This window comes from Ornithinimicrobium sufpigmenti, from assembly GCF_004322775.1.
Classification (GTDB): domain Bacteria; phylum Actinomycetota; class Actinomycetes; order Actinomycetales; family Dermatophilaceae; genus Ornithinicoccus; species Ornithinicoccus sufpigmenti.
Genome location: NZ_CP036403.1, coordinates 2676350 through 2731663 on the forward strand (window position 1 = coordinate 2676350; position 55314 = coordinate 2731663).

The window sequence follows — 55314 nt, forward strand, 5'->3', positions numbered from 1 at the left end:
TCGAGGGGCGGCTCGACGTCTCCGCGGGCCTGGTCATCGAGGCTGGCACCGAGATCCGTTTCGCGCCCGACGCCCGGCTGCGGATCGGGCCGGAGGGCAGCATCGTCGCGCGCGGCACCGCGCAGGACCGGATCGTCCTGCGTGGCATGGCCGAGGGGCACGGGACCTGGGTGGGTCTGTGCTTCGACGGCAGCGGGGAGAGCGTGCTGGACCACGTCGACCTGCTGCACGCCGGGCGGCTCGAGACCAGCACGGCCGTCAGCCACCCCGGAGGGCCGGTCTGCCAGGCCGCCATCGGCCACGCGGTCAACCCGACCGAGCCGATCCACATCACCCACACCCGTGTCGTCGGGTCGGCCACCTCCGGGCTCGACGCCACCGAGCTGACCCTCGGTGAGTTCACCGGCAACGTCTTCGCGGACAACATGGAGTATGGCGTTCGCACGTCCGTCATCAACGCCACCCGGCTGGATCGCGGCAGCGACTACCTCGGCCAGGACTCCACGGAGACCTGGCCGGCCAACGGGCTGCCGTTCGTCTACCTCGGCGGCGAGGTCACCGACGGCCAGGAGCACCGGGTCCCTGACCTGGGGGTGCCGTACCGCAACGGCGGCGACGAGTACCCCTACCCGCGCAACATCTACGTCGACGGCGGCAGCACCCTGCGCATCGAGGCCGGCACGCAGATCTTCTTCGGGCAGGAGGGCGGGATCGACGCCTTCGCCGGCTCCAGGGTCGTGGCCGCCGGCACGGAGAGCACACCGGTGCTGCTCACCGGGGTCGAGGAGAACCCAGGGTCCTGGGACGGCCTGCACCTGACCGACTCCTCGCTGGACCTGGCTCACACCACCGTCGCGTATGCGGGCGCCGAGCGGGCGACCAGGATCGACAAGGGAGCTGTCGTCCTCGGCGGCACCGAGCCGCACGAGGTGGCGCTGACCCACGTGCTCATCCGGGACAGCCAGACGTGCGCGGTGCGCGGCAACGCCTACACCACGGGGAGGTTCGAGGCCGTCGACCTGCGGGACAACGCCGAGAACCTCTGCGGGTTGGGCGGCTAGCCCAGGCTGAGCGAGCTGCGTGCGGAGGCAGGGCGTCGTACCAGCGACGTCACAGCCGTGAGCTCTCAGCCGACGGTGACGCTGGGGCTGCCGGCCGGCTGACCGTCGACGGGCTCGCCCATCTCCTCGGCGATGCGCATGGCCTCCTCGATGAGGGTCTCGACGATCTGGCTCTCGGGGACGGTCTTGATGACCTCGCCCTTGACGAAGATCTGCCCCTTGCCGTTGCCGGAGGCGACGCCGAGGTCGGCCTCGCGGGCCTCGCCCGGGCCGTTGACCACGCAACCCATGACTGCCACGCGCAGCGGCACCTCCATGCCCTCGAGCCCGGCGGTGACCTCCTCGGCCAGGGTGTAGACGTCCACCTGGGCACGGCCGCAGGAGGGGCAGGAGACGATCTCCAGCTTGCGCGGCTTGAGGTTGAGGCTCTGCAGGATCTGGTTGCCGACCTTGATCTCCTCCACCGGCGGGGCGGAGAGCGAGACGCGGATCGTGTCGCCGATCCCCTTGGACAGCAGCGCACCGAAGGCGACCGAGGACTTGATCGTGCCCTGGAAGGCCGGCCCGGCCTCGGTCACGCCCAGGTGCAGCGGCCAGTCGCCACGCTCGGCGAGCAGCTCGTAGGCCTTGACCATGACGACCGGGTCGTTGTGCTTGACCGAGATCTTGAAGTCGTGGAAGTCGTGCTCCTCGAACAGGCTCGCCTCCCAGACCGCCGACTCGACGAGGGCCTCGGCGGTGGGCTTGCCGTACTTCGCCAGCAGCCGCTTGTCCAGCGAGCCGGCGTTGACGCCGATGCGCAACGAGACGCCGGCGTCCTTGGCCGCCCGGGCGATCTCCCCGACCTTGTCGTCGAACTTCTTGATGTTGCCGGGATTGACCCGGACCGCGGCGCAGCCCGCGTCGATCGCGGCGAAGACGTACTTGGGCTGGAAGTGGATGTCGGCGATGACCGGGATCTGCGACTTCCTGGCGATGATCGGCAGGGCGTCGGCGTCGTCCTGGGTCGGGCAGGCGACCCGGACGATGTCGCACCCGGTCGCGGTGAGCTCGGCGATCTGCTGCAGCGTGCCGTTGATGTCGGTCGTCTGCGTCGTGGTCATCGACTGGACCGAGATGGGGGCGTCACCACCGACCTCGACCTTGCCGACGCGGATCTTGCGGCTCTGCCGCCTCGGCGCCAGCACGGGCGGCGGGGCGGACGGCATACCGAGCGAGATGGGGACACCAGCAGTCATGCCGACCATTGTCGCACCCGGGTCTGGGTGCGACCTGCGGGAGCCGACCAGGGGTCGCCGCGCAGACCGTCGAGGTCGCGGAGGGCCGGGGGGTCAGGTGATGCGGATCGGCTTGACGATGTCGGCGTAGATCAGCAGGGCGCTCATCGCCAGCAGCCCGATGGCCACCGCGTAGGCCACGGGCAAGGCCTTGGCGGTATCGACCGGGCCGGGGTCGGGACGCCCGCGGAACCGGGCCGCGGTGCGCTTGAGCCCCTCCCAGAGGGCGCCGGCGATGTGGCCGCCGTCCAGCGGGAGCAGAGGGATGAGGTTGAAGACGAACAGCGCCATGTTCAGGGAGGCGATGAGCGAGACCAGCCACCACAGCTTGTCGGTGGTGGTGTCCCCGGGCATCAGGCCGGACTGGCTCACGTCCCCGGCCACGCGGCCGGCGCCGACGACCGACATCGGGCCCTCGACATCGCGCTCGTCGGGGCCGAAGGCCGCGTTGGCCACGTTGACCAGGTGCACCGGGAGGGTCACCACGATGCCCGCGGTGCGCTTGAACATGTCGTACACCACACCGGGGACCTCGCTGACCGGCTGGCGCTCGTAGAGGACCGAGCCGGAGGCGCCCAGGAAGGACAGCTCCCGCATCACCGGCTCCCCCGCCTCGTCCAGCTCCACCGAGCCGTCGGCCCCGATGACGGGCCGCTCCCGCACGACCAGGTCGGCGGTCAGCGTCTCCTGCTGCCCGTCCCGGTCGATCACGAAGGTCGCCCGGTCGCCGGCGTTCTGGATCGCGTAGCTGGCCTCGGACCAGGTCGTGACCTCCTCGCCGTTCACGGACAGGATGCGATCCCCGACCTGCAGACCCGCGGCCAGGGCCGGCGAGGGCGGCTGGCTCTCGCAGCTGACGTCGGTGACGTCGTCGTTGACGCAGGCCTGCACGTTGCTCAGAGTGGGGGTCAGGTCCGAGGGCACGCCGTGCACGGTCAGGACCAGGCCCATCAGGCCGGCGGCCAGCACCAGGTTCATCACCGGTCCGCCGGCCATGATGACCAGCCGCTTCCAGACCGGCAGCCGGTAGAACACCCGGTCGTCGTCGTCGGGGCCGACCTCCTCCAGTGAGTCGGCCCGCGCCTGCTCGACCATCTGGTGGAAGGGGTTGGAGCTGCTCGCCCGGACGCGACCGTCCCGACCGGGCGGGAACATCCCGATCATCCGGACGTAGCCGCCCAGCGGGACGGCCTTGATGCCGTACTCCGTCTCCCCTCGGCGGGTGGACCACAGGGTCCGGCCGAAGCCCACCATGTACTGGGTGCACCGGACCCGGAAGGCCTTGGCCGGCAGCAGGTGGCCGATCTCGTGCAGCGCGATGGAGACGGCGATGCCGAGCACCATGATGAGCACACCGATGAGGTAGAGCATGGCCCCTCCTGGTCAGGTCCTGCGCGCGTGGGTGATGCGGGAGGCCGCGGCCTCGCGGGCCCAGGCGTCGGCCGCGAGCACCTGGTCCACGTCAAGGTCAACCGACGAGGACGACGTGGGGTTCCCCGCGTGCTCCTCGACCACGGCGGCGACGGTGTCGACGATGCCGGTGAAGGGCAGCCGCCCGTCGTGAAAGGCGTCGACGCAGACCTCGTTGGCCGCGTTGTAGACGGCCGGGTAGGTGCCGCCCTCCCGCCCGACCTGCTCGGCCAGGCGCACCGCCGGGAACGCCTCGTCGTCGAGGGGGTAGAACTCCCAGGTCGAGGCCTGGCTCCAGTCGCAGGCGGGGGCGACGTCGGTGAGCCGGTCCGGCCAGGACAGGCCCAGCCCGATCGGGATGTGCATGGTCGGCGGGGAGGCCTGCAGGATCGTCGACCCGTCGTGGAACTCCACCATGGAGTGCACGACCGACTGCGGGTGGACCACCACCTCGATGGCCTCGAAGGGGACGTCGAAGAGCAGGTGGGCCTCGATCACCTCCAGGCCCTTGTTGACCAGGGTCGCCGAGTTCGTGGTGACGACCCGTCCCATGTCCCAGGTGGGGTGGGCAAGGGCCTGCCGGGGCGTGACGTCATGCAGCTGGTCTCGGGTCATCCCCCTGAACGGTCCCCCGCTGGCGGTGACGACGAGGCGGCGCACCTCCTCGCGCCGGCCCCCGCGCAGGCTCTGTGCGATCGCGCTGTGCTCGGAGTCGACAGGCACGATCTGGCCGGGTGCGGCGGCGCGACGCACGACCGGGCCCCCCACGATGAGCGACTCCTTGTTGGCCAGCGCCAGAGAGCTGCCCGCGGCCAGGGCCGCCAGGGTAGGGCGCAGCCCGATGCTGCCGGTGATGCCGTTGAGCACCACGTCGGCGCCGTTCCCGGCGACCTCCGACACCGCCTCCGGGCCGCTGCGCACCTCGGGCCGGTATGCCGTGCGCCCCGCCTCCCGCGCCGCCTCCCCGATGGCCTCGGTCAGCTCCTCCGCAGCGTCGTCGCGGGCCACCGCCACGACCTCGACCTGCAGCTGCACCGCCTGTCGCGCCAACAACCCCAGGTCACCGCCCCCGGCGGCCAGGGCGCGCACCACGAACCGGTCCGGGTGGTTCTCGATCACCTCGACGGCCTGGGTGCCGATCGAGCCGGTCGAGCCGAGCAGGGTCAGGGTACGGACACTCACCCCGCCATTGTGCCCCCTCCCGGGACGCCCACCACGTCCTGCACCCAGGAGGTCGCCACCTCACCGACCCATCCCGGCCCGACCGGTGAGAGCCGCAGCAGTCCCAGGCCGGACGGTGTCGGCCCCGCCCAGCAGCCCCCAGGGCCGAGCGCCACCAGGTGGCCGGTCGCCTCGTGCTGCGGGCGCACCATCGTCAGCTCGGCCAGGACCGTCGGGTGGTGCAGCAGCGCCGGCAGCAGCACGGACGCGTCGGCCGCGCCGGGCCGGGCAGCCGCGCCCGCCAGGTCGGCGGTCACCTCCGGGCCGTCGCCGGCCCTGGCGTCCGCCGGGACCAGCATCTCGGTCACGGCGGCGACCAGGCGGTCCGCGCTCAGCATGAGGTCGAGGCCGTGCAGCCCCTCCGGATGGACGTCCTCGACGACCCCGCCCTGAGGTACCAGGTGCAGCAGCCGCACGTCCCGTCGGCCGTCCCCCACGAGCCGCTCGACCACGACCAGGGCCGCCGCTGCCAACCGCACGTCCAGGAGGGTCTGCAGGAGCCGCCCGAGGTCGGTGTCCTCGGGCAGTCCGCCGTCCGTGGTGAGCAGTCCGCGAGCGACGAGGGACCACCGTGCCTGGCTCCATCCCGCGTCGTTCGGCTCCGCACCCGTCGGTCCCGCGTCCACCGGTCCGGTGTCGGGGACCTCCTCGCTGCCCGTGAAGCCCGGCGCGCTGGCCTGCGCGGACAGACCGCGGGCGTGAGCCTCCTCGAGCACCGTGAGCTCCACGGCCGTGAGCACGAGCGCCGGGCCGAGCGATCGGTGCTGGGCCGTTCCCGCCAGGTGCCCGTCGGCCGCACCCGCTCTGGTGCGGTCGACCTCGTCCGCGTCCTGGATTTCCTCCTTCTCGACCTCGCGGTCCTGGGCGTCGTCGCTCACGGGATCCCCGGCAGCCGCGGCCAGGTGCCCACCCGTAGCGGCGGCAGGATCGGAGGCAGCGGCACCGCGGGCAGGCGGACGGGCTCACCGACCTGGCGCCATCGTTCGCGCAGCCACTCGATGTCCGGGAGCCGCTCCAGGACGGGGCCGAGGGTGTCCAGCACATCGATCCGTGGCCGGGGGCCGCTCGGGGTCACCTGCCAGGTCCGGGCCTCGCGCAGCATGGTGAGGTGCTCGGCCACCCGGAGGTACGCGCGGGCGCGCAGCTCGTCCAGCTTGCGGTCGACCAGGACCGCTCCCTCCGCCGCCTGCCGGGCGTAGCGCAGCACGGCGCCCCGGTTGTCCCAGACCAGGTTGCCAGCCGTCCACGCCTGGTAGGCGGAGACGGCGGTGATGCCGGCGAGACCCAGCGGTGGCAGGGCCAGACCGAGCACCATGAGTGGACCGCCCACGAGGGCGCCGCCCGCGAGGAACCGGGTGACGTCGCCGCGCCAGCCGGGGTAGCCGCCACCGGTACGCACGTCGTCCAGTGCCCCCAGGTAGGTCAGCACCCATCCCACCGGGCCGGGGACGAACTTGGCCTTGCGCACCAGCGTCCAGTCCTTGCCGCGCCCGGGCTTGCCGGTCGTCAGCTGACGCAACCAGACCCGGGCCCGTCGCAGCGCCAGGTCACGCAGTGGTGCCGAACGCTGCCACCGTGCCCGGGCCAGGGCGATCGCGGTCGCGGTGGTGAGCCCGGCGGAGCGCACGCTCGTCCAGGCCTTCGTCGCCGCCTGCAGAACGGGCTGCAGCACCTGTCGGGCCTGCTCCAGCTCGGTGACCACCGACCACGCCGTCGAGACGACGGCGACGACGTCCTGCTCGGCGGCCCGCCACTCCTGCTCGGCCTCCCCCACCAGGCACTGGGCCAGGACCAGCTCCTGCTCGACCTGCTGCAGCCGGCGTCGCCACACCTGCTCCAGGTGCGGCTCGGGCGGGGGGCCGGCTGCCCGCAGCGCGGTCAGCTCTGCGCGGCAGTCGTCCACCCGGCGTGTCCAGGCGCGCACGCGGTCCCCAGCTGACGCTGCCACCTCGGCCGCGCGGTCCAGCGCGTCCGCCGCTGCCCGACCGGGGCGTGCGGTCACTCGCACCAGCTCGCGCACGACGGCGGCCCGGGACTGCTGCTCCAGGGCGGCCAGCCCGGTCCACGTCTGGCCCAGGTCGGCCACCTCCTGCCGAGCCCGGTCGGCGAGCTCCTCCACCTGCTCCCCGACCCCACGCAGCAACCGACCCGCCTGGCGCAGCTCGTCGGGTCGCACGAGCAGCACCGGGCTCAGCCCGCCGGCCGCCGGGACGGCGGCGGCCGTAGCGCCAGCACCGCCTGAGGCCGCCCCGTGGTCCAGGCTCACGGCGCACCCCCGCCCACCGGCAGGCGGAACGCCCGGGCCGTCAGCAGCTCAGCCGTCCGGTAGAGCTCGGCGGCCTCCAGCGTCGCCCGCGCCAGGTCGCGCCCGTGCAGGGCGACCCTGACCATCCCGCCCTGCCACTGGCGGGCAGCCGCCTCGGCCGTCACGGCCAACGTCCCTCGGCCCGCCGCATCGGCCGCGGCTCGAAGCGCCTGCGCCAGGGCACCGCCGGCCCGCTCCAGGTCGTCGTGCAGAGCGCTCAGCTGCGTCGCGGCGGCGGCCACCCGGTCTGCGTCCACGCGCACGGCATACCCCATCGGATCCCCCTCGGGTCGGGCCGGACGCACCACGCGCCCGGCTCACCCCGACAGTAGGCACCCGGCCGCGACCCTGCTGGGGGTTATCCACAGGAGACGGGGTTCAGCCGCGCCGCAGCACCTGCTCCAGGGCGTCGAGCACCGAGCGATCCTCGATCGTGGACGGGACCATCGCCTCCTGACCGTCCGCCATCTGCCGCATCGTCTTGCGCAGGATCTTGCCGGAGCGGGTCTTCGGCAGGGCGTCGACGACGTCCACCTGGCGCAGCGCGGCGACGGCCCCGACCTCGTCGCGCACCCGCTGCACGAGCTCGGCCTGCAGCTGTTCCCTGCCCGCGTCGTCGAGGTCGATCCCGGCCTTGAGCACGACGAGCGCCCGCGGCACCTGCCCCTTGAGGGGGTCGTTGACCCCGATCACGGCACACTCGGCGACCGCAGGGTGCCCGGAGAGCGCCTCCTCCAGCGAGCCGGTGGACAGGCGGTGACCGGCGACGTTCAGCACGTCGTCGGTCCGGCCCATGACGTAGACGTAGCCGTCCTCGTCGACGAAACCTCCGTCACCGGACAGGTAGTAGCCGTCGAAGGCCGACAGGTAGGAGGACACGTAGCGGTCGTCGTCCTGCCACAGCGTGGGCAGGGTGCCCGGCGGCAGGGGAAGCCGCAGGCAGATGGCGCCCTCGGTGCCGGCCGGCACCGGGTCGCCCTTCTCGTCCAGGACCTGCACGTCATAGCCGGCCGTGGGCAGGGTCGGGCTGCCGGGCTTGATCTCGAAGGTCGCCCCCTCCGGGCCGAGCGGGTTGATCGCGATCGGCCACCCGGTCTCGGTCTGCCACCAGTTGTCGATGACCGGCACCCTGAGGTGCTCGGTGGCCCACTGCCAGGTGTCCGGGTCGAGGCGCTCGCCGGCCAGGAAGAGCGCCCGCAGCGAGCTCAGGTCGTGGTCGCCGATGAGCTCCCCACGCGGGTCCTGCTTCTTGATCGCGCGGATCGCCGTGGGTGCGGTGAACGCCGCCACCACGCCGTGCTCCTGGATCATCCGCCAGTACACCCCGGCGTCCGGGGTCCCGACCGGCTTGCCCTCGAACAGGACCGTGGTGGCGCCGGTCAGCAGCGGCGCGTAGACGATGTAGGAGTGGCCGACCACCCAGCCGACGTCCGAGCCGCACAACCAGGTGTCTCCCGGCTGCACGCCGTAGAGGTTGGTCATCGACCAGCGCAGGGCGACGGCATATCCGCCGCTGTCGCGGACGATCCCCTTGGGCTTCCCGGTCGTGCCTGAGGTGTAGAGGATGTAGAGGGGGTGGGTCGCCTCGACGGGGACCACCCCCGCCGGTGCGACGGCGTCCGGGTGCATGACCTGCTTCCAGTCCAGGTCCCGCTCGCCCAGCTCGGCGATCAGCTGCTCCCGCTGCAGGATCACGCAGTGGTCCGGCTTGTGCGCCGAACGCTCGATCGCCTCGTCCAGCATGGGCTTGTAGGGCACCACCCGGCTGGGCTCGACCCCGCAGCTGGCCGAGACGACGACCTTGGGGGCGGCGTCCTCGATCCGGGCGGCCAGCTCGGCCGGCGCGAAGCCGCCGAAGACCACGGAGTGCACCGCCCCGATGCGGGCAGCGGCCAGCATGGCGATGACGGCCTCCGGCACCATCGGCATGTAGATGACCACGCGGTCGCCCTTGGTGACGCCCAGGTCGCGCAGCACGCCGGCGAACCGGGCGACGAGGTCCAGCAGCTCGGCATAGGTGTAGCTCCTCTTGCTGCCGGTGACCGGGCTGTCGTAGATGAGCGCGAGCTGGTCCGCACGGCCGTGCACGACGTGCCGGTCGAGAGCGTTGAAGCAGACGTTGAGGCGGCCCCCGGTGAACCATCGGTAGAAGGGCGGGTTCGTCTCGTCCAGCACCTGGGTCGGGCGGGTGACCCAGTCGACGAGACCTGCTGCCTCCCCCCAGAACGCGCTCGGGTCGGCCAACGACTGGGCCATGGTGTCGCGGTAGCTCTTCTGGGCGTCGGTGCTCATGGCTCCATCCAACACCCGGCCCCGAACGTGCGGAAGAGGGGTCCGGTGAGGCTCGCCGGGCGGCACGGGTCGCGCGCCGGACGGCCCCGCCGGCCCGTCGGTCGGGGGGCGAGCAGTTCGAGGACCGACGGTGTCTAGGGTCGGTGTATGCCGCACGCCGAGCACCCCGTGTCCGATCGCTACTCCCGTGCACGGGTCGGGTCGTCCGGCGCACGCGGCGACGAGGTGCGCTACTACCGGGTCGAGCCGACCGGCCCTGCGGCGGGCCGGGAGGTGGAGGACGGCACGACCTGGCGGCGCCTGCTCGACTCCCCGGAGCCGCTGCACAACCTCCGGTTGCAGGGCCTGGACCTGACCCGCGACAAGGAGCTGCTGCTGACCAGGGACGACCTCACCGACATCGTCGTCCTCGGCGGGACCCTGGACCAGGAGGTGGAGGAGCACCTGCGCCGGCACGGCGCCATCGTCTTCCCTGCGGCGCCGCTGGCCCCCGTCGACCCCTACCGGGCCCGGCTCTACACCGCCCAGGAGCTGTATGCCGGGTTGGCCGAGGAGGGGTATGCCGCCACCCCCGACGCCCGGGCCTACCGCTGGTTCGAGGACGCGACGGTCAGGCACGACGCCTACGTGACCGTGCTGCGCGCCATTCACGACGACGCGATGTCCGACGCGCTCACCGCGACGGTGGAGGGCCGCAGGGTGGTCGGCGTGATGGGCGGGCACGCGCTGCGCCGGGGTACCGAGGAGTTCGCCGCAGCCGCCGTGCTGGGCCACCGTCTGGCCGCGGCAGGGTTCCTGGTCGTCACCGGTGGCGGGCCGGGCGCGATGGAGGCCGCCAACCTGGGCGCCTGGGCTCCCGACGAGGACGTCCTGGCCGACGCCCTGGTCAGGGTCGCCGAGGTGCCGGACTTCGCCCCGGACATCGCCGCCTGGGCGCGCCCGGCCCTCGACCTGCGGACGGGTGAGGGCCGGCCGGCCGGTCCGCGTCGGGTGCGCAGCCTCGGCATCCCGACCTGGTACTACGGGCACGAGCCGCCGAACGCCTTCGCCCAGCTCATCGCCAAGTTCTTCTCCAACGCACTGCGCGAGGACCTGTTGCTGGCGCACTCCAGGGACGGTCTGGTCGTGCTCCCCGGCGCGGCCGGCACCGTCCAGGAGGTCTTCCAGATGGCGACCCGGCTCTACTACGAGGTAGGTGCGGCTGAACGGACCCAGACGGCCCAGACGACGCAGAGGGCCCAGACGACGCAGACGACCCAGACGACTCTGCCCATGGCCCCTCTTGTCCTGGTCGGCCGCGACCACTGGACGAGGAAGCTCCCCGTCTGGCCCCTGCTGCAGGCGCTCGGTCAGGGCCGCCGGATGGAAGGGGCGCTGCACCTGGTCGACACCGTCGACGAGGCCGCGGCCCTGCTGCACGAGGTCCGTGCAGATGACGCACGGTAAGCGAATCGCTCATGCGAATCTATTGACTTTCGATAGATTCCTGTCGACACTGGTCGTATGAGCCACCGAGTCGTCATCACTGTCCTGCGCGTGCTCCTCGGGGTGGCCGTGGTGGTGATCCTCCTCCTGCAGGCCGTGTTCCTGCCCTGGCTCTCCGGCGAGATGGCCCGAGACCTTCCCGCGGAGGCGCACCTGCGCTGGCCCATCCTCACCCTTGCCGTCTTGGGCCTCGTCTGTGTCCAGGCCGTGATCGTGTGCACCATCAGGTTGCTGGGCTTCGTCCGCGACGGGAGGGTATTCACTCCTGGGGCACTGCGTTGGGTGGACGGCATCATCGGAGCCTTCGCGGCCGGTGGTCTGGTCTGCCTGGTGACGATCACCTACCAGTCGATGACGATCGCCGGTCCGCCGCTGTGGATGCTTGCCCTGTGGGCAGGGGTGCTCGCCGGAGCCGGTCTGGCGTTGCTGGTCTGGGTCATGCGTGCGCTGCTGGTGCAGGCCACGACGTTGCGGAGCGAGATGGAGATGGTGATCTGATGCCCATCGTCGTGCGCATCGACGTGGAGCTGGCCAGGCGGAAGATGTCTGTCGGGGAGTTCGCCGAGCGTGTCGGCATCACCCCGGCCAACGTGGCGGTCCTGAAGAACGGACGCGCCAAAGCGGTGCGCTTCACCACGCTGGAGAGGATGTGCGAGGTGCTGGGCTGTCAGCCCGGGGACCTTCTCGAGTGGGTGCCCGGCGACGCCGGCCACCAGGACCCCAGCTGAACGCGGGAGACCACCCGAGAGGGCGAACGGGTCGGACTCACCAGCACCTGACGCGGACGCGACCTGTCCGTGGCCGCACCTGCGCGGGCAGACGCGGCGCGTGCACCAGCACTAGCGTGACGTGGACCGCAGACCCGGTCGTCACTCTCAGGAGGCCACAGTGAGCACCGACATGAGCACCGACATGAGCACCGACATCGGCACCGGCCAGCCCGCGTGGGAGCCACCGTTGGCCGGCACGGACACGGAGCACGTGTTCGCGACGCTGGAGCGGCTGCGGGCGACCTTCCGGTGGAAGGCGGACGGTCTGGACGCCGAACAGCTGAAGGCGCGGGCCATCCCTACGTCCGAGCTGACCGTGGGCGGTCTGCTCAAGCACCTGGCCGTCTGCGAGGACGACGTCTTCTGCTGGCGGACCTCCGGCCGCCCGCCGGTCACCTGGCTGTCGGTGCCGGAGGAGGAGGCGGCGCACTGGCAGTTCACCGTCGGTGACGGGGAGACCGCCGAGCAGGTCTACGAGCTCTGGGCCGCAGCCGTGGGCCGATCCCGTGCCCGCCAGCAGGAGCTGCTGGACGGGGGCGGTCTGGACCTGCCCGGCCACCTCGAGTTCGGTGGGACCCGACCGAGCATCCGGCGCCACCTGCACGACCTCATCGAGGAGTACGGTCGGCACACCGGCCACATGGACCTGCTGCGCGAGGCCCTCGACGGCCGCGTCGGCGAGGACCCGCCGGCCGACTGGCCGATGCTGCCCTAGCCGACCCGGAGCGACCGGGCCGGGCCGCTAGACGGTGGCAGCCAGCTGCCCGCAGGCGCCGTCGATCTCCGAGCCACGGGTGTCGCGGACGGTGGTCGGGATGCCGTGGGCGAGCAGCCGCTCGACGAACTGCTGCTCGACCCCGCGCCGGGAGGCGGTCCACTTCGATCCGGGGGTCGGGTTCAGCGGGATGGGGTTGACGTGCACCCAGCCCCGGCCGCGGGCGTTCAGCTTCTCGCCCAGCAGGTCAGCCCGCCAGGCGTGGTCGTTGATGTCCCGGATGAGGGCGTACTCGATGGAGACGCGTCGACCGGTGGTGTCGAAGTAGCGTCGCGCCGCGTCCAGCGCCTCGTCGACCTTCCACCGGGTGTTGATCGGCACCAGCTCGTCGCGCAGCTCGTCGTCCGGGGCGTGCAGGGACAGCGCCAGGGTGACCGGGATGCCCTCCCGGCCCAGCTTGTCGATCGCCGGGACCAACCCGACGGTAGACATCGTCACCCCGCGGGCCGACATCCCGAGCCCCTCGGGCGAGGGGTCCACCAGGCGACGGATGGCGCCGATGGCCGCCTTGTAGTTCGCCAGCGCCTCGCCCATCCCCATGAAGACCACGTTGGAGACCCGCAGCGCCTCACGGGCATCACCTACACCGTGCCCGTCCACCTGCAGGCCGGGTCCGTCCTGCTGCTCGGGGGGCGCACCCAGCTCACCGGCCGGTGCGGCATCCTCCCCCGGTGCCTCGGCGAGGTCACCGTGCCGCAGCGTGCGCGCGGCGGCGACGACCTGTTCCACGATCTCGGCGGTGGACAGGTTGCGGGTGAGCCCGGCCTGGCCGGTCGCGCAGAACGGGCAGTTCATCCCGCAGCCGGCCTGGCTGGAGATGCACATCGTCACCCGTCCGGTGTACCGCATCAGCACCGACTCGACCATCGCGCCGTCGTGCAGCCGGTGCACCTGCTTGATGGTGGCGCCACCGTCGGCGGTCAGGGTGCGGACCGGGGTGAGCAGGGTGGGCAGGAGCCCGGAGACCAGCTCCTCACGGCCTGCCTTGGGCAGGTCGGTCATCTGGGCGGGGTCGGCGACTAGGCGCTCGAAGTAGTGCCGGCTGACCTGGTCGGCGCGAAAGCCCGGGATGCCCAGCTCCTGGGCCCAGGCCTTGCGTCCGGCCAGGTCGAGGTCGGCCAGGTGCTGGGGCGCCTTGCCCCGGCGGGGCGCGGTGAAGGTCAGCGCGCCGGGTGCCGGTCGGCTGCTGCTGGGGGCGGGCAGGTCGGTAGTCATCACCGACCAGTCTCTCAGACCAGGACGTGCAGCAGCGCCCAGCAGACGGTGGCGGTGATGAGCAGCGAGTCCAGCCGGTCCATGATCCCGCCGTGGCCGGGCAGCAGGCTGCCCATGTCCTTAATGCCCAGGTCGCGCTTGATCGACGACTCGGCCAGGTCGCCGATGGTGGCGAAGACGGCGGCGAACGCCCCCACGACCAGCCCGGCCCACCAGGCGCCGTCGAGCAGCAGCGCCACGCACGCCGCACCCACCACCGCGCTGGTCGCGACGGACCCGGAGAACCCCTCCCAGGACTTCTTCGGCGACAGCGACGGCGCCATGGGGGTCCGTCCCTTGAACACCCCGACGGCATACCCCCCGGTGTCGGAGGCGACGGTGACGAGGATGAAGGTGATGATGCGGCCGACGCCGTCCGGCTCGGCGAGCATCAGCGAGGTGATCGCCGCCAGCAGCGGCACGTAGGCGATGATGAAGACCCCGCCGGCGATGTCCCGCACGGCACCCTCGGGCGGACCGACCGCGCGCCACAGCAGGACTAGGGCGGCCGCCGCAGCGAAGCCCAGACCGAGCGCGTCCGCACCGCCCCAGAAGGCGAGCGGCACCAGTGCCGTCGACAGCAGCAGCGGCGGCAGGGGCGGGTGCACGCGTCCGTGGCGGATCGCGGCGGACAGCTCCCAGACCCCGACGACGGCGGCCGCGGTCACCACCAGGACGAAGGCCGGCTTCCAGAAGGCCAGGCTTGCCCCGATGAGCAGCAGCAGCGCCACCGCGACGGCGATGGCCGCCGGCAGGTTGCGCCCGGCCCGGGGTGTCCGCGCGGGCGCGGGGTCGGCGGGCCTGGGGGCAGGACGAGAGGCCGGGGACGCGTGCGCCACCGGCCTCTGTGTCTGGTCGTCCGTCATACCCGGACCGCCGCCACCGGGAGAGCCGCTCAGACCTCGAGCAGCTCGGCCTCCTTGACCTTGAGAATCTCATCGATCGCATCGACGCGGCTCTTGGTCAGCGCCTCGAGCTCCTTCTCCGCGCGGGTGCCCTCGTCCTCGCCGATCTCACCGTCCTTGACGGCCTTGTCGATCTGGTCCTTCGCGTGCCGCCGCACGTGCCGCACCGAGATCTTGGCGTCCTCACCCTTGGTGTGCGCGAGCTTGATGTACTCCTTGCGCCGCTCCTCCGTCAGCTGCGGCATGACGATCCGGATCGCGTTGCCGTCGTTGCTGGGGTTGGCCCCGAGGTCGGAGTCGCGCAGCGTCTTCTCGATCTCCCGCAGCGAGCCCTTGTCGTAGGGCGTGATGAGCAGCGTGCGCGCGTCCTGGACGGTGAAGCTGGCCAGCTGCTGCAGCGGGGTCGCCGCGCCGTAGTAGTCGACCTCGAGCCGGCTGAACATGCCGGGGTGGGCCCGGCCGGTGCGGATCGAGGACATGTCCTCCCGCGCCACCTCCAGCGCCTTGTCCATCTTCTCCTCGGCCTCCATGAGGGCCATCTCGACGACCTCGGACATGGTGGTGCTCCTTCGTGGGTATGCAGTGGTACGCGGTCCTGCGGGGTCTGCGTCCTGGACGCCTGCGGGCTTGTCAGCCGGCGGTGACCAGTGTCCCGATCTTCTCACCCTTGATCGCCTGGGTGATCGAGTCCTCGCCGTCGATGCCGAAGACCAGCATCGGCAGCTCGTTGTCCATGCACAGGCTGAACGCCGCGGCGTCGACCACGCGCAGGTTGCTGCTCAGCGCCTCGCTGAAGGTCAGCTCGTCGAGCTTGACCGCCTGGGGGTCGGCGTGGGGGTCGCCGGTGTAGACACCGTCCACCCCGTGCTTGCTCATCAGGACCGCGTCGCACTTGATCTCCAGGGCGCGCTGCGCCGAGACGGTGTCGGTGGAGAAGTACGGCATGCCGGCCCCTGCGCCGAAGATGACCACCCGTCCCTTCTCCAGGTGCCGGATGGCCTTGCGCGGGATGTAGGGCTCGGCAACCTGGCCCATGGTGATGGCGGTCTGGACGCGGGTGTCCACGCCCTCCTTCTCCAGGTAGTCCTGCAGCGCCAGGCAGTTCATCACGGTGCCCAGCATGCCCATGTAGTCGGCGCGTGAGCGCTCCATGCCCCGTTGCTGCAGCTGGGCGCCACGGAAGAAGTTGCCACCGCCCATGACGACCGCGATCTCCACACCCTCCGCGTGCGCCTTCGCGATCTGGCGCGCGATCCCTCTGACGACGTCCGGGTCCACTCCGACCTTGCCGCCGCCGAAGGCCTCGCCCGACAGCTTCAGCAGCACCCGGCGCCGCGAGTGGGGCGTGTCCGTGGCCGGGGGTGAGGTCGGGGAGTGCAGGGCGGCGGGTGCGGGCACGGTCGAGGTCATGCTGAGGGCCTCCAGGTGAGGGGTGCGGTCGCTCGATCCTGCCACACACCGTGCCCCGGACGGGCATCCGAGGAACCGGTCCGGCGACGGCTCGGGGACTGCTCCCGGGGACGCGGCAGGGCCCGCCGCAGCCGAGGCTGCGACGGGCCCTGCCGGACCTGCTGTCAGTCAGTCGTGCGACGCGCTCAGACGCCGACCTTGAACCGGGCGAAGCCGGTCACCTCGGCGCCGGCCTCCTTGGCGACCTGGCCGACGGACTTCTTGGCGTCCTTGGCGAACGCCTGGTCGAGCAGCACGTTCTCCTTGAAGAAGCCGTTGACGCGACCCTCGATGATCTTGGGCAGCGCCTGCTCCGGCTTGCCCTCCTCGCGGGCGGTCTCCTCGGCGATGCGACGCTCGTTCTCGACGGTCGTGCTGTCGATCTCGTCGCGGTTGAGCACGGTCGGCGCGAAAGCCGCGACGTGCATCGCGATGTCCCGGGCCACCTGCTGGTCGCCACCGGTGGTCGCCACCAGGACGCCGATCTGCGCGGGCAGGTCGGGCATGGTCTTGTGCAGGTAGCTCACGACCTGGTCACCCTCGACGCGGGCGACCCGACGGATCTCGATCTTCTCGCCGAGCCCGGCGTTGGCGTCGTCGACGATGTCCTTGACGGTCTTGCCGTCGAGCTCGGAGGCCAGCAGCGCCTCGGCGTCCGCGGCCTCGACCGCGACGGCCTGGGCCAGCAGCTGGTCGGCGAGCTCGCCGAACTTCGGGTTCTTCGCCACGAAGTCGGTCTCGCAGTTGACCTCGACCAGGGTGCCGACGCCGCCGTCGACGTGGGCCCGGACCAGGCCGTTGGAGGCCGAGCGGCCCTCGCGCTTGGTGACGCCCTTGAGGCCCTTGACGCGCAGGATGTCGGTCGCCTTGGCCAGGTCGCCCTCGGCTTCGTCGAGCGCCTTCTTGACGTCCATCATCCCGGCGCCGGTGGACTCGCGCAGGGACTTGATGTCAGCGGCGGTGTAGTTCGCAGCCATGTGTGGTGTCTCGCTCCTTGGGGTGCGGCGGGTGGTCAGGACTTGGTCGGCTCGGCGACCTGGGTGTCACCGTCGGCGTCGATCGCGGGGGCGGCGTCGGCACCCGGGGTGGCAGCACCCTCGGCCGGGCCCTCGGCGGGCGCCTCGACCGGCGCGTCGACGACGGACTCGACGGCCTCGGCGGCCGGCTGCTCCTCGGTCGCGGCCTCGGCCGGGGTGGCGGTGACGTCGCCGCTCTGCTCGGGCTCGCCGCCGGCGAGGAGCTCGCGCTCCCACTCGGCCATCGGCTCGGCCGCAGCGCCCTCGGCGCTGGACTCGGAGCCACCGCCGGCGCGGGCCATCAGGCCCTCGGCGACGCCGTCGGCCACCACGCGGGTCAGCAGGGCGACGGAGCGGATCGCGTCGTCGTTGCCGGGGATCTTGTAGTCGACCTCGTCCGGGTCGCAGTTGGTGTCGAGGATCGCGATGACCGGCAGGCCTAGCTTGCGGGCCTCGGTGACGGCGAGGTGCTCCTTCTTGGTGTCGACGACCCAGACGGCCGAGGGCACCTTCTGCATGTCCCGGATGCCGCCCAGCGTCTTGCTCAGCTTGTCGAACTCGCGACGCATCATGAGCAGCTCCTTCTTCGTGTGCATGCTGCCCGCCACGTCGTCGAAGTCGATCTCCTCCAGCTCCTTCATGCGCGTGAGGCGCTTGGAGACGGTCTGGAAGTTGGTGAGCATGCCACCGAGCCAGCGGTGGTTCACGTAGGGCATCCCGACCCGGGTCGCCTGCTCCGCGATGGCCTCCTGGGCCTGCTTCTTGGTGCCGACGAAGAGGATGCTGCCGCCGTGGGCGACGGTCTGCTTGACGAAGTCGTAGGCCTCGTTGAGGTAGGTCAGCGACTGCTGCAGGTCGATGATGTAGATGCCGTTGCGCTCGGTCATGATGAAGCGCTTCATCTTGGGGTTCCACCGACGGGTCTGGTGCCCGAAGTGGACGCCGCTCTCCAGGAGCTGGCGCATGGTGACGACGGCCATGCCGAGGTCTCGCTTTCTTGTCGAGGTGCAGTTGGTCCTGGCCCGGGGACGCTCCCCACCCGTGCAGCAGATGTGGGTATGCCGTGCGGGACCGCGGGGTGCGCCGTCGTCAGTGACCTGGTCCGAGTCGGAGCTCGGGGTGTGTCGACCGCGCCCGGGCGCGAATTCGTGCGGCGTAAGACACACCGCACGTGCCCTCCATCCTACCGGACCAGCGGCGATGCTCCGACCGCTGCCGGCTCGACCTGGGCCCCGCGGTACCCCAGCCCTGCCACCCTGTCTGGCTACCGTCTCTGCGGCCATCGTCTTTCGGGCCCGTCTCTCGGGCCCCCTCTCGTCCCGACTCTCGTCCCGGCTCTCGTTACGGTGGGGCCATGACCTCGGACCGGCTCGTCCAGCGCCTTCGCCCCTTCGGCACGTCGGTCTTCGCCGAGATGACCCAACGGGCCCTGCGGTTCGACGCGGTCAACCTCGGCCAGGGCTTCCCCGACACCGAGGGGCCGCGGGAGATGGTGCAGGTGGCGCACGAGTCGCTCCTGGGCGGTCAGAACCAGTACGCCCCGGCCCGCGGCCTGCCCGTCCTGCGCGAAGCCGTGGCCGCGCACCAGGAGCGGTTCTACGGCATACCCGTGGACCCGGATCGGCAGGTGCTGGTCACCGTCGGCGCGACGGAGGCGATCGCGGCGGCGCTCATCGCGCTGGTCGAGCCGGGCGAGGAGGTGCTGATGGTCGAGCCCTACTACGACTCCTACGCCGCCTGCGTGGGGATGGCCGGCGGGGTCCGCCGGACGGTCCAGCTGCGCTTCCCCGACCTCACGCTGGACGTCGACGCGCTCCGGGCCGCCGTGACCGGGCGGACGCGGGTGCTGCTGCTCAACACCCCGCACAACCCGACGGGCAAGGTCTTCTCCCGTGCCGAGCTGGAGGCGGTGGCCGCCCTCGCGATCGAGCACGACCTCATCGTGATCTCCGACGAGGTCTACGAGCACCTCGTCTTCGACGAGCTCACGCATGTGCCGATCGCGACGCTGCCGGGGATGACCGAGCGCACGCTGACCATCTCCTCGGTCGGCAAGACCTTCTCCTTCACCGGCTGGAAGACGGGCTGGGTCACCGGGCCCGCCGACCTGATCGACGCGGTCGCGGCGGTCAAGCAGTTCCTCACCTTCGTCGGCGTTACCCACCTGCAGCCGGCGGTCGCCCACGGGCTGTCGATGCCGGACGACTTCTTCACCGGCTTCGCCGCCGAGCTGCAGGCGAAGCGCGACCTGGTCGTGACCGCGCTCACCGAGGTCGGGGTGCCGGTCAGCCCGTGCCAGGGCACCTACTTCGTCATCGCCGACTTCGCCGGGCACGGTGTCGAGGACGCGGTCGACTTCTGCCGGCGGATGCCCGAGGAGCTGGGCGTGGTCGGTGTCCCGGTCTCGGTCTTCTGCGACGACCCCGCCCCGGTGGCGTCCCTGGTGCGGTTCGCCTTCTGCAAGCGCGAGGACGTGCTGCGCGAGGCGGCGCGCCGTCTCCACCGGCTGCCCCGTCCCTGACAGGCTGGACGGTATGCCGTCCATCTCCGCCATCTCTCCGCCTGCGCCATCCCTCCGGCCCGGGGCGGTCGCGCGGGTGCGGTCCTGGCTGCTCGACTGGCTGGTGGTGGGTGCCTGGCTGGGTGCCCTCACCGTGCTGGGTCTCATCCTGCGACCGCTGCTCCCCGCGGGCGACCCGGGCGCGACGACGCTGCGCGACCTGCTCACGGCAGACGTGCTCATCACGGTCGCCACGGTGCTGCCGTACCTGCTCTACCTCGTCCTCACCGAGGCCTCCTCGCGGCACGCGACCCTGGGCAAGCGCTGGGCCGGCCTGCGCGTCGCGAGGGTTGACGGGTCCGCACCGACCGTCGGCGCGGTCTGGGTGCGCAACCTGGTCAAGGTCCTGGCCTGGCAGCTGGGCCACATGGGCTTCACCCGGGGCATGTTCGAGATCCAGGTCGGACTCGGCATCGGGTTCGGCATCGTGGGCACCCTGCTGGGTCTGGCCTGCGCCCTGCCCGCGCTGGTCGGTGGCCGCGGCATCCACGACCGGATCGCCGGGACGCGGGTGGAGGGCGGCACAGCTCCCCCGCGCAGGAGCGGCTCGTGACGCCCGCCACCCCGCCCACTCGCGCCACGTCCTCCACGCCGTCCGCCGGTGCCCGGTCTGCCCCCGCCACCCCATCCATCCGTGGCATCCAGCCGGGATGCGCGGCCGTTCTGACCCCCAAGGTCGTCGATGCGTTCGAGCAGCACCTGCGGGTGGAGAAGGGGCGTTCGGACCACACGGTCCGTGCCTACCTCGCCGACCTGCGCGACCTGGACGCCCACCTGATCACGCAGGGGCTGACCGATCTCGACGAGGTACGCCTGGCCGACCTGCGCTCCTGGCTGGGCAGGTTGGGAGCCGATGGCGCGGCGCGGTCCACGGTCTCCCGGCGCGCCGCGGCGGCCAAGACCTTCTTCCGCTGGGCCCACCGTGACGGCCGGGTCGGCCAGGACCCCTCGCTGCGGCTCCTCGCGCCGGGCAGGGACAAGCACCTGCCTGCCGTGCTACGAGCACCTCAGGCCGGGGAGCTGATGGACCTGGCCGGTGTCGCCGCGGACGACGACGACCCGGTGCACCAGCGCAACCGGGCCATGCTGGAGCTGCTCTACGCCTCGGGCATGCGGGTCGGCGAGCTGACCGGTCTCGACGTGGACGACGTCGACCTGCAGGCCGGCACTGCCAGGGTGCTGGGCAAGGGGGCCAAGGAGCGGATCGTGCCGTTCGGCGCCCCGGCCGCCGATGCACTGCAGGTGTGGCTGGCCGCGGGGCGGCCCCGGCTGGCGACCGACGCCTCCGGTCCAGCGCTCTTCCTGGGTCGCCGCGGGCGTCGGGTGGACCAGCGGCAGGTCCGTTCGTCGCTGCAGGAGCTGCTGCGCCACCTGCCCGACACCCCGGCCATGGGTCCGCACGGACTGCGGCACAGCGCCGCCACCCACCTGCTCGAGGGCGGCGCCGACCTGCGCACGGTCCAGGAGCTGCTGGGGCACGCCAGCCTGGCCACGACACAGATCTATACCCACGTCTCGGTCGACCGACTGCGGGCCGCGTACCAGCAGGCCCACCCCCGCGCCTGACGCACAGGGCTCAGCACGGCGCCTGTCCCGCCCGAGCCCACCAGTCCCCCAGCACGGTCACCCGTCTCATCGGTGCCTGCGACACCCGTCTCATCGGTGCCTGCGACATCCCTCTGACCGGTGCCGCCGATCCGCCCCCGTGTCACGGTGCCACCGGGAGCAGGGCGAGCTCCGCACCGAGCAGCAGGAGCAGGGGATCGACGTAGGCGTCCCGTCCTCGCACGGCTCCCAGGTGCAGGCAGTCCTCGGACACGCAGTGGCTGCCGGTGGCACCCAGCACACCGAGGCGCTGCCCCCGCCCGACCCGGTCGTCCCGAGGCTCCCGCTCCTCCACCGGTTGGTAGGTGCTGCGCAGCCCGCTCTCGTGGGTCACGCTGACCATTCCCACCCCGGCGATCGTGCCGCTGAAGGTGATGACCCCCGCGTCGACGGCCAGCACCTGCTCGCCCGCGACCCCGACCAGGTCGAGACCGCGATGGCCGGGGAGCCAGCGCTGCTCCGGCAGGTCGAAGGCCCGGGCGACGGGCGGGACGCCGACCAGGGGCCAGTCCCACGGCGCGGTCCGGGTGCGGTCCGGCGCGACCTCGGATGATCCTCGCCCGGCTGGCTCGCGCACCCCCAGCACCTGCGAGACCACCAGGCCCGTCGATGACGGCCGACGCTGCGCGGCTGCGGCCACCCTGTCGGTGACCGCGCCCTCGTCTTCGACGGCGACCATCCCGCGGTCTGCGGCGCCCATCACGGCATCGACCGGCCCCAGCACGTCACCCACCAGGGCCGCGGCGCCGGGCAGCGACGTCGTGCCCGGCAGCAGGGCCTGCACCACCACCACCGCCATGAACATCAGCAGAGCCGTCGGCCGAGACCGACCGCGCGTGCTCATCGCGGCGACCTGCGACGCCAGCCGTCGAGCAGATGCTCAGCCAGGCCAAGCTCCTCCAGGTCCCCCAGCGCGGTCAGGACCTCCGCCATCGACAGACCGGACCGGACCATGACCTCGTCGACCGACGACGACCTGCGTGGACGCAGCCACTGCCAGACACGCCGCAGCCCGTCGTCGAGGCCGTCCTCCTCCCGGACCGCACCCTGCTTGACCGGTGCCAGGTCCAGACCGATCCGGCCCACCAGCTCGATCACCTCTGCGGCATCGGTCACCAGGGTGGCTCCCATCCGGATCTCGGCGTGACACCCCGCGGACATGGCGCTCTCCACCGGGCCGGGCACGGCCATGAGGTGCCGCCCGAGGTCACGGGCGTTCTTGGCGGTGGAGCGAGCGCCGGAGCGGAGACCGGCCTCGACGACGAGGGTGCCGGTCGCGAGCGCCGCGATGACCCGGTTGCGGGCCAGGAAGCGCATCCGGGCCGGGGCCCCACCCGGTGGCGTCTCGCTGACCAGTGCGCCCACCTGCCCGATCCGGGCGATGAGGTCGGCGTTGGTGCGGGGGTAGGGCACGTCCACTCCCCCGGCGAGCACGGCCAGGGTCGTCCCGCCCACAGCCAGGGCGGCCCGGTGGGCCGCGGCGTCGATGCCGTAGGCGGCACCGGAGACGATGGCGAAACCCCGCTCGGCGAGGTCCATGCACAGTCGCGTCGCCTGGTGCTCGCCGTAGGCGGTGCTGGCCCGGGCCCCGACCACTGCGACGCTGCGCTGCGGCACCTCGTCCAGGCGCACCGGTCCGCGCACCCACAGGCACCAGGGCGCCCACGGCAGCTCGTCCAGCGCGGCGGGCCACTCCTCATCTCCCGGGACCAGCACGCGCAGCCCCAGCGCGCGGGCGATGTGGTCGTCGTCTGCGGCGAGCGCACGCTCCCGCCGCCCCAGCAGCCGCCCCAGACCGGTGCCGTCCGGAGTGTGTCCGTCGCGCAGTGCGTAGCCGACCAGGTCGAGGACGCCATACTCCGCTACCAGCCCCTGGACGAACTCGTCGTAGGGCTCCCCCAGGCGCGAGAGCAGCAACCGCGCAGCGCGCTCGTCCAGCCCCGGCGCGCACGTCCCCGCGCTCCAGCCGCTCATGCGACCTTCGCCTCCGCCGGGGTGCGCAGGTCGAGGGCCAGCTGCACCTGCGCGCGGCGCGGCCGGTCCAGGGCCTGGAGGTCGGCGATCGTCCACGCGACCCGCAGAGCCCGGTCCATCCCGCGCAGGGTGAGGGTGCCGCGGTCCATGGCCCGGTCCAGCGGCTGGCGGTCGGCCGCCGGCAGCTGCCAGGGACCGCGACGGAGCACCGCCCCGGGGACCTGGCTGTTGAGCAGGTACGGCGTGCCGGTCCAGCGCTCACGCTGGCGCTCCCTGGCCTCCAGCACCCTGGTCGCGACCACCTCGCTGGGCTCGCCGCGGGGCAGGGTCAGGTCGGCCCTGGTGACGGCGCTGACCGACAGCTTCAGGTCGACCCGGTCCAGCAGGGGCCCGGAGAGCCGGGACAGATAGCCGCGGCGCCGGAACGGCGGGCACACGCACCGGGCGCCCGGGCTCCCGCACGGGCAGGGGTTGGCGGCCAGGATGAGCTGGAAGCGGGCAGGCAGGCGCACGTGCCGGTCGGCGCGGGCGATGACCACCTCTCCCGACTCCAGCGGCTGCCTCAGGGCGTCGAGGACGTCGCGGCGGAACTCCGGCGCCTCGTCGAGGAAGAGCACCCCGTGGTGCGCCCGCGAGACCGCGCCGGGGTGGATGGCCCGGGATCCCCCACCGATGACCGCCGCGGTCGACGCGCTGTGGTGCGGCGCCACGAACGGGGGGTGCGTGACGAGCTCTCCGCCGCCTGGGAGCACTCCCAGGACCGAGTGGATCGCGGTGACCGCGAGCGCCTGCTCCTCGGTCAGGGGAGGCAGGATCCCGGGCAGCCGCTCGGCCAGCATGGTCTTGCCCGCCCCGGGTGGGCCGACCAGCAGCAGGTGGTGGCCACCAGCGGCGCAGATCTCCAGCGCCGCCCTGGCCGTCGCCTGCCCGACCACGTCGGAGAGGTCGAGCCGGCGCACGGTGCGGGCAGGCACCTCAGGCGGCGGTGGCAGCAGGTAGGTGACCCCAGCGGCCCTGGCCTTGTAGAACTCCTGCACCTCACCCAGGTGACGGACCGGGTGCACGGTCACCCCCGCGACGAGCGCCGCCTCCCGAGCGGCGTCGGCCGCGACCAGCACCTCGCGCACGCCGTCCGCCGCTGCGGCCACCACCATCGGCAGCACGCCCGGGACGGTGCGCACCTCCCCCGCCAGCCCGATCTCGCCGATGTGCGCCGGGCCGCGGACCGCGGCGGCCGGCACGTGGTCCTGGGCGGCCATCATCGCCACCGCGATGCCGAGGTCCAGGCCGGACCCGGTCTTCGGCACCCCGGCCGGCGAGAGGTTGATGGTCCACCGGGCCGGCGGGATCGGCATGCCGCAGTTGGCCAATGCCGGGCGGACCCGGTCGGGCGCCTGCTTGCACGCCTTGTCGGCCAGACCGGTCATGACCGTGGCCGGCAGTCCGTCGGCGCCCTGCGCCTCCACCGTCACGAGGTGCCCCTCGACGCCGGTGAGCGTGACGGCGTGCGTCCTGGCCAGCCCCATCAGGCCACACCCTGCAGGTGCTGGATCTGCGCCGGCGCGCCGGCGGGGCAGAGCACGCCGACGACATCGATCCGGAAGGCTTCGCCCCTGCGTCCGTGCTCGGCGAGCCACGCCCACGCCAGTCGGCGCAAGCGGCGCGCCTTCTGCTCGTCCACCGCCTCGAGCGGGCTGCCGAACCGGGTCGACCTACGGGTCTTGACCTCGCAGAAGACCAGCAGCCCATCTTCGTCGGCGACCACGTCCAGCTCACCCTGGGGGCACCGCCAGTTGCGCGCCACCACCTGCCAGCCCAGGCCCTGCAGGTGCGCGCAGGCCAGCTCCTCCCCGTGGTCGCCCACCGCCCTGGCTCGCGCCCACGGCATCCCCGGTCCGCCCATGTCCCCTCCTCGCCTCACGCCGCGCCTGCGGCTGCACCCCCATGGCAGCCTGCCGACCCCGCCCGGGCAAGCGGCGGCACGGCGACTGTGGACATCCCGGCGCTCGGCGGGAGGATGTGGACGGCCCGCTGTCAGCGCCCCTCGCTGACGGGAGGGCTCACCGGTCCAGGCACTCCCAGGTGCCGTTCAGCCGTGCGGCGTGGTTCTCATGAATCTTTCATCTGCAGGTGCCATAGTGGTACTCGGCGACTCGTCACGGGTGTCGCCCGGGGTGGGGCCCCCTGTACCCACCCCCCACCGCGAGAAGGATCTCCTTCTTGCGAAGGGCGCCTCCGGCCACCCCCCTGCGGCCGGAGGCGCCGTCCTTCGTCCGCGGCCTCCTGCGGCTCACTTGCCGAAGGGGCTCCCGCCGTCCGGGATCTGCAGGTCGCTCTTGGCCAGCTCCTCGACGTTGACGTCCTTGAAGGTGATGACCCGGGCCTTCTTGATGAACCGCGCGGGGCGGTACACGTCCCAGACCCAGGCGTCGGCCATCGTCACCTCGAACCACGTCTCGCCGCCCCCGGTCCGCACCTGGACGTCGACCTCGTTGGCCAGGTAGAAGCGCCGCTCGGTCTCGACCACGTGGCTGAACAGACCGACGACGTCGCGGTACTCCCGGTAGAGCGCCAGCTCCATGTCGGTCTCGTAGCGCTCCAGGTCCTCGGCGCTCATCCTGCGCTCCCTTCGTCATCGATGTGCGGCGGTCCCGTCAGCCGCCAGCTGCGCCGGTGCCAGTCGCTGGGGCCCAGCTCGCGCAACGCGTCCAGGTGCTCCGCCGCGGCATACCCCTTGTTCTGCTCCCACCGATAGGGGGTATGCCGTTCCTCTCCGGCAGCCTGCACCATGAGCGTGTCGCGGGCGACCTTGGCCAGCACCGAGGCTGCGGCGACCGAGGAGCAACGCAGGTCGGCCTTGATCATGGTCCGCACGGGCGGGAGAGGGGGTGTCTCGTCCACGAGCCCGAGCAGCCCGACCCGGTGCGGGTCGGTGAGCCAGTCGTGGTTGCCGTCGAGCAGCACCAGGTCGGGCATGATCCCCTCCAGCTGGGCCAGGGCACGCTCCCCCGCCAGGCGCAGCGCGGCCATGATGCCGATCGCGTCGATCTCCTCGGGCCAGGCGTGCCCCACGCCGTGGCCCAGGCACCAGCGGTGGATCCGTGGCACGAGCCGCTCCCTGGCCGCGGGCGTGAGCAGCTTGGAGTCCTTGACCCCCTGCGGCGCACTGCGGCACTCGGCGTCGATGGCCACCACGCCGACCGACACCGGCCCGGCCAGCGCCCCCCGACCGACCTCGTCCATGCCCACGAGCACGGCATACCCCTCGCGCTGCAGCGTCCGCTCGACCCGCAGGCTGGGCCGGCGGGGGCCGTCGGCGCGGCGTGGCGCCGGGGTGCGGGTGGCACTTGCGGTGCGGCTGGTGGTGGTCACGGTGTCGTGGTCTCCGGGACGCTGGCGTAGGTGTCGGGCGTGCTGAACCAGGTGAAGTTGCTGAACGGGTAGATGAGCACGAACGCCTTGCCCACGATGTTGTCCGTGGGCACCGAGCCCTCGCTGCCGGTGCCGTCGTCGTTGGCCCGGGAGTCGCGCGAGTTCGAGCGGTGGTCGCCGAGCAGCCACACGTGGTCCTCCGGCACGGTGATCTCGAAGGGCACCGTGCTGGGGGCGTCCCCGGGGTAGAGGTAGTCGCTCTCGTCCAGCGGCTGCCCGTTGACGCTGAGGCGGTCCTCGTCGTCGCAGCACACCACGGTGTCACCCGGCATCCCGACGATCCGCTTGATCAGGTGGTTGCCCTGCGAGGACGGCACGATGCCGACGAACTCCAGCCCGGAGAAGACGGCGTCCATCAGCGGTCCCCGGTCCGGACGCTGCACGGCGGGCAGCCAGCCGCCCGGGTCCTCGAAGACGACGATGTCGCCGCGCTCGACCGACATGGGGCCGGCCTGGATCTTGCTCACCATGACCCGGTCGCCGTAGACCAGCGTGTCCTCCATGCTGCCGGAGGGGATCCAGAAGGCCTGCATGACGAAGGTCTTGATGAGGAAGGAGATCAGCAGCGCGGTCACCGCGATCACGGCCAGCTCACGCAGACCGTGCCAGAAGCCGCCCCCACGACGCCGCTCTCGCCGCGTCGCCGGCTCCTCCCCGGCGTGCGCACCCTCGTCGGGCACCTCGCCGCCGCCGGTGGGGTCCTCGCGGGTCCGGTCGCTCACCTGCTGCCGTCCTTGCTCGTGCGTTGTGGAGCTCGTTCGATGGGCCTGCGATGCGGGCCGGCCCGGTCGGGGCTGCTCCGATCGGGTCGGTCTGGCCCTGCCAGACCCTAACCCGGCCGGCTGGACAGACGCCGATCCCCCGCCGGAGGTCCCGGGCGGGGGATCGGTCCGCGTGCTGCGCGCATGTCGTGCGCGCGCTCGTGCGGGTATGCCGTGCGCGTGCGTCGTGCAGGTCCGCTCAGGCGTCCTGCGGGGTGCCCTCGGTGGCCGCTGCGGCGGGAGCGGACTTCGCGGCGGAAGCAGCCTTGGCCGAGGGGGTGCTGTCGCGACGCTCGCGGATCTTGGCGGCCTTGCCGCGCAGGTCGCGCAGGTAGTACAGCTTGGCGCGCCGGACGACACCGCGGGAGACGACCTCGATCTTCTCCACGTTCGGGGAGTGCAGCGGGAAGGTGCGCTCCACGCCGACGCCGAAGGAGACCTTGCGGACGGTGTAGGTCTCGCCGATCCCGCCTCCGTGGCGGCGGATGACGACACCCTTGAAGATCTGGATACGCGAGCGGGTGCCCTCGATGACCTTCACGTGGACGTCGACGGTGTCACCCGCACGGAAGTCCGGGATGTCGGTCCGCAGGCTGGCTGCGTCGAGCTCGTCGAGCTTGTGCATGATGCTTCTCCTACCGGTGGTGCCACAGGTCACCCTCGGCGCTTCGGTGCAGGCGGCAGGGCTGTCGGCTGCACGGTCGTCGTGGGGTTCGGTCCCCGGTGTCAACCCCTCGCGCGCTCCCCCTGTGGCAGGGGCGCGAGCCCTGGTCGATCAGCCGGGACGCAAGGGTCGATTCTGCCAGACCGAACCACCACGGACAAACGCGGCACGGTGCGCAGTCGGCCCGGGAGCAGGGTCAGCCCGCCCGGGGGAACACCGGGAGCAGGGGTGGTGGTGGCCGGTAGCTCTCCGGCGGCGGGTGCAGCTGTCGCGGGCGTTCTCGGGACAGGTTGCACCGGGCGCACAGGCCCCGGCCGTTGCGCTCGCTGGTGCTGCCCTGGTCGGCGAACCGTTGGATGTGGTCCACGTGCCGGACCGGGGCTCCGCACCAGGCGCTCCGGCAGGTCTGGTCCCCGCGATGACCAGGTCGCGCAGCGCCCCGGTGAAGAGCCGCTTGCGGCTGTCGCGCGAGAGGAGCCGTCCCGTGGCCGCGGCACCCGCCCGGGCGTCATCAACGTGCTCACCCTGCGTCGATGCGCCTCGCGCCACTCCACACACCCCCTCCGGCGCGTCTCCGTCCAGTTCTTTACTGGACCGTCCCCTGCCCTCAATCCCGTACGCACATACGAGAGGAGCGGACCGACATACTCGATCATGTGTCCACAACGTGTCACGTTAGGCTCCCCGCGTGCTTACCCTCACCGTGCTCGCGGCTCCTGACCGGGCGGACCTGACAGCGGCCGCGGTTCACGAGCTGGGCCGGCAGTGGACGCTCGGCGAGGACCGCTGGCTGGCCCCCGGGGTGGCCTACGAGGCGGACCTGCACGGCATGCCGGAGGATCGGTGGGAGGTCTGGGAGCACTGGCAGGACCGCGGGTTCGACCTCGTCATCCAACCCGCTGAGGGTCGGCGCAAGCGGGTCCTCCTCGCGGACATGGACTCGACGATGATCGAGCAGGAGTGCATCGACGAGCTGGCCGCGCACGCCGGCGTGGGCGACCACGTCGCCGAGATCACGGCGCGGGCCATGAACGGCGAGCTCGACTTCGCCGCGGCGCTGCGGGCCCGGGTCGCGCTCCTCGCGGGCCTGCCGACATCGGTGGTCGACACGGTGCTGACCGAGCGGGTGACGCTCACGCCCGGCGGCCCCGAGCTGATCGCCACCATGCGGGAGCACGGGGCCCACACTGCGCTCGTCTCCGGGGGCTTCACCCACTTCACCTCCCCGGTCGCCACGCGGCTGGGCTTCGACGAGCACCGCGCCAACACCCTGGCCGTGGAGGACGAGCACTTCACCGGCACCGTCCTCGAGCCGGTCTTCGGCAGCGCGGCGAAGGTGGCCGCGCTGCGGGAGATCACCGCCGGGCTGGGGCTGACCCCCCTGGGCGCCATCGCGGTGGGTGACGGCGCCAACGATCTCGACATGCTCACCCTGGCCGGCACCGGCGTTGCGCTGCACGCCAAGCCGGCGGTCGCTGCGCGGTCCGAGGTGCGGGTCAACCACGGTGACCTCACCGCGGTGCTCTACCTGCAGGGGTATGCGGCGCAGGAGTTCGTGCACCCCTGACCCGGGAGCCTCCGCTCACCGGACGAATTCTGCGGTCAGCGGTCCTGGCCGAGGCGCTCCATGAGGTCCGGACGCCTGGCGGCGGTGCGCTCCAGCCGCTGCTCGTGCCGCCAGGCGGCGACCTTGCCGTGGTCGCCGGAGAGCAGGACGGGTGGCACCTCGCGGCCGCGCCAGAGCGCGGGCTTGGTGTAGACCGGGTACTCGAGCAGGCCGTCCTCGTGGGACTCCTCCACCAGCGACTCGGCGTTGCCGACCACGCCGGGCACCAGGCGCCCGATCGCCTCCGTCATCGCCAGGACGGCGACCTCACCGCCGTTGAGGACGTAGTCGCCGAGGGAGAGCACGCTGACAGGCAGCCGATCGGCATACTCCTCGTAGACCCGCTCGTCGATCCCCTCGTAGCGCCCGCAGGCGAAGACCAACCAGTCTTTTTGGGCCAGTTCCCGCGCCCGGGCCTGCGTGAACGGTGTGCCGCCGGGCCCCGGGAGGATCAGGTGCGGGCTCGCGCCGTCCGCGCCCGAGCCCAGGACGTCGTCCAGCGCCTCGCCCCACGGCTCCGGACGCATCACCATCCCGGCGCCGCCCCCGTAGGGGGTGTCGTCGACGGTGCGGTGACGGTCGTGGGTCCACTCCCGCAGGTCGTGCACCCGCACGTCGAGCAGTCCGCGTTCGCGGGCACGCCCCAGCAGGGACAGCTCCAGCGGCGCCAGGTAGTCCGGGAAGATCGTGATGACGTCGATGCGGAGACCGGCCACGTGGCTCACTGCTCCTCCCCCAGCTCCAGCAGGCCAGGTGGGGGGTCCAGGACGACCCGGCGGGCGTCCTCGTCGATCTCGGGCACCAGCTCCTCCACGAACGGCACCAGCAGGTCCCGGCCGTCGGGGGTGCGGACCTCCAGCAGGTCCTGCACCTCGCGCAGGTGCAGGGCGGCAACCTCGCCGACAGTGCTGCCGTCGGTGAGGACCACCCCCATGCCCAGCAGGTCCTCCTCGCGCCACGCGTCCTCGTCGTCGGGCTCGTCGGCGTCCGGTGCCAGCAGGCGAGTGCCGCGCAGCGCCTCGGCGGCGTTGCGGTCGGTGTGCCCGACGAAGCCGAGCAGATAGGTGCCCTGATGCACCCGGACCGTCGCCAGCTCCAGCGGGCCGGCGCCCTCCGGCTCGGTGGCGAAGACGGCCCCGGTCACGAACCGGCGCTCGGGCTCGTCGGTGTGCACCTGCACGGTGACCTCACCGCGCAGCCCGTGCGGCTTGCCCACACGGGCCACGACGTAGGTGTCGGGCTGGCTCATCTGACTTCCTTGCGGTCGGGGACGGGTCGAGGTATGACGCGGGGAGATGACGACGGCCCGCCCTGCGCGGGTGCGCGGGGCGGGCCGTCGGGAGGTGTTGGCGCCGGTCAGCGGACGGTCACCGTGGAGCTCGGCGGAGAGCCCAACGGCCAGTCAGCGGACAGTCAGCGGACCCGGTCGGTGTCGACGATGTCGACCCGGACCTTCTGACCACCGGCCAGGGCCCCGACCACCGTGCGCAACGCGCTGGCGGTGCGGCCGCGGCGACCGATGACCCGGCCGAGGTCGTCGGGGTGGACCCGGACCTCGAGGATGTCGCCGTAGCGCGCGTTCTTGCTGCGCACGGACACATCACCGTCGTGGTCGACGATGCCCTTGACCAGGTGCTCCAAGGCCTCCTCGATCACGGTCAGGCCTCGGCCTTGTCGGTCTGGGTCTCCTCGGCAGCCGCGTCACCGCTGCTCTCGGCGGGCGTCTCCTCAGCCTTGGGCTCCTCGGCCTTGGGCTCCTCGGCCTTGGGCTTGCGGCGACGGGTCTCGGGCGCGTTACCGCCGTCCTCCTTGTCCGCAGCGGCGAGCGCGGCCTCGTAGAGGGCACGCTTGTCCGGCTTGGGCTCCTTGTGCTTCAGGGTGCCCTCGGCACCGGGCTCACCCTTGTACTTCTGCCAGTCACCGGTGACCTTCAGCAGCGCGGCGACCTGCTCGGTGGGCTGGGCGCCGACGCCGAGCCAGTACTGCACCCGCTCGGAGTCGATGTCGATGAGCGAGGGCTCCTCGGTGGGGTGGTACTTGCCGATCTCCTCGATCGCCCGGCCGTCCCGCTTGGTGCGGGAGTCCATGACGACGACGCGGTAGTACGGTGCACGGATCTTGCCCATGCGCTTCAGGCGAATCTTGACAGCCACGTGTGCGGTGTCTCCTCATTCTTGGTCTGGTGTGTGCGACCCTGCGGTCCGCGTGGGGAACACGCGCGGCGGCCGGGTCGCCGTGGACACATCCGGGCAGGTGAGAGGGACCGACCGCAGATGGGTACAGGATCATTGTGCCAGATCCTCGGCGCCCTCCCAACCGGGCGCCTGCTCGGCGACGAACCGCAGGACCTCCGTGTCGTCCACCCCGGGGAAGACCCCGGGCGGCATGACGGCGAGCAGGTGGGAGTGCGCGCGGGCGCTGGGCCAGACCTTGCCCGCCCACTGCCGAGCCAGCTCCGCCGGTGGCTGCGTGCAGCACCGGGGGTCGGGGCAGCGCGAGACGCGTCGCTGCGTCGTCTCCCGGCCTCTCATCCACCGCACCTGCTCGAAGGGCACCCCGAGGCTGACCGAGAAGACCCCCGCGGGGGTGTGCTCGGCGACGGCGGTGCACCAGAAGGTGCCGCGGCCGGTGTCGGTGTACTGGGCGTAGGCCGAGCCCACTGGCTGCTCGAAGACGACGCGGGCCGTCCAGGCACGGCATACCCGGGCCCCCTCGATCGCCCCGGAGGCGTCCATCGGGAAGCGCACGCCGTCGTTCTCGTAGGCCTTGTAGATCACACCGTCTGCGCTGATGCGCATGAAGTGCACCCGCAGGTCCAGGTGCCGCGTGGCCAGGTTGCAGAAGCGGTGGGCGGCGGTCTCGTAGGACACGCCGTAGGCGTCGCGGAGGTCCTCCAGGGCGATGTCCCGCTCTGCCTTGGCCCGTTGGAGGAAGGGCACCGCGGTCAGCTCGGGCACGAGCACGGCGGCCGCGAAGTAGTTGATCTCCACGCGCTGGGCGAGGAACTCGGCGTAGTCCCGTGGCGGCTCGTGCTCCAGCACGACGTGCGCCAGGGCCTGCAGCGCGGCGGCCCGGGTGTCATGAGCGCCGCGGGCCGGCAGGTAGATCCGCCGGTGCTCCAGGTCGGTGACCGTCCGGGTCGAGGCCGGGACGTCCGGGACGACCTGCAGCTCGAACCCGACGTGCCGGGCCATCCGGTTGACCGCCTCCCGCGTGATGGGTCCGTGACCGTGCTCGACTGCGCGGACCAGCTCGGCGGCCCGCGCCTCGATCTCCGGGAAGTAGTTGTCCGCCTCACGCATCAGTGCGCGCAGCTCCGCGTTGGCCAGGCGCGCGAACTCGGGCGTGGCCGCACGCTGCTGCTGCAAACCCACCACCGTCTCGTAGAGCCCCACCAACGCCTCGAGCGCGTCGTCCGGCAGGCCCGCGCCGGTGCGGACCGGAGGTATGCCGAGGGTCGCGAACCCCTCGGAGCGCTGGGCGCGCTCCCAGCGCACCTCCAGCGCGTCCCGGCGCGTCGGCGGCCCGCCGGACAGCAGCGCAGCGGTGTCCACCCCCAGCGCCGCAGCCAGCGCCCCGAGCGTCGACACCCGAGGCTCCCGACGGCCGTTCTCGATGAGCGACAGCGCGGATGGCGACAGGCCGACCTCGGTCGCCACGTCGGCCAGGGTCAGCCCGCGACGCCTGCGGTGGTGCCGGATGCGTCGCCCGACCGCCACGGGGTCGGCCTGGCCTGCCCGCGTCTCGTCCCCGACCCCCTCGAGGCGGGTGGAGGGGCGGAAGGGGAGAACCCGGGCGTGAGAACTCGTCATACCTGCACCTTAGCGAAAGAATCGACCTTCTTGACAGCACCTGGCCGCCCCAAGGCCCTCCAAGTGCGAGCAGACTCGTGGCATCAGCCCGCTTTACCCCTTCACCCCACGGGAGCCGACGATGACGACCACCACCCCAGGTACCGCCACCGAGCAGACCCCCTTCGCGCAGCAGGCTCAGGAGATCGAGCACGACTGGGCGAGCAACCCCAGATGGAACGGCGTCGAGCGCCGCTACACCGCCGAGGATGTCGTGCGGCTGCGCGGCTCTGTGGTCGAGGAGCACACCCTGGCCCGGCGGGGCGCCGAGCGCCTCTGGGAGGCCCTGCAGACCAAGCCCTTCACCCGCGCCCTGGGCGCATTGACCGGCAACCAGGCCGTGCAGATGGTCAAGGGCGGGCTGGAGGCCATCTACCTCTCCGGCTGGCAGGTGGCCGCCGACGCCAACCTGGCTGGCGAGACCTACCCCGACCAGAGCCTCTACCCCGCCAACTCGGTGCCGGCCGTGGTCCGCCGGATCAACAACGCGCTCAAGCGCGCCGACCAGATCGCGTGGATGAACGGCGAGACCGACGTCGACTACTTCGCGCCCATCGTCGCGGACGCCGAAGCCGGCTTCGGTGGTCCGCTCAACGTCTTCGAGCTGATGAAGTCGATGATCGCCGCCGGGGCCGCCGGCGTGCACTGGGAGGACCAGCTGGCCTCGGAGAAGAAGTGCGGCCACCTGGGCGGCAAGGTGCTGGTGCCGACCTCCCAGCACGTGCGCACCCTGAACTCCGCCCGCCTCGCGGCCGACGTGCTCGGGGTCCCCTCGATCGTCATCGCCCGCACCGACGCCCTGGCCGCGGACCTGCTGACCAGCGACGTGGACGAGATCGACCAGGAGTTCACCACCGGCGAGCGCACCCCCGAGGGCTTCTTCCGGGTCCGCAACGGCATCGAGCCGGTGCTGGCGCGGGCCAAGGCCTACGCGCCCTACGCCGACCTCATCTGGGTCGAGACCGGCACTCCGGACCTGGGCCTGGCGCGGGAGTTCGCCCAGGAGCTGCACAAGGACTTCCCGGGGCAGCAGCTGGCCTACAACTGCAGCCCCTCCTTCAACTGGAAGTCGGCGCTGTCCGACACCGAGATCGCCGAGTTCCAGGACAAGCTGGGCGAGCTGGGTTACGCCTTCCAGTTCATCACCCTGGCCGGCTTCCACTCCCTCAACCACGGCATGTTCCACCTGGCGCACGGGTACTCCCGCCGGGGCATGAGCGCCTACGTGGAGCTGCAGGAGGCCGAGTTCGCCGACGCCGAGCGCGGCTACACCGCCGTGCGGCACCAGGCGGAGGTCGGCACCGGCTACTTCGACGCCGTGAGCACCGCGGTCAACCCGGAGTCCTCCACCACCGCGCTGTCCGGCTCCACCGAGACCGAGCAGTTCCACCACTGACCGTCCGGCACCGCTCGACGGCACCCGGGACGCGTCATGGCCTGTCCCGGGTGCCGCGGCATACCCTGGGTTTCCACCCGGTGCCGGCGGCACGGCCCCCACGACGCACGCAGGACGAGGACACGATGGACCAGTACCCCACCGCACTGCTCGACGAGACCGCCGTCGAGGCGTTGCGCACGCTGGAGCGGGAGACGCGCACCGAGCTGCAGGCGCTCATCGCCGCCCGCAAGGACCTGTCGCGGACGATCCGCGAGGGTGCCGAGCTCGAGGTGCCGGCCGCGGCCAGCCACGCCCGCGACGACGACGCCTGGCGGGTGCGACCGCACCCGGCAGACCTGACCTACCGGCTCGTGGAGCTGGCCACCCCAGCTACCCCGGAGCACGCCAAGGGTGCCCTGGCCTCGGGGGCCGATGTGTGGGTGGCCGACCTGGAGGACATGCTCGTCCCGACCCAGGCGCGACTGGTGGAGGCCCACCGGGTCATCCAGGAGGTCGCGGCCACCCGGAGCGGCAACCCCGAACCCGGCGTTCCCACGCTCATGGTCCGCCCCCGCGGGCTGCACCTGCACGAGGCGCACTTGCCCGTCGACGACGCGCCGGCGAGCGCCGCGCTCATCGACACCTTCACCTTCCTGGCCCGGTGCGGGGCGACGCTGCAGGAGAACGGCACGGGCCCGTACCTCTACCTGCCCAAGCTGGAGACGGCGGCGGAGGCGCACTGGTGGGACCGCACCCTGACCCGGATGGAGGAGCTGCTCGGCCTACCCCAGGGCTGCACCCGCGTCAGCGTGCTCGTGGAGACGGTGCAGGCCGTCTACCAGCTGGAGGACATCGTCCACGAGCTGCGGGAGAGGGTGACCGGGCTGGCCGCCGGACGGTGGGACTACGTCTTCTCCCACCTGCGCACCTACGGCGACCGGCCCGATCACGTGCTGCCTGACCGGGACGCTTTCACGATGAACACCCGGTTCCTGCGGACCTACTCGGACGCGATCGTGCGGGTCTGCCGCCGCCGCGGCGTTCAGGCCATCGGCGGCCCGATCGCCCTGGCCGCCGGCGGCCCGTTCGACGAGTCGGTGTCGATGACCCATGCCCGGGTGCACCGTGACAAGGCCCGGGAGGCCGGCGAGGGCTTCGACGGCGCCTGGGTCCTGCACCCGGCGCTGGTGCCCGTGGCCCGCGCGCCGTTCGAGGAGCGCCACCGGCGCCGGGAGAAAGAAGACCTGCCCGAGCCGGACCGTCCCTCCGGGGCGATCGACCCGGCGGCCCTCCGGGACGTCAGCTCCCTGGCCGGCTCGGCCACCCTCACCGGGGTCCGCACCGCGCTGCGTTCCTCGCTGGCCTACCTGACCGCCTGGCTCGCCGGGGAGGGCACCGTCACCCTGGCTGGTCACGTCGAGGACTTCGGCACCGTGGAGCTGAACCGGATGCAGCTGTGGCAGTGGCTCCTGCACGGCACCCGCCTGGCCGAGGGACCGACGATGTCGGAGCGGCTGCTGGACCGGATGCTGGAGGACGAGGTCGCCCTGCTGCGCCGGCGCGGAGCCAAGGAGGACCTGCTGCGGCTGGCGGTCACCCTGCTCCGCGACTCGGTGGTCGTCGAGGAGCCGCCGGCCTTCCTGTACCAGCAGGCCTACGATGCCCTGCTGTCCGTGGAGCTGAACGGGGACGGCGACGTCGCGGTGGCGTGACCGGACGGCCTGAGCAGAGCCCGCTCTAGTAGAGGTGCCCGCGCAGGATCACCCGGTGCGGGTCGGCCATGGTCCGCACGTCCTCGCGCGGGTCGTCGCGGTAGACCACGATGTCGGCCGACTCGCCCTCGGCGATGCCGGGCCGGCCCAGCCACTCCCGCGCCGTCCAGGTGGCCGCCCCGATCGCCTCGAGGTTCGACATACCCGTCCTGGTCAGCGCCTCGACCTCCCGGGCCACCAGCCCGTGCGGCAGCTGACCACCGGCGTCGGTGCCCACGTAGACCGGGACCCCGGCCTCGCGCGCCTTGGCCACGGTCTCGTACCGGCGCTCGTACAGGTCCATCATGTGGTCGGCGTACGTGGGGAACTTGCTCCGCCCCGCCTCGGCGAAGGCGGGAAAGTTGTCGATGTTGACCAGCGTCGGGACGATCGCGATCTGCTGGGCGGCGAAGGTGTCGATCGTCTCGTCGGTCAACCCCGTCGCATGCTCGATGCAGTCGGTCCCGGCCGCCGCGAAGTCGACCAGCGACTGCTCACCGAAGCAGTGCGCGGTCACCCGCGCCCCCTCCTCGTGCGCGGCAGCGATCGCCTCGGTGAGGATGTCCACCGGCCAGCAGATCCCGAGGTCGCCGGTCTCGCGGTCGATCCAGTCACCGACCAGCTTGACCCAGCCGTCCCCGTTGCGGGCCTCCTGACGCACGTACTCCACCAGGTCCTCCGGCTCGATCTCCCAGGCGAAGTTGCGCAGGTAGCGCCTGGTGCGGGCGATGTGACGCCCGGCGCGGATCAGCCGCGGGAGGTCCTCCCGCTCCTGCACCCACCGGGTGTCGGCGGGGCTGCCGGCGTCCCGCAGCAGCAGCGCGCCTGCCTCCCGGTCGGCGAGGGCATGCTCCTCCGCGCGGGCGTCGTCGACCGCCCCGTGCGCCTCCAGCCCGACGTGGCAGTGGGCGTCGACCAGCCCGGGCACGGCATACCCCTGCACGGTCTGCACCTCCCCCGACGTGGGCGGGGTGAGGCTGACCACCCCGTCGATGACCCAGACCTCGTCCAGGACCTCCTCGGGACCGACCAGGACCTGGCCCTGGATGTGCAGCGCCGGTGCGCTCATCTCGCCTCCTTGCGGGTATGCCGTCCGCTCAGGCTAGCGAGTAGGTTCTGCCCTGTGCTCATGGACCGGGTCGATCTCGCCGCGCTGCTGCACGCGGCGGCCGACGGGCGGTTCCCGCCGGTCGACGGCGGGGTCTCCCGGGCGCGGCCCTGGCGGGACGGGGTCGAGGCCGCGGTGGCCTTCACCGGGCACGCGGTGCTGGCCGTCGGTGGCGACGTGGACGACCAGGCGCTGCTGCTGCTCGGTGCACACGGCTACGGCGTTGTCCACGACCCGCGGCTGGTGACCGCGCTGGCGGGTCGGGGTGAGATCGGGGTGCTGGACGTGCTGCTGGTCGCGCACGGCACGGGGAAGGACGGCACCGGAGCGGGCCCCACCGGGGCGGGCGGCGCCGGACCGAGCAGTGCTGTCCCCGTGGGGCCCCTCGTGCCTCGCCCCGACCTGTCCGGTGCGGCGCGCGCCCGCCATGCCAGCCTCTGGCGCGACGAGGTGCGGGTCCTCGGGCTGCCGGACCCCGCAGCGACGGGGCTGACCACGCTGTCCCGCGGCATCGCGGGTCTGACCGAGGTGGGGCTGCAGGACGAGGACGGGACCGCTGAGGCGCTGCTCGCCGGGGCGCTGGCCCAGGTGCCCCGCGGCGAGCTGGTGGTGGCGTCGGTCACGCCAGGCAACGCCCGCTCGCTGCGGTTCTTCCTGCGCCGCGGCTTCGTCCCGGTCGGCTCGGTCCAGCAGTGGCGCCCCTCAGACCGCGACCCGTCACGCATCGTGGTGGACAGCGCCCCCCACTGACCTTCGGCCCCGGGCGCGCGGCCCGGCAGCGGGCAGCAGGGCGGGTCAGGGCGTGAGCACGCCCGCCTCTCGGGCCGGCTCGGCGTAGGCCGCCGCCAGGGAGTCGACGGTCTCGTGCGCGTTGAGACCGCTCGGGTTGGGCACCACCCAGAGCACCGCGCCCTCCAGCGGCTCGGGCTGGCGTCCGGCTGCGGCGGCGCGCACCCCGAAGGCGCTGCGGTATGCCGTGATCCCCGCCACCGCGACCACGCGCGGCCGCACCCTGCGCACGGTCCCGCGGAGCCGCTGGCCGCCCTGGTGCAGCTCCTCCCTGGACAGCTCGTCGGCGCGGGCCGTGGCGCGTGGCACCAGATTGGTGATCCCGATCCCCCGGCCGAGCAGGTGGGTGCGGTCCTCGTCGGTCATGCCGGCGGCGGGGTCGATGGCGTGCTCGATGATGCCGGCGCGCAGCAGCGCGGGATAGAAGCGGTTGACCGGATGGGCGAAGTGGGTCTGGGTGGCCGCGGTCCACAGCCCGGGGTTGATGCCGACGAAGAGCAGCCGCAGGGTAGACCCGTCGGCGGGCAGCAGGTCGGGCACCTCCCTGTCCCGGAAGGACTCCAGCTCGGCTCGGGTGAATCGTCGGGTCGCCACGCGGCCGAGCCTACGGGGCGGCGCGGGCTGCAGCGCGCCCCTCCCGGGGATCCCGAGACTCAGGTGGACAGCGACCCCGGCCCGGCCTCCGCCGGCCGCAGCCCCACCTGGTCCCAGGCCGAGAGCAGCGCCTGCTCCTCCTCCGAGCCCACGCCGTACCGGGCGGCGGCCACCTGCAGGGTGACCCGGGCGAAGGTGGCGAAGTCGCAGTCGCGCGGGATCAGCCCCCGCGTCGTCATCGTGTCGAACCACACGAGCCCGGCCCGCTCCCACGACCGGCCGCCGAGGGCCGTCGCGTAGAGGTGGAAGGCCTTGTTGGGGATGCCGGAGTTGATGTGCACGCCGCCGTTGTCGTGGTCGGCGTCGTGCGGGAGGACGACGTAGTCGTCCATGTGCCCCGGTTGTGGGTCGGTACCGAGCACGGGGTCGTCGTAGGCCGTCCCCGGCGCGGCCATCGACCGCAGCGCGACCCCCTGGACCCGGTCGGTGAACAGGTCGGCACCGATCAGCCAGTCGGCCTCCTCGACGGTCTCGTCCCGCACCCACTGGCGCACCATGGACCCCCAGACGTCCGATGCCGACTCGTTGAGAGCCCCGGACTGGCCGACGTAGGTCAGGCCGGCGGTGTACTGGGTCATCCCGTGCGCCAGCTCGTGCGCGATGACGTCGACGCTGCCGGTGAAGCGCTGGAAGTAGACCCCGTCCCCGTCGCCGAACACCATCTGCCGTCCGTCCCAGAAGGCGTTGGCGTAGTTGCGCGCGTAGTGGACGGTGGCGACCAGCGGCATTCCCTGGCCGTCCAGCGAGTCCCAGCCGTAGACGCGGGCCAGCACCTCCCAGGTCGCGCCCAACCCGTCGAAGGCCTCCTCGACGGCCGGCTCCCAGGGGCCGTCGTCGGTCTCCGTGCGCACCAGCCGGCCCGGGAGCAGTGTGCCGTGCTCGGCGTCGTGCACCTGCCGGTCCGGGGCTGCGTCCTCAGGCAGGGGCGCGTGGTCGGGAAGCGTGGGCAGCTGCCCAGGCGGGACGTCCGCGCGCCGCACCGGAGGCACCATGAGCCGCCCCTGCAAGGGTGCGTGGCCGCCGGGCCAGCGCGTGCCCAGCATCTCCCTGCGCCCCCGGGTGGCCTCACCGTCCCGCAGCGCGAACTCCAGTGCGGGCGCCAGCTCGGGCTCCGCCTGGGCGATGCGGCGCAGCAGGTAGCCGGGAACGATCTGGCAGCGTGCGCGCGACCGACGGGTGCTCTGGGTGCTCTGGGTTCCCTCCATGACCCGACTCTGCCACGCGGGGCCGACAGACCTCGCGGTTCAGTCGCCCAGCAGCTCGCGCACCCGCGGGATGACCTGGGTGCCGTAGAGCTCGATCGACGTCATCAGCTGGCTGTGCGGCATGGGGCCGTTGGCGTACTTGAGGTCGAAGCGGTCCAGCTTCAGCGCCCGTACGGTCGCGGCTATCTTCTGCGCGACGGTCTCCGGGGAGCCGACGTAGAGGGCTCCGTGGGTGACCTCCGAGTGGTACTCGTCGAGGGCCATCGGCCCCCACCCGCGCTCGGCACCGATGCGGTCCCGGTTGGCCTTGAAGTGGGGGTACAGCTGCTCGCGCGCCAGCTCGTCGGTCTCGGCGACGTGACCGGGCGAGTGCACCGCCACCGGCAGCTGCGGGGCACCGGACTCCTCCAGCACGCGCCGGTAGAGGTCGGCGTAGGGCGCGAAACGCTGCGCGGGGCCGCCGATGATCGCCAGCATCAGGGGTATCCGGTATGACGCAGCGCGCACCACGCTCTGCGGGGAGCCGCCGACCGCGATCCAGGTCGTGAGCCGGCCGGACTCGGTCTTGGGCCAGACCTCCTGGTCGACCAGCGGGGAGCGATAGCTCCCCTGCCAGGTGACGGGACCCTCCTCGAGGACCTTGGCAAAGAGGTCGAGCTTCTCGGCGAAGAGCGTCTCGTAGTCGCGCAGGTCGAAGCCGAACAGCGGGAAGGACTCGGTGAAGGAGCCACGCCCGAGCACCACCTCGGCCCGTCCGTTGCTCAGGGCGTCGATGGTGGAGAACCGCTCGAAGACCCGGACGGGGTCATCGGAGCTGAGCACCGTGACGGCCGAGCCGAGCCGGATCCGCTCGGTGCGCGTGGCCATACCCGCGAGCACCACGTCCGGCGCGCTCACCGCGAAGTCGGAGCGGTGGTGCTCCCCCACCCCGATGAAGTCGACGCCGACCTGGTCGGCCAGCACCGCCTGGTCCACCAGGTCACGGATGACCTGAGCGCCCGTCTTCGGGCTCCCGTCGTCGCCGACGGTCATGTCCCCGAAGGTGTCCAGGCCCAGCTCTACGGTCACGGTCGTCCTCTCGCTCAAACTGCCTGCTGCGGGTGCGGTGCTGCGTCACCCGGTTGTTGATACGTCAACCATAGAGTCCGCACGTGAATTCCGTGCGCTCGGTCGTGAGGTGGGACCGGTGGTCGGGGGCAGAGCGTGCCGGTCCGCGAGCAGAGCGTGTCGCCGGTCGGGGCGAAGCGTGTCCCCGGTCGGGGTGGTGGTTACTTCTTGTCCTGGTCGCCGAGGAACTTCTCGAACCCGGCGGGCAGCTTCAGGCCGGCGAGATCACCGGGGCCGCCGTCACCGGCGCTGCCGGACGGCATACCGTCCTCACCCTGGCCCAGGGCGCCGAAGGCGCTCTCCAGCGAGGCCTCGCGCGCGGCCTGCGCCTTCTGCGCCGCCTCCTGCTCCTGCTGCGCGCGCTTGGCCGGGTTGCCGGACTTGCCCTTCTTCTTCTGCTGGGCCTTGCCGCGCTTGCCGCCGCCCGCGCCACCCATGCCCGGCATCCCCGGCATGCCGGGCATCCCCGGCATCCCGCCCTTCTTCAGCTGGCGCATCATCTTCTGCGCCTCGCCGAACCGCTCGAGGAGCTGGTTGACCTCCGAGACCGAGACACCCGAGCCGCGGGCGATACGGGCGCGGCGTGAGCCGTTGATCTGCTTGGGGTGGTTGCGCTCGAAGGGAGTCATCGAGCGGACCATCGCCTCGACCCGGTCGAACTCCTTCTCGTCCAGGGCGTCCAGCTGGGCGCGCATCTGCTGCATCCCGGGCATCATCCCGAGCATCTGCTTCAGCGAGCCCATCTTCTTGATCGCCGACATCTGCTGGAGGAAGTCGTTGAAGGTGAAGTCCTCCTCGGAGAGGAACTTGCGGGTCATCTCCTGTGCCTGGACCCGGTCGAAGGCCTTCTCGGCCTGCTCGATCAGGGTCAGCACGTCACCCATGTCCAGGATGCGCGAGGCCATCCGGTCCGGGTGGAAGAGCTCGATGTCCTTCACGCCCTCGCCCGTGGAGGCGAACATGATCGGCTGCCCGGTCACCGTCGCGACCGACAACGCGGCGCCACCGCGGGCGTCGCCGTCCAGCTTGGTCAGCACCGAGCCGGTGATGCCCACGCCGTCGGCGAAGGCCTTGGCGGTCTCCACCGCCGCCTGACCGATCATCGCGTCGATGACGAAGAGCACCTCGTGGGCGTTGGTCTCGAGCCGGATGTCGTGCGCCTGGCGCATCAGGTCCACGTCGACGGCGAGCCGGCCGGCGGTGTCGATGATGACCACGTCGTGGCCCTTGCGCCGGGCCTCCTCGACACCGTCGACGGCGACGTCGACCGGGTCGCCGAAGGAGCGGGTCCCCTCCCCCGACTCCAGGGCCGCGTCGTGACCGAAGACGTTGCCGCGCTCGGGCGCGAACACCGCGACCCCGGCCCGCTGCCCGACGACCTCGAGCTGGGTGACGGCGTTGGGCCGCTGCAGGTCGGCCGCGACGAGCAGGGGGGTATGCCCCTGGTCGGCCAGCCACCGGCCCAGCTTGCCGGCGAAGGTGGTCTTGCCCGATCCCTGCAGACCGGCCAGCATGATGACCGTCGGCGGGTTCTTCGCCAGGGTGATCCGGCGGGTCTGCCCGCCCAGGATCGAGACCAGCTCCTCGTTGACGATCTTGACGATCTGCTGCGCCGGGTTGAGCGCCTGGTGCACCTCGGCACCCAGGCCACGCTCGCGCACGGCGCCGGTGAACTCCTTGACCACCGGCAGCGCGACGTCCGCGTCCAGCAACGCCATCCGGATGTCGCGGATGGTCGCGTTGAGGTCGGACTCGGTGACGGTGCCCTTGCGCTTGAGGTTCTTGAAGGTCAGCGCGAGACGGTCGGAGAGGGAGTTGAACACCCCGCAAGGATACGTTGGACCGATGGCCGATCCCATTCGCACCGCCCGCCGCCGGCTCGCCCAGGCGCTCCGCGACCGGGTCGCCGGTCCTGACGCCGAGCGTCGGGCGCACGCGATCTGGTTGGCTCCCGGCGAGCGTCGCTTCGCCCCGGACGACCCGATCTGCCGTGTCCAGGGGCACGCCGGCATGTACGCCGGCGGCATCCGCGCCCTGCTCCTGCAGTCGCTCCACCCGCTGGCCATGGCCGGGGTCGGAGAGCACTCCGGCTTCCGTGGGGACCCCTGGGGACGGCTGCAGCGCACCAGCGAGTTCATCGCGATGACTACCTTCGGCCCGCTGGAGCAGGCCGAGAAGATCCTCGACCGGATCAACAGGGTGCACACCACCGTGGTCGGCACCGCCCGCGACGGCCGCCCCTACGACGCCACCGACCCGCACCTGCTGCGCTGGGTGCACGTCGCCGAGATCGACAGCTTCCTGCTCGCCCACCAGCGCTACGCCCGCATCCCGCTCACCCCCGCCGAGGCGGACCGGTATGTGGAGCAGGCCGCGTGGGCGGCCGGGCGCCTCGGCATCCCCGACCCGCCGGAGACGGTGGCCGAGCTGGAGGGCCAGCTGGCGGCATACCGGCCCGAGCTCGAGACGACCCCCGGCGCCCTGGACGTCGCCCGCTTCCTGCTGCACGAGCCACCGCTGCCGGTCGCCGCGCGCCCGGGCTTCTGGCTCCTCGCCGTGGGTGCGGTCGAGATGCTGCCGGACTACGCCCGCGAGCTGCTCGACCTGCGGCTCCCCGGCCCGCTGCGCGCCGCGGACGAGGTGGCGCTGCGGGTGCTGGCCCGACCGCTCGGCCGCGTCGGCACCGCAGCGGTCGGGTGGGCGCTGTCCGACCCGCAGGACCCGCGCAACAGCCAGGAGAGTTCCGCCGTGGCCTGACAGGCGCATCTCGCGACGGCGGTGCGGGAACGGTGTGCCACATCTGTCGTTCGGCCGACGCCTGTGACACACCGTTCCTGCACGTGGATGCCGCCGCGCGGGTCAGCCGATGATCGCGTCGACGAAGGCCTCCGGGTCGAAGGGTGCGAGGTCGTCCGGGCCCTCGCCCAGGCCGATGAGCTTGACGGGGACGCCGAGCTTGCGCTGGACGTTGACCACGATGCCGCCCTTGGCGGTGCCGTCCATCTTGGTCAGCACGATGCCGGTGATCGCGACCTCCTTGGCGAACTCCTCCGCCTGGCGCATGCCGTTCTGGCCGGTGGTGGCGTCGAGGACCAGCAGCACCTCGCCCACCGGGGCGAGCTTCTCGATGACCCGCTTGATCTTGCCCAGCTCGTCCATGAGCCCGCGCTTGGTGTGCAGACGTCCCGCGGTGTCGATGATGACGACGTCGGACTCGAGGTCGATGCCGGCCTTGACCGCCTCGTACGCCACCGAGGCCGGGTCGGCACCTTCGACCTGGGAGCGCACCGTGGGGACGCCGACGCGCTCACCCCAGGTCGTGAGCTGGTCGGCGGCAGCGGCGCGGAAGGTGTCGGCGGCGCCGAAGACGATGTCCTTGTCCTCGGCGACGAGCACCCGGCCGAGCTTGCCGACGCTGGTCGTCTTGCCGGTGCCGTTGACGCCGACGACCAGGATGACGGCCGGGTGGTCCTCGGTCCGGCTGGCCGCGATGCGGCGGTCCATCGTGGGGTCCACCAGCCGCAGCAGGTCGGTCCGCAGCCAGGAGCGCACCAGCTCCGGGTCGCTGGTGCCCTCGATCCTGACCTGCCTGCGCAGGGCGTCGACCAGCTCGGTCGTCGCCTCCACGCCCAGGTCGGAGGCGAGCAGCGTGTCCTCGACGTCCTCCCAGTCGCTCTCGCTCAGCCCCTCGCGCGAGAGGAGCGCGAGCAGAACATTGCCCATGGCGGAGTTGGACCGGGCCAACCGAGCCCGCAGCCGCTGCAGACGGCCCCGCGCCGAGGCGGGCCGCTCCAGGGTGGCGGCCTCCTCCAGCTCGATCTCCTCGACGGCGACGCCGCCCCCGCGGTTCTCGACGTCGACGGGGCGGTCCTCGACGAGGACGTCCCCCGGCTCCTGACCGGAGGGGTCCGTGCTGACGGGCGGCAGGCGATCTCCGTCCGCGCCCGGCGGCAGGGTGGTGCTGCGTCCGCCGCGGCCCCGCACCAGCCCCACCAGCAGGGCGAGCCCCGCGAGGACGACGGCGGAGACGACGGCAAGGATCTCCCAGAGCTCATTGATCGGTCCCACGGCGGACAGTCTTCCAGACGGCCCGGAACCTGCCCGCATCGTGGACCGTCCGACCCGCATGAGACGGACCAGCACCGCCGCCCTCGCCCTCGCCGCCGCCCTCACCGTGGCCGCCTGCGGCACCGAGACAGACACCCCCGGCGCCGGTGCGGACGCACCGACCGGCAGCGAGGAGGCCAGCACCTCCCCCGGTGATGAGGACGCGAGCACCTCCCCCGGTGATGAGGACGCCAGCACCTCCCCCGGTGATGAGGAGGCCAGCACCTCCCCGGGTGATCCCGACCAGATGGACGACGCCGACGACAAGGTGCTGGCCGGTACCCGCGGGGGCGGTCACTTCTTCATCGACAGCCTCGCGGTGCGGCAGGCCGAGTCGGACCCGGTCCAGCTCTTCCTGGACGTGGAGGGCAACGCCCCCACCCCCTGCCACACGGTGGCCTACGAGGTCGACCACGAGGCGGACGCCATCCTGGTCCACGTCACGACCGTCGAGGCCGAAGGGGTGGCCTGCACCCAGGTCCTGGTCCCCTACGAGCTCTCGGTGCCCCTCGGGGAGACGGACACCTTCCCGGTCACGGTCGACGTCAACGACGGTGAGCACGTCCTCACCGTCGACGCCTGACCCGCATGACGCAGCCGACGGGGACCTGCCGGACAGCCAGCTGCGGAGGGGTCAGCTGGCTGCCCGCAGGTCCTCGTCCGACGGACCGGTGCCCGCCCCATCGGTGGGGCGGGTACGCGGGCGCTCCGACGGACTCGTCCCCGTCGCCGGGGGGCGCCCATCGGTGTGCTGGCCGGTGCGCTGGCTGGCGGTGGGCCGCTCGGGCAGCCGCTCGCGCAGCGCCTGGCCCCGCTCGACGGCGGTGCTGCCGAGCTGGGACCCCCGCTCCCTCACCTTCTCGCCGACCCTCTCGCTGGTCCGGCGGACGCCGGCGATCAGCTCCTCCCCCTCGGCGGTCCAGAACTCGCCGCGGCCCTCTCGTCGTGCCTCGAGCATCACGAAGGCCACGACGCCGGCACCGAGAGTGACGCAGATGACCATGGCGACGACGAGAGCGAGCATGCCACCAGTGTGCCGCCCCCACGCCGTCTCACCTCAATCCTCGGGCGGCGTGTCCGCCGCGGTCCCCTTCCCGGCGGATCCGGGCCACGGTCTCCCGGCTGGAGGCGAGCACGCCTTCCGGCTCACCCAGTTCCTCCCGTAGCCGCAGCGCGGTGAGGGCCTGGGCCTCGGCGTCCGCCAGGCGGCCCTCGTCGAAGAGCGCCTTGGCCCGGTGCTGGCGCACGAAGGCGAGCATCCGTCCATCGGCGCCCCCGCCCTGCCCCGACGAGGCGAAGACCTCCTCGGCGGCGTTCAGCAGCTCGTGTGCCTCGGCATACTCCTCGCGCCAGTGGTGCACGTGCGCGAGCCGGACGGCCGCGGCGGCCCATCCGGGGGTCATCGGCTCCCGCTCAGCCAGGGCGCCCTCCCCCACCGCGAGCGCCTGGTCCAGCTCGCCGAGCATCCGCCAGAACGAGACCGCGTGCGGGTCCGCTGGCGTCTCCGCCAGCCACTCGAGCGTGTCCTCCTCGGACAGCAGCTCCTCGCGCAGCGTCTCCCCGTCGATGACGTAGGCGGGAAACTCCGCGCCGCCGTAGACCTGCATCAGGCTGGCTCCTTCTCCTGCTCCTGGTCCTGCTGGGGGTCCTTCTGAGGGGCGTTCTGAGGGGCCTGCTGGGGCCGGCCGCCCCGCGGGGCGACGTCGCGCACCCGTTGGCTGACGACGGTGGTGACACCGTCCCCCTGCATGGACACGCCGTACAGGGCGTCGGCGATCTCCATGGTGCGCTTCTGGTGGGTGATGACGATCAGCTGGGAGGAGTCGCGCAGCTCCTCGAAGAGGGTGATGAGCCGGCCGAGGTTGGTGTCGTCGAGGGCCGCCTCCACCTCGTCCATGATGTAGAACGGGCTGGGCCGGGCCTTGAAGATCGCCACGAGCAGGGCGACCGCGGTGAGCGAGCGCTCCCCGCCCGACAGCAGCGAGAGCCGCTTGATCTTCTTGCCCGGCGGGCGCGCCTCCACCTCGATGCCCGTCGTGAGCATGTTGGCGGGGTCGGTCAGGGTGATCCGCCCCTCGCCGCCGGGGAAGAGCCGGGAGAAGACCCGCTCGAACTGGGCGGCCGTGTCGTGGAAGGCCTCGGTGAAGACGCGCTCCACCCGCTCGTCAACCTCTCTGACGATCTCCAGCAGGTCGACCTTGGACCGCCGCAGGTCCTCCACCTGCTCGGTGAGGAAGGTATGGCGTTCCTCCAGGGCGGCGAACTCCTCCAGGGCGAGCGGGTTGACCCGGCCCAGCTGCCCCAGGGCCCGTTCGGCCCGCCGCAGCCGCTTGTCCTGCTCCTCGCGGACGAAGGGCCGTGGCTCGGGGAAGTCGTCGGCGTCCGGGTCCTCGTCGGGGCCAGGGATGTGCGGCACGGGCAGCTGCGGGCCGTACTCCTCCACGAGGGTCTCCGGGTCGACGCCCATCTCCTCCAGGGCGCGGGCCTCGAGCGCCTCGATGCGGAGCCGCTGCTCCGCGCGGGCGATCTCGTCGGCGTGCACCGAGTCGGTGAGGTCGCGCAGCTCGTCCGCGAGGTTGCGGGCGCGGCTGCGGGCGACCGCGAGCGCCTGGTCGAGCTCGGCCTGGCCGGCCTGCGCCTGCTGCCGCACGGTGGCCGCGCTGGCCAGCGCCTGCTCGGTGAGCCCGAGCACGTACGCCGCACCCTGGCCGACAGCCTCGGCGGTGGCGCGCTCGTGCGCCCGCCGCGCCCGCCGCTGGGCTGCGCGCTCACGGGCGGCGAGCTCGTTGCGGGCAGCGGCCTCCAGCGCGTCGGCCCTCCCGGCGAGCGCCCTGGCCCGCTCCTCCTGGGTCCGGAGGGCCAGCCGCGCCTCGGTCTCGGCCGTCCGCGCCCGGGCAGCGGCTTCTGCCAGCCGCTCCCGCTGGGAGGTGTCCGGGTCCTCGGTGCCCTCCTGGGTGGCCAGCGCCTCGGCGTCGGCGAGGCGCTGCTCCAGCTCGGCCAGCTCGGTCCGGGTGGCGGCCAGGCTCTCCTCGGCCGCGGTGATCGCAGCGGTGGTCCGCTCGTGCTCGGCCCGCGCGGCCCGCATGGCCTGGCCGTGCTGGGAGAGCTGCTCGGCGACGGCGGTCATCCGCGCGTCGGAGTCGTGCAGGTCGTCCAGCGCGGCCTCGGCCTCGGCGATAGCGTGCTGCAGCACCTCCCTGGCCCCGGCGAGGGAGAAGGTCGCCGCCTGCGCCCGACGCTCCGCGGCCCGCACCCCCTCCTGCGCCTCGTCGAGGGCGGACTGCAGCTCCAGCAGGCTCGGTGCGGCGGCCGAGCCGCCGTGCACCCAGCCCGGTCCGTAGACGTCGCCCTGGTCGGTCACGACGGTGATCCCCGGGGTCGAGCGCACCAGCGCGGCTGCGTCCTGCCCGTCCGGGACCAGCGCGACCCGGTCCAGCAGCCCGTGCACGGCTCTGGTGAGTGCCAGGTCCGGCGCGGAGACGACGTCGGCGGCCCACACGGCATACCCGGGCAGGTCCGGCCAGTCGGCCCTGGGCTGCTCCTGCGTCCCGGCGGCGAGCTCGGGCACCAGCATCCCCGCCCGGCCCTGGTCCTGTTCCCGCAGCCAGCCCAGCGCCTGCTGGGCGGGCTCCAGCCCCTCCACGACGAGGGCCTCCCCCGCCCAGCCCAGGGCGGCGGCGATGGCCGCCTCACGGCCCGCCTCCACGGTCAGCTCGCTCGTCACGGTCCCGCGGATCCCGCTCACCGCCGACCGGTCGGCCTCGAGGAGCGCACTGGCACCGTCGGTCCGACGCAGGGACAGGGCGAGCGCCTCGACCCGGGCCTGCAGCGCGGCCTGCTCGCCCTGGGCCTCGCGCAGCTCCGTCTGCCACCGCTGCACCTGGGCCTCGGCGCTCTCGCGCTTCTCCTCGGCGACCTCGTAGCGGGCGTCCAGTCCCTCCTCGCCCTCCTCGACGTCCAGGACGGTGCCCTCCAGCGCCGCGAACTCCCGCTCGGCGGTGGCGGCCCGCTGCTGCACTGCGGCCGCCGTGGCCTGCAGCCGGGCGATCTCTCCCTCGCCCGCCTCGATCCGGGAGCGACGGGCGGCGACCTGGCCGGCGAGCCGGGCCAGGCCCTCGCGGCGGTCGGCCGCGGCCCGCGCGAGCCGGTGCAGCCGGGCCTGCTCCTCGGCGTGCGCGGCCTCGGCCCGTCGACGAGTGGCCTCGGCCTCGTCAAGGGCGGTCGCCAGCTCGGCGACCTTGGCGAGCAGGGCGTCCTCCTCCGCGCGGACCTTCTCGGCCTGGGCGCGCAGCTGCTCGGGGTCGCGTCCGCCGGGACGTCCGGCGGCCTCGGCGCGCAGGTCCTCCTCCTCGGCCCCCAGCAGCCGCACCCGTTCGGCGGCCAGGTCGCGCAGGGCACGCAACCGTTCCAGGAGCGAGGACAGGGCGTACCAGTGGTCCTGGGCGGCCTGCAGCACCGGCGCCGACCGGGCCCGCTCCTCCTCCAGCTCGCCGACCTGGGCATCGGCGGCCTGGGCCGCGGCCTGCACCCGGGTGCGACGCTCGACGAGCGCCCGCTCGTCGGCCATCTCCTGCTCCAGCGCGCTGGTCAGCTGCACCAGGTCGTCGGCGAGGATGCGCAGCCGGGCGTCGCGCACCTCGGCCTGGATGCTGGCGGCGCGCCGGGCGGTCTCGGCCTGGCGCCCCAGGGGACCCAGCTGGCGGCGGATCTCTGCGGTCAGGTCGCCGAGGCGGGTGAGGTTGCCCTCCATCGTCTCCAGCTTGCGCAGGGCCCGCTCCTTGCGCTTGCGGTGCTTGAGGACGCCGGCGGCCTCCTCGATGAAGCCGCGCCGCTCCTCCGGCGTCGCCCGCAGCACCTGGTCCAGCTGGCCCTGCCCGACGATGACGTGCATCTCGCGGCCGATGCCGCTGTCGGAGAGCAGCTCCTGGACGTCGAGCAGCCGGCAGCTCGTGCCGTTGATCGCGTACTCGCTGCCCCCGGAGCGGAACATGGTCCGGGTGATCGTCACCTCGGAGTAGTCGATCGGCAGGGCCCCGTCGCCGTTGTCGATCGTCATCGCGACCTCGGCGCGACCCAGCGGTGACCGGCCCGAGGTGCCGGCGAAGATGACGTCCTCCATCTTCCCGCCCCGGAGGCTCTTGGCGCCCTGTTCCCCCATCACCCAGGCGAGGGCGTCCACGACGTTGGACTTCCCCGAGCCGTTGGGCCCCACGATGCAGGTGATGCCCGGCTCCAGGCGCAGCGTCGTCGACGAGGCGAACGACTTGAACCCCTTCAGGGTCAGGCTCTTGACGTACACGGCATCTCTTCGGCTGGCTTCTCTTCTCGCGGGCGCTGGCCCCGGTCACGATACCCGCGGGGTATGCCGTGCCACCGGAGGCGGGACGGCCGCCTCCCGGCGGCGGGGGCCCTCTCAGCGCTCGAGGAAGCCGGCGAGCCCCTCGCGCGGCTCGTGCCACTGGGTGGTGATGCCGTCGACCCGACCGGGCCGCGAGGTGGTCGACGGGTCCTCCTGCAGCAGGCCGATCAGCGCGTCCAGCGCGGCCCGGTCGCCCTGCGCGTTGACCTCGACCCGACCGTCGGGCAGGTTGCGGGCGTGCCCGACCAGGCCCAGCTCGAGGGCGCGGGCCCGGGTCCACCAGCGGAAGCCCACCCCCTGGACCCGCCCACGGACGAAGATCAGCGCGCGCTCCATACGTCTCACACTACGGTGGGCGCGTGAGCGCACCGACCGCATACCTGCCGATCACCGACCGCCCGATCCGCTGGGGGCTCCTCGCCGCCGGCAAGATCGCCCACGCGCTGGCGCAGGCCGTGCAGGCGAGCGAGGGCGGTCAGGTGGTCGCCGTCGCGGCGCGCGAGTCCGTGCGGGCCGCGGAGTTCGCCCGCGCCCACGACATCCCCGGCTTCTACGGCAGCTACGAGGAGCTGGCCACCGACCCCGAGGTGGACGTCGTCTACATCTCCACGACCAACCCCTACCACGCCGAGCAGGCGGTGCGGTGCCTGCAGGCCGGCAAGCACGTGCTGGTGGAGAAGCCGATCGCGCTGACGGTCGCCGACGCCGAGCGCATCGTCCAGACCGCCCGCGACACCGGCCGGTTCGCGATGGAGGCGATGTGGACCCGGTGCCAGCCCCTGGTGCGCGACCTCGTCGACCGGGTGCGGGCGGGCCAGATCGGGCAGGTGCGCAGCTTCCACGCCGCCTTCACCGTGCCGATCGAGTATGACGCCTCCCACCGCATCTTCGACCTCGCCAACGGAGGCGGGGCACTGCTCGACATCGGTGTCTACCCGGTCACGCTCGCCCACCTGCTGCTCGGGCACCCCACGGACGTCCAGGTGCTCGGCGCCGCCGCCCCGACCGGGGCCGACGCGCGGACCGCCCTGCAGTGGATGACGGCCGAGGGCGCGGTGGCGCAGGTGATCTGCGACTCCCAGAGCCACGGCTCGTCCCGGACGGTGGTCCGCGGCAGCGAGGGCTGGATCGAGGTGCACGGCCCGGTGGCCGAGCCGGAGTCGTTCACCGTCCACCGCGGCACCGACCCCGACGAGGGCGAGCACGTCACGGGCGACCGGCGAGGTTTCGTCCACCAGGTCGAGGAGGTCCACCGGTGCCTGCGCGAGGGCCTGCTGGAGTCACCCCTCGTCCCGCACGCGGACACCGTGGCGATCATGACCATCCTGGAGTCGGCCCGCCGCGAGCTCGGCGTCCGCTACCCGCAGGAGCCCGAGCCGCTGCACAGGTGAGCTCGGCACCCGCGCCGCTGCCTACCTGACCAGCCGGGGTGAGGCAGGCTAGGGCCATGACGCAGCTGCTCGTCTTCCTGCTCGGGACCCTGGTGGCCCTGATGCTGCTCGGCCACCTGGCCACCCCGCTGGGCGAGCGACAGCCGCTGCGCCGCTGGACGCCGGTCTACCTGATGGACCGGGTCCCGCACGCGATCACCCTCTTCAGGGACGCGGGTGCCCTGCAGCGCAGGCGTTTCGAGGACGCCGCGGCCGAGCGCGAGTCCCAGGTCAAGGATCAGGGACGCCGGGTCGAGGACGCCGTGGACGGTGAGGGCTCGGGGGGCTTCGACGGCCGCGAGGACAGGGGGGACCTGGAGGGCGAGGACCCCCGCGGACGCACCTGACAGCGCGGGCAGAAGTGGGAGGAGCGGTTCATGAACTGCTCCCGGCGCACCGTCGACCCGCAGCGGGGGCAGGGCAGCCCGTCCTGCCCGTACACCGCGAGCGACCGGTCGAAGTATCCGCTGGCACCGTTGACGTTGACGTAGAGGGCGTCGAAGCTGGTCCCGCCCTGACCCAGCGCCTCGGTCATCACGTCGGCCGCATGGCCCAGCAGGCGGCCCAGTGCGGGCTTAGTGAGTGCCGAGGCCGGGCGCAGACCGTGCACCTGCGCCCGCCACAGGGCCTCGTCGGCATAGATGTTGCCGATGCCGCTGACCACCGTCTGGTCCAGCAGGAGCCGCTTGACCGCGACGTCCTTGTCCTTCATCCGGCGCGCGACCCCGGCCGCGTCGAAGGCGGGCTCCAGCGGGTCCGGGGCGATGTGCAGCACGGGCTCCGGTATGCCGTGCACGTGGGCCCCCGCGTCGCCCTGCAGGTCGTCCCGCGGTGCGACCGGGACGGCATACCGGTCCTCGTGCAGGGTGGTGAGCGCCAGACCGCCGAAGGTCCGCTGGTCCACGAAGCGCAGCTGCGGCCCGTCGTCGGCGAAGTCGAAGCTGGCGTGCAGGTGCTTCTCGCGGGGGACGTCCGGCGCCTGCACGAGGAGCTGCCCGCTCATCCCGAGGTGGACGACGAGGGCGTGCGGGTCGTCGTCCGGCGGGTCCAGGACGAGCCAGAGGTACTTGCCGCGTCGGTCGGCCGCGAGGACGGTGGCCCCCTCGACCCGTGCCATCAGGTCGGCGGGCCCGGCCTCGTGGCGGCGCGCGACCCGCTCCCCGGTGAGCAGGGCACGGGTGATGGTGCGTCCCACGACGTGCTCGGCCACCCCGCGGCGGACCACCTCGACCTCGGGCAGCTCAGGCACGGCTCGACCTAAACACGGCCGGCTCAGGTACGGGGGGTGGGCTCGGCGTCGACGACCTTGACGGCCCGCGCGGTCAGCAGGCGCCAGCCCGCCTCGGCGGCCTCCTGCTCGGCGCGCTTCTTCGACCGGCCGGTCCCGCTGCCGACGACCTCGCCGGCGACGAACACCCGGGCGGTGAAGGTCTTGTCGTGGTCGGGCCCCTCGTGCTCGACCCGGTACTCCGGCGGGCCCATCTCCCCCGCCGAGGTGACCTCCTGCAGCGAGGTCTTCCAGTCCAGCGCGGCGCCGAGGCTGGCGCTGCGGCGCAGGAGGGGGTCGAGCAGGTGGTGCACGAGGTCGGCGGCGGCGCCCATGCCGGCCGAGAGGTAGACGCAGCCGATGACGGCCTCGACGCAGTCGGCCAGGATCGAGGCCTTGCGGCGCCCGCCGGTGGCCTCCTCCCCTTTGCCGAGCAGCACGAAGTCGCCCAGGTCGAGGACCTGGGCGACCTCGGCGAGGGCCCTGGAGTTGACGACGGCGGCGCGCAGCTTGGCCAGCTGCCCCTCGGGCAGGTCCGGGTTCTCCCGGTAGAGCGTGTCGGTGACGACGACCCCCAGGACGGAGTCACCGAGAAACTCGAGGCGTTCGTTGTGCGGCTGGCCGCCGTTCTCGTAGGAGTAGGAGCGGTGCGTCAGGGCACGCAGAAGCAGCGCCGCGTCACAGCGTTGCCCCACGATCGTCCGCAGACGGTCGTTGAGCTCGGCGACGGGGCGCATACGTCAGCGAAGGCTGCTCAGCCCTGGTGCTCGGTGCGCTCGGCGGCGCCGTAGTGCCGGCCGTTGTAGGAACCGCAGGAGGGGCAGGCCTGGTGCGGGGTGCGCACGGCCTGGCACTGGGGGCAGGTCGACAGCGTGATGGGCGCGGCCTTCCACTGCGAGCGGCGGTGCCGGGTGTTGCTGCGGGACATCTTCCGCTTGGGAACGGCCACGTCAGATCCTTCTCTCGTCGTCGTCGGACGGCGTGGCCAGATCGGCCAGTGCCGCCCACCGGGGGTCGATCACGTCATGGTGGTGCTCCGGGTCGTCCGCGAGCCTGGCGCCACACTCGACGCACAGGCCCGGACAGTCGTCCCGGCACACCGGCTGGAAGGGCAGCGAGGTGACGACGGCGTCCCTGATGGTCTCCTCGAGATCCATCAGGTCGTCGACGAGCTCGCGCTCCTCCTCGTCCGTGTCCTCCCGGTCCGGGCCGGCCACCTTCTGGTGGTGGGCGGCACGCTCCGGGTAGGCGAACAGCTCCTGGAAGGACACGTCGAGCTGCTGCTCGAGGGGATCCAGGCACCGCACGCATTCTCCGACCGCCGTGGCCTGGGCCGAACCCGTCGCCAGCACGCCCTCGACGACCGACTCCATCCGCAGCTCCAGCGCGACCTGCTGGCCGGCCGGAACGGCGATGACGTCGGTGCCCAGGGGCTCCGACACGTCCACGCGGCGGGAGACCTCGCGCATGGTGCCGGGCCGGCGGA

The 55314-nt window shown here is 72.5% G+C and carries 56 protein-coding genes and 1 pseudogene (2 of these 57 only partly in view); 16 read left to right on the forward strand and 41 right to left on the reverse strand.

What is annotated here, in order from left to right; all coding sequences use genetic code 11:
• Positions 1-1061, forward strand: partial view of a hypothetical protein gene (locus ESZ52_RS12225; protein ID WP_131105168.1) — the 3' portion only. It extends 301 nt beyond the left edge of the window; only the last 1061 of its 1362 coding nucleotides appear in the window; its start codon lies off the left edge, out of view; it ends in the stop codon at positions 1059-1061.
• 65 nt (positions 1062-1126) lie between these two features.
• Here the strand turns inward: ESZ52_RS12225 and ispG are convergent, their stop codons facing one another.
• The 7 genes from ispG to ESZ52_RS12260 all read right to left on the reverse strand — a co-directional run bounded on the left by ispG (position 1127) and on the right by ESZ52_RS12260 (position 9566).
• Positions 1127-2299 (reverse strand): flavodoxin-dependent (E)-4-hydroxy-3-methylbut-2-enyl-diphosphate synthase, encoded by a 1173-nt coding sequence (gene ispG, locus ESZ52_RS12230; RefSeq protein WP_131105169.1) that lies wholly within the window; start codon positions 2297-2299, stop codon positions 1127-1129.
• A gap of 93 nt (positions 2300-2392) precedes the next feature.
• Positions 2393-3709: a M50 family metallopeptidase gene (locus ESZ52_RS12235; protein ID WP_131105170.1), complete on the reverse strand. Its 1317-nt coding sequence runs from the start codon at positions 3707-3709 to the stop codon at positions 2393-2395.
• A 12-nt stretch (positions 3710-3721) separates the two neighbouring features.
• Positions 3722-4930 carry a 1-deoxy-D-xylulose-5-phosphate reductoisomerase gene (gene dxr / locus ESZ52_RS12240; protein ID WP_131105171.1) on the reverse strand — a complete coding sequence of 403 codons (1209 nt, stop codon included), beginning with the start codon at positions 4928-4930 and terminating at the stop codon, positions 3722-3724.
• Positions 4927-5847 carry a hypothetical protein gene (locus ESZ52_RS12245; RefSeq protein ID WP_131105172.1) on the reverse strand — a complete coding sequence of 307 codons (921 nt, stop codon included), beginning with the start codon at positions 5845-5847 and terminating at the stop codon, positions 4927-4929. Before ESZ52_RS12245 ends, dxr begins: the two co-directional genes overlap by 4 nt.
• The gene (locus ESZ52_RS12250) at positions 5844-7235 is read right to left on the reverse strand and encodes a WXG100 family type VII secretion target (RefSeq protein ID WP_131105173.1); all 1392 of its coding nucleotides are present in this window, start codon (positions 7233-7235) and stop codon (positions 5844-5846) included. Before ESZ52_RS12250 ends, ESZ52_RS12245 begins: the two co-directional genes overlap by 4 nt.
• Positions 7232-7549, reverse strand: coding sequence for a hypothetical protein (locus ESZ52_RS12255; RefSeq protein WP_131105174.1), 318 nt, complete (start codon positions 7547-7549; stop codon positions 7232-7234). The genes ESZ52_RS12250 and ESZ52_RS12255 overlap by 4 nt, the downstream gene beginning before the upstream one ends.
• A gap of 103 nt (positions 7550-7652) precedes the next feature.
• Positions 7653-9566 (reverse strand): propionyl-CoA synthetase, encoded by a 1914-nt coding sequence (locus ESZ52_RS12260; protein WP_131105175.1) that lies wholly within the window; start codon positions 9564-9566, stop codon positions 7653-7655.
• A gap of 147 nt (positions 9567-9713) precedes the next feature.
• On the opposite strand from ESZ52_RS12260, the gene ESZ52_RS12265 reads away from it, so the two are divergent.
• The 4 genes from ESZ52_RS12265 (at position 9714) to ESZ52_RS12280 (ending at position 12536) form a co-directional block, all read left to right on the forward strand.
• On the forward strand, positions 9714-11012 hold the full coding sequence (locus ESZ52_RS12265) for an LOG family protein (protein WP_131105176.1): 1299 nt from the start codon (positions 9714-9716) through the stop codon (positions 11010-11012).
• Between the two features lie 57 nt (positions 11013-11069).
• A complete protein-coding gene (locus ESZ52_RS12270) occupies positions 11070-11549 on the forward strand; it encodes a DUF2975 domain-containing protein (RefSeq protein WP_131105177.1) in 480 nt (159 codons plus the stop codon).
• Positions 11549-11779 (forward strand): helix-turn-helix domain-containing protein, encoded by a 231-nt coding sequence (locus ESZ52_RS12275; protein ID WP_131105178.1) that lies wholly within the window; start codon positions 11549-11551, stop codon positions 11777-11779. Before ESZ52_RS12270 ends, ESZ52_RS12275 begins: the two co-directional genes overlap by 1 nt.
• Positions 11780-11951: 172 nt before the next feature.
• Complete coding sequence (locus ESZ52_RS12280) at positions 11952-12536, forward strand: mycothiol transferase (RefSeq protein ID WP_238154531.1); 585 nt, start codon at positions 11952-11954, stop codon at positions 12534-12536.
• A 27-nt stretch (positions 12537-12563) separates the two neighbouring features.
• On the opposite strand, the gene rlmN is transcribed toward ESZ52_RS12280, so the two are convergent.
• From rlmN to rpsB, 6 genes are all read right to left on the reverse strand, one after another.
• A complete protein-coding gene (gene rlmN / locus ESZ52_RS12285) occupies positions 12564-13811 on the reverse strand; it encodes a 23S rRNA (adenine(2503)-C(2))-methyltransferase RlmN (RefSeq protein WP_131105179.1) in 1248 nt (415 codons plus the stop codon).
• 14 nt (positions 13812-13825) lie between these two features.
• On the reverse strand, positions 13826-14716 hold the full coding sequence (locus ESZ52_RS12290) for a phosphatidate cytidylyltransferase (RefSeq protein WP_131105180.1): 891 nt from the start codon (positions 14714-14716) through the stop codon (positions 13826-13828).
• 29 nt (positions 14717-14745) lie between these two features.
• Positions 14746-15312 (reverse strand): ribosome recycling factor, encoded by a 567-nt coding sequence (gene frr / locus ESZ52_RS12295; RefSeq protein ID WP_131105181.1) that lies wholly within the window; start codon positions 15310-15312, stop codon positions 14746-14748.
• A gap of 73 nt (positions 15313-15385) precedes the next feature.
• Positions 15386-16165 carry a UMP kinase gene (pyrH, locus tag ESZ52_RS12300; protein WP_131105182.1) on the reverse strand — a complete coding sequence of 260 codons (780 nt, stop codon included), beginning with the start codon at positions 16163-16165 and terminating at the stop codon, positions 15386-15388.
• A gap of 185 nt (positions 16166-16350) precedes the next feature.
• On the reverse strand, positions 16351-17181 hold the full coding sequence (gene tsf, locus ESZ52_RS12305) for a translation elongation factor Ts (protein ID WP_131105183.1): 831 nt from the start codon (positions 17179-17181) through the stop codon (positions 16351-16353).
• Between the two features lie 35 nt (positions 17182-17216).
• On the reverse strand, positions 17217-18200 hold the full coding sequence (gene rpsB / locus ESZ52_RS12310; RefSeq protein ID WP_131105184.1) for a 30S ribosomal protein S2: 984 nt from the start codon (positions 18198-18200) through the stop codon (positions 17217-17219).
• A gap of 374 nt (positions 18201-18574) precedes the next feature.
• On the opposite strand from rpsB, the gene ESZ52_RS12315 reads away from it, so the two are divergent.
• The 3 genes from ESZ52_RS12315 to ESZ52_RS12325 all read left to right on the forward strand — a co-directional run bounded on the left by ESZ52_RS12315 (position 18575) and on the right by ESZ52_RS12325 (position 21346).
• Positions 18575-19741, forward strand: coding sequence for a pyridoxal phosphate-dependent aminotransferase (locus ESZ52_RS12315; protein ID WP_131105185.1), 1167 nt, complete (start codon positions 18575-18577; stop codon positions 19739-19741).
• A 13-nt stretch (positions 19742-19754) separates the two neighbouring features.
• Positions 19755-20333 (forward strand): RDD family protein, encoded by a 579-nt coding sequence (locus ESZ52_RS12320; protein WP_131105186.1) that lies wholly within the window; start codon positions 19755-19757, stop codon positions 20331-20333.
• A gap of 86 nt (positions 20334-20419) precedes the next feature.
• Positions 20420-21346 (forward strand): tyrosine recombinase XerC, encoded by a 927-nt coding sequence (locus ESZ52_RS12325; RefSeq protein WP_238154552.1) that lies wholly within the window; start codon positions 20420-20422, stop codon positions 21344-21346.
• Positions 21347-21488: 142 nt separating this feature from the next.
• Here ESZ52_RS12325 and ESZ52_RS12330 read toward each other — a convergent pair whose 3' ends face one another.
• The 9 genes and pseudogenes from ESZ52_RS12330 to ESZ52_RS12370 all read right to left on the reverse strand — a co-directional run.
• Complete coding sequence (locus ESZ52_RS12330; protein ID WP_238154530.1) at positions 21489-22229, reverse strand: M23 family metallopeptidase; 741 nt, start codon at positions 22227-22229, stop codon at positions 21489-21491.
• Positions 22226-23359, reverse strand: coding sequence for a DNA-processing protein DprA (dprA, locus tag ESZ52_RS12335; RefSeq protein WP_131105187.1), 1134 nt, complete (start codon positions 23357-23359; stop codon positions 22226-22228). The genes ESZ52_RS12330 and dprA overlap by 4 nt, the downstream gene beginning before the upstream one ends.
• Positions 23356-24885: a YifB family Mg chelatase-like AAA ATPase gene (locus tag ESZ52_RS12340; protein WP_131105188.1), complete on the reverse strand. Its 1530-nt coding sequence runs from the start codon at positions 24883-24885 to the stop codon at positions 23356-23358. The genes dprA and ESZ52_RS12340 overlap by 4 nt, the downstream gene beginning before the upstream one ends.
• The gene (locus ESZ52_RS12345) at positions 24885-25262 is read right to left on the reverse strand and encodes a YraN family protein (RefSeq protein ID WP_131105189.1); all 378 of its coding nucleotides are present in this window, start codon (positions 25260-25262) and stop codon (positions 24885-24887) included. The genes ESZ52_RS12340 and ESZ52_RS12345 overlap by 1 nt, the downstream gene beginning before the upstream one ends.
• A gap of 387 nt (positions 25263-25649) precedes the next feature.
• Entirely contained in the window at positions 25650-25976 is a 327-nt protein-coding gene (locus ESZ52_RS12350; RefSeq protein WP_131105190.1) for a DUF2469 domain-containing protein, read from the reverse strand.
• The gene (locus tag ESZ52_RS12355) at positions 25973-26731 is read right to left on the reverse strand and encodes a ribonuclease HII (RefSeq protein ID WP_202865335.1); all 759 of its coding nucleotides are present in this window, start codon (positions 26729-26731) and stop codon (positions 25973-25975) included. Before ESZ52_RS12355 ends, ESZ52_RS12350 begins: the two co-directional genes overlap by 4 nt.
• Entirely contained in the window at positions 26728-27513 is a 786-nt protein-coding gene (gene lepB / locus ESZ52_RS12360) for a signal peptidase I (RefSeq protein WP_238154529.1), read from the reverse strand. The genes ESZ52_RS12355 and lepB overlap by 4 nt, the downstream gene beginning before the upstream one ends.
• Positions 27514-27751: 238 nt before the next feature.
• On the reverse strand, positions 27752-28177 hold the full coding sequence (gene rplS / locus ESZ52_RS12365) for a 50S ribosomal protein L19 (RefSeq protein ID WP_131105191.1): 426 nt from the start codon (positions 28175-28177) through the stop codon (positions 27752-27754).
• A 235-nt stretch (positions 28178-28412) separates the two neighbouring features.
• A pseudogene (locus tag ESZ52_RS12370) lies at positions 28413-28592 on the reverse strand (HNH endonuclease); the annotation flags it as partial.
• A gap of 312 nt (positions 28593-28904) precedes the next feature.
• Between ESZ52_RS12370 and serB the strand changes: the two are divergent.
• Complete coding sequence (serB, locus tag ESZ52_RS12375) at positions 28905-29783, forward strand: phosphoserine phosphatase SerB (RefSeq protein WP_131105193.1); 879 nt, start codon at positions 28905-28907, stop codon at positions 29781-29783.
• A 35-nt stretch (positions 29784-29818) separates the two neighbouring features.
• Here serB and trmD read toward each other — a convergent pair whose 3' ends face one another.
• From trmD to ESZ52_RS12400, 5 genes are all read right to left on the reverse strand, one after another.
• Positions 29819-30538: a tRNA (guanosine(37)-N1)-methyltransferase TrmD gene (trmD, locus tag ESZ52_RS12380; RefSeq protein WP_131105194.1), complete on the reverse strand. Its 720-nt coding sequence runs from the start codon at positions 30536-30538 to the stop codon at positions 29819-29821.
• Between the two features lie 5 nt (positions 30539-30543).
• Positions 30544-31071 (reverse strand): ribosome maturation factor RimM, encoded by a 528-nt coding sequence (gene rimM / locus ESZ52_RS12385; protein ID WP_131105195.1) that lies wholly within the window; start codon positions 31069-31071, stop codon positions 30544-30546.
• Positions 31072-31235: 164 nt separating this feature from the next.
• Positions 31236-31478 (reverse strand): RNA-binding protein, encoded by a 243-nt coding sequence (locus ESZ52_RS12390; protein ID WP_131105196.1) that lies wholly within the window; start codon positions 31476-31478, stop codon positions 31236-31238.
• A 2-nt stretch (positions 31479-31480) separates the two neighbouring features.
• Positions 31481-31975 carry a 30S ribosomal protein S16 gene (gene rpsP, locus ESZ52_RS12395; RefSeq protein ID WP_131105197.1) on the reverse strand — a complete coding sequence of 165 codons (495 nt, stop codon included), beginning with the start codon at positions 31973-31975 and terminating at the stop codon, positions 31481-31483.
• A 132-nt stretch (positions 31976-32107) separates the two neighbouring features.
• Entirely contained in the window at positions 32108-33634 is a 1527-nt protein-coding gene (locus ESZ52_RS12400) for an XRE family transcriptional regulator (protein ID WP_131105198.1), read from the reverse strand.
• A gap of 121 nt (positions 33635-33755) precedes the next feature.
• Between ESZ52_RS12400 and aceA the strand changes: the two genes are divergently transcribed.
• Together aceA and ESZ52_RS12410 are read left to right on the forward strand one after the other, a co-directional pair.
• On the forward strand, positions 33756-35069 hold the full coding sequence (gene aceA / locus ESZ52_RS12405) for an isocitrate lyase (RefSeq protein ID WP_131105199.1): 1314 nt from the start codon (positions 33756-33758) through the stop codon (positions 35067-35069).
• A 50-nt stretch (positions 35070-35119) separates the two neighbouring features.
• Positions 35120-36763, forward strand: coding sequence for an aldolase/citrate lyase/malate synthase family protein (locus ESZ52_RS12410; RefSeq protein WP_132974532.1), 1644 nt, complete (start codon positions 35120-35122; stop codon positions 36761-36763).
• Positions 36764-36788: 25 nt separating this feature from the next.
• Here the strand turns inward: ESZ52_RS12410 and ESZ52_RS12415 are convergent, their stop codons facing one another.
• Positions 36789-37871, reverse strand: coding sequence for an amidohydrolase family protein (locus tag ESZ52_RS12415; protein ID WP_131105201.1), 1083 nt, complete (start codon positions 37869-37871; stop codon positions 36789-36791).
• 60 nt (positions 37872-37931) lie between these two features.
• Between ESZ52_RS12415 and ESZ52_RS12420 the strand changes: the two genes are divergently transcribed.
• Entirely contained in the window at positions 37932-38660 is a 729-nt protein-coding gene (locus tag ESZ52_RS12420) for an N-acetyltransferase (RefSeq protein ID WP_131105202.1), read from the forward strand.
• Positions 38661-38705: 45 nt separating this feature from the next.
• Here ESZ52_RS12420 and ESZ52_RS12425 read toward each other — a convergent pair whose 3' ends face one another.
• The 4 genes from ESZ52_RS12425 to ffh all read right to left on the reverse strand — a co-directional run bounded on the left by ESZ52_RS12425 (position 38706) and on the right by ffh (position 43488).
• Positions 38706-39293: a mismatch-specific DNA-glycosylase gene (locus tag ESZ52_RS12425; protein ID WP_131105203.1), complete on the reverse strand. Its 588-nt coding sequence runs from the start codon at positions 39291-39293 to the stop codon at positions 38706-38708.
• A 59-nt stretch (positions 39294-39352) separates the two neighbouring features.
• Entirely contained in the window at positions 39353-40558 is a 1206-nt protein-coding gene (locus tag ESZ52_RS12430) for a M4 family metallopeptidase (RefSeq protein WP_131105204.1), read from the reverse strand.
• Positions 40559-40597: 39 nt separating this feature from the next.
• Complete coding sequence (locus ESZ52_RS12435) at positions 40598-41644, reverse strand: LLM class flavin-dependent oxidoreductase (RefSeq protein ID WP_272948384.1); 1047 nt, start codon at positions 41642-41644, stop codon at positions 40598-40600.
• 182 nt (positions 41645-41826) lie between these two features.
• Positions 41827-43488: a signal recognition particle protein gene (gene ffh / locus ESZ52_RS12440; RefSeq protein ID WP_131105205.1), complete on the reverse strand. Its 1662-nt coding sequence runs from the start codon at positions 43486-43488 to the stop codon at positions 41827-41829.
• Between the two features lie 22 nt (positions 43489-43510).
• Between ffh and ESZ52_RS12445 the strand changes: the two genes are divergently transcribed.
• Positions 43511-44422 (forward strand): oxygenase MpaB family protein, encoded by a 912-nt coding sequence (locus ESZ52_RS12445; RefSeq protein WP_131105206.1) that lies wholly within the window; start codon positions 43511-43513, stop codon positions 44420-44422.
• 102 nt (positions 44423-44524) lie between these two features.
• Here ESZ52_RS12445 and ftsY read toward each other — a convergent pair whose 3' ends face one another.
• Positions 44525-45733, reverse strand: a complete 1209-nt coding sequence (gene ftsY / locus ESZ52_RS12450; protein ID WP_131105207.1) for a signal recognition particle-docking protein FtsY — start codon at positions 45731-45733, stop codon at positions 44525-44527.
• Between the two features lie 58 nt (positions 45734-45791).
• Between ftsY and ESZ52_RS12455 the strand changes: the two genes are divergently transcribed.
• Positions 45792-46355 carry a hypothetical protein gene (locus ESZ52_RS12455; RefSeq protein WP_131105208.1) on the forward strand — a complete coding sequence of 188 codons (564 nt, stop codon included), beginning with the start codon at positions 45792-45794 and terminating at the stop codon, positions 46353-46355.
• A gap of 51 nt (positions 46356-46406) precedes the next feature.
• On the opposite strand, the gene ESZ52_RS12460 is transcribed toward ESZ52_RS12455, so the two are convergent.
• The 4 genes from ESZ52_RS12460 to ESZ52_RS12475 form a co-directional block, all read right to left on the reverse strand.
• Entirely contained in the window at positions 46407-46796 is a 390-nt protein-coding gene (locus ESZ52_RS12460; protein WP_131105209.1) for a hypothetical protein, read from the reverse strand.
• A gap of 28 nt (positions 46797-46824) precedes the next feature.
• A complete protein-coding gene (locus ESZ52_RS12465; RefSeq protein ID WP_131105210.1) occupies positions 46825-47379 on the reverse strand; it encodes a tetratricopeptide repeat protein in 555 nt (184 codons plus the stop codon).
• The gene (smc, locus tag ESZ52_RS12470) at positions 47379-51071 is read right to left on the reverse strand and encodes a chromosome segregation protein SMC (protein WP_131105211.1); all 3693 of its coding nucleotides are present in this window, start codon (positions 51069-51071) and stop codon (positions 47379-47381) included. The genes ESZ52_RS12465 and smc overlap by 1 nt, the downstream gene beginning before the upstream one ends.
• 114 nt (positions 51072-51185) lie before the next feature.
• The gene (locus ESZ52_RS12475) at positions 51186-51467 is read right to left on the reverse strand and encodes an acylphosphatase (RefSeq protein WP_131105212.1); all 282 of its coding nucleotides are present in this window, start codon (positions 51465-51467) and stop codon (positions 51186-51188) included.
• A gap of 23 nt (positions 51468-51490) precedes the next feature.
• Here ESZ52_RS12475 and ESZ52_RS12480 point away from each other — a divergent pair, with 23 nt between their 5' ends.
• Both ESZ52_RS12480 and ESZ52_RS12485 read left to right on the forward strand, forming a co-directional pair.
• The gene (locus ESZ52_RS12480; RefSeq protein ID WP_131105213.1) at positions 51491-52522 is read left to right on the forward strand and encodes a Gfo/Idh/MocA family protein; all 1032 of its coding nucleotides are present in this window, start codon (positions 51491-51493) and stop codon (positions 52520-52522) included.
• Positions 52523-52578: 56 nt separating this feature from the next.
• Entirely contained in the window at positions 52579-52908 is a 330-nt protein-coding gene (locus ESZ52_RS12485; protein ID WP_131105214.1) for a hypothetical protein, read from the forward strand.
• On the opposite strand, the gene mutM is transcribed toward ESZ52_RS12485, so the two are convergent.
• The 4 genes in view from mutM to ESZ52_RS12505 are tightly spaced (at most 23 nt apart) and all read right to left on the reverse strand, a layout consistent with a single transcriptional unit that may run on beyond the window.
• Positions 52800-53810, reverse strand: coding sequence for a bifunctional DNA-formamidopyrimidine glycosylase/DNA-(apurinic or apyrimidinic site) lyase (gene mutM / locus ESZ52_RS12490; RefSeq protein WP_131105215.1), 1011 nt, complete (start codon positions 53808-53810; stop codon positions 52800-52802). The two genes, ESZ52_RS12485 and mutM, sit on opposite strands and share 109 nt — an antisense overlap.
• Positions 53811-53833: 23 nt before the next feature.
• Positions 53834-54565 (reverse strand): ribonuclease III, encoded by a 732-nt coding sequence (gene rnc / locus ESZ52_RS12495; protein WP_131105216.1) that lies wholly within the window; start codon positions 54563-54565, stop codon positions 53834-53836.
• Between the two features lie 17 nt (positions 54566-54582).
• Entirely contained in the window at positions 54583-54777 is a 195-nt protein-coding gene (gene rpmF / locus ESZ52_RS12500; RefSeq protein WP_131105217.1) for a 50S ribosomal protein L32, read from the reverse strand.
• Between the two features lies 1 nt (position 54778).
• Positions 54779-55314 carry the 3' portion of a YceD family protein gene (locus ESZ52_RS12505; RefSeq protein WP_181009976.1) on the reverse strand. Its footprint extends 52 nt past the window's final position, so the window shows 536 of its 588 coding nt (coding positions 53-588); its start codon lies off the right edge, out of view — the gene reads right to left on this strand; its stop codon occupies positions 54779-54781.

Excerpts from the sequence above, each read along its gene's own strand:
- ispG (WP_131105169.1), bottom strand. The coding sequence starts at position 2,299 with ATGACTGCTGGTGTCCCCATCTCGCTCGGTATGCCGTCCGCCCCGCCG.
- ESZ52_RS12235 (WP_131105170.1), bottom strand. The coding sequence starts at position 3,709 with ATGCTCTACCTCATCGGTGTGCTCATCATGGTGCTCGGCATCGCCGTC.
- ESZ52_RS12255 (WP_131105174.1), bottom strand. The coding sequence starts at position 7,549 with ATGGGGTATGCCGTGCGCGTGGACGCAGACCGGGTGGCCGCCGCCGCG.
- ESZ52_RS12260 (WP_131105175.1), bottom strand. The coding sequence starts at position 9,566 with ATGAGCACCGACGCCCAGAAGAGCTACCGCGACACCATGGCCCAGTCG.
- ESZ52_RS12265 (WP_131105176.1), top strand. The coding sequence starts at position 9,714 with ATGCCGCACGCCGAGCACCCCGTGTCCGATCGCTACTCCCGTGCACGG.
- ESZ52_RS12270 (WP_131105177.1), top strand. The coding sequence starts at position 11,070 with ATGAGCCACCGAGTCGTCATCACTGTCCTGCGCGTGCTCCTCGGGGTG.
- ESZ52_RS12275 (WP_131105178.1), top strand. The coding sequence starts at position 11,549 with ATGCCCATCGTCGTGCGCATCGACGTGGAGCTGGCCAGGCGGAAGATG.
- ESZ52_RS12280 (WP_238154531.1), top strand. The coding sequence starts at position 11,952 with ATGAGCACCGACATGAGCACCGACATCGGCACCGGCCAGCCCGCGTGG.
- rlmN (WP_131105179.1), bottom strand. The coding sequence starts at position 13,811 with ATGACTACCGACCTGCCCGCCCCCAGCAGCAGCCGACCGGCACCCGGC.
- ESZ52_RS12290 (WP_131105180.1), bottom strand. The coding sequence starts at position 14,716 with ATGACGGACGACCAGACACAGAGGCCGGTGGCGCACGCGTCCCCGGCC.
- frr (WP_131105181.1), bottom strand. The coding sequence starts at position 15,312 with ATGTCCGAGGTCGTCGAGATGGCCCTCATGGAGGCCGAGGAGAAGATG.
- pyrH (WP_131105182.1), bottom strand. The coding sequence starts at position 16,165 with ATGACCTCGACCGTGCCCGCACCCGCCGCCCTGCACTCCCCGACCTCA.
- tsf (WP_131105183.1), bottom strand. The coding sequence starts at position 17,181 with ATGGCTGCGAACTACACCGCCGCTGACATCAAGTCCCTGCGCGAGTCC.
- rpsB (WP_131105184.1), bottom strand. The coding sequence starts at position 18,200 with ATGGCCGTCGTCACCATGCGCCAGCTCCTGGAGAGCGGCGTCCACTTC.
- ESZ52_RS12315 (WP_131105185.1), top strand. The coding sequence starts at position 18,575 with ATGACCTCGGACCGGCTCGTCCAGCGCCTTCGCCCCTTCGGCACGTCG.
- ESZ52_RS12320 (WP_131105186.1), top strand. The coding sequence starts at position 19,755 with ATGCCGTCCATCTCCGCCATCTCTCCGCCTGCGCCATCCCTCCGGCCC.
- ESZ52_RS12330 (WP_238154530.1), bottom strand. The coding sequence starts at position 22,229 with ATGAGCACGCGCGGTCGGTCTCGGCCGACGGCTCTGCTGATGTTCATG.
- dprA (WP_131105187.1), bottom strand. The coding sequence starts at position 23,359 with ATGAGCGGCTGGAGCGCGGGGACGTGCGCGCCGGGGCTGGACGAGCGC.
- ESZ52_RS12340 (WP_131105188.1), bottom strand. The coding sequence starts at position 24,885 with ATGGGGCTGGCCAGGACGCACGCCGTCACGCTCACCGGCGTCGAGGGG.
- ESZ52_RS12345 (WP_131105189.1), bottom strand. The coding sequence starts at position 25,262 with ATGGGCGGACCGGGGATGCCGTGGGCGCGAGCCAGGGCGGTGGGCGAC.
- ESZ52_RS12350 (WP_131105190.1), bottom strand. The coding sequence starts at position 25,976 with ATGAGCGCCGAGGACCTGGAGCGCTACGAGACCGACATGGAGCTGGCG.
- rplS (WP_131105191.1), bottom strand. The coding sequence starts at position 28,177 with ATGCACAAGCTCGACGAGCTCGACGCAGCCAGCCTGCGGACCGACATC.
- rimM (WP_131105195.1), bottom strand. The coding sequence starts at position 31,071 with ATGAGCCAGCCCGACACCTACGTCGTGGCCCGTGTGGGCAAGCCGCAC.
- ESZ52_RS12400 (WP_131105198.1), bottom strand. The coding sequence starts at position 33,634 with ATGACGAGTTCTCACGCCCGGGTTCTCCCCTTCCGCCCCTCCACCCGC.
- aceA (WP_131105199.1), top strand. The coding sequence starts at position 33,756 with ATGACGACCACCACCCCAGGTACCGCCACCGAGCAGACCCCCTTCGCG.
- ESZ52_RS12415 (WP_131105201.1), bottom strand. The coding sequence starts at position 37,871 with ATGAGCGCACCGGCGCTGCACATCCAGGGCCAGGTCCTGGTCGGTCCC.
- ESZ52_RS12420 (WP_131105202.1), top strand. The coding sequence starts at position 37,932 with ATGGACCGGGTCGATCTCGCCGCGCTGCTGCACGCGGCGGCCGACGGG.
- ESZ52_RS12430 (WP_131105204.1), bottom strand. The coding sequence starts at position 40,558 with ATGGAGGGAACCCAGAGCACCCAGAGCACCCGTCGGTCGCGCGCACGC.
- ESZ52_RS12445 (WP_131105206.1), top strand. The coding sequence starts at position 43,511 with ATGGCCGATCCCATTCGCACCGCCCGCCGCCGGCTCGCCCAGGCGCTC.
- ESZ52_RS12455 (WP_131105208.1), top strand. The coding sequence starts at position 45,792 with ATGAGACGGACCAGCACCGCCGCCCTCGCCCTCGCCGCCGCCCTCACC.
- ESZ52_RS12460 (WP_131105209.1), bottom strand. The coding sequence starts at position 46,796 with ATGCTCGCTCTCGTCGTCGCCATGGTCATCTGCGTCACTCTCGGTGCC.
- ESZ52_RS12465 (WP_131105210.1), bottom strand. The coding sequence starts at position 47,379 with ATGCAGGTCTACGGCGGCGCGGAGTTTCCCGCCTACGTCATCGACGGG.
- ESZ52_RS12475 (WP_131105212.1), bottom strand. The coding sequence starts at position 51,467 with ATGGAGCGCGCGCTGATCTTCGTCCGTGGGCGGGTCCAGGGGGTGGGC.
- ESZ52_RS12485 (WP_131105214.1), top strand. The coding sequence starts at position 52,579 with ATGACGCAGCTGCTCGTCTTCCTGCTCGGGACCCTGGTGGCCCTGATG.
- rnc (WP_131105216.1), bottom strand. The coding sequence starts at position 54,565 with ATGCGCCCCGTCGCCGAGCTCAACGACCGTCTGCGGACGATCGTGGGG.